The 53,820-nt window shown below is 71.9% G+C and carries 55 protein-coding genes, 1 other RNA gene, 2 pseudogenes and 1 riboswitch (2 of these 59 only partly in view); of the genes and pseudogenes, 29 read left to right on the forward strand and 29 right to left on the reverse strand.

The window, feature by feature from the left end; all coding sequences use genetic code 11:
• From ACIQ6Y_RS09225 to ACIQ6Y_RS09255, 7 genes are all read left to right on the forward strand, one after another.
• Positions 1-702, forward strand: the 3' portion of a protein-coding gene (locus ACIQ6Y_RS09225; protein ID WP_404034785.1) for an NAD-dependent epimerase/dehydratase family protein. It extends 366 nt beyond the left edge of the window; 702 of the gene's 1,068 nt are visible here — the last part of the coding sequence; its start codon lies off the left edge, out of view; the stop codon is at positions 700-702.
• Position 703: 1 nt separating this feature from the next.
• Complete coding sequence (locus ACIQ6Y_RS09230; protein WP_404034787.1) at positions 704-1,804, forward strand: endonuclease/exonuclease/phosphatase family protein; 1,101 nt, start codon at positions 704-706, stop codon at positions 1,802-1,804.
• Positions 1,805-1,871: 67 nt separating this feature from the next.
• Positions 1,872-3,002, forward strand: a complete 1,131-nt coding sequence (locus tag ACIQ6Y_RS09235; protein WP_404034789.1) for a glycosyltransferase — start codon at positions 1,872-1,874, stop codon at positions 3,000-3,002.
• Entirely contained in the window at positions 2,999-3,970 is a 972-nt protein-coding gene (locus ACIQ6Y_RS09240) for a UbiA prenyltransferase family protein (protein WP_404034791.1), read from the forward strand. Before ACIQ6Y_RS09235 ends, ACIQ6Y_RS09240 begins: the two co-directional genes overlap by 4 nt.
• Before the next feature lie 8 nt (positions 3,971-3,978).
• Positions 3,979-4,983, forward strand: coding sequence for a glycosyltransferase family 2 protein (locus ACIQ6Y_RS09245; RefSeq protein WP_404034793.1), 1,005 nt, complete (start codon positions 3,979-3,981; stop codon positions 4,981-4,983).
• A gap of 115 nt (positions 4,984-5,098) precedes the next feature.
• On the forward strand, positions 5,099-6,001 hold the full coding sequence (locus ACIQ6Y_RS09250; RefSeq protein ID WP_404034795.1) for a lysylphosphatidylglycerol synthase domain-containing protein: 903 nt from the start codon (positions 5,099-5,101) through the stop codon (positions 5,999-6,001).
• Entirely contained in the window at positions 5,995-6,990 is a 996-nt protein-coding gene (locus ACIQ6Y_RS09255) for an aldo/keto reductase (protein ID WP_404034797.1), read from the forward strand. Before ACIQ6Y_RS09250 ends, ACIQ6Y_RS09255 begins: the two co-directional genes overlap by 7 nt.
• Before the next feature lie 2 nt (positions 6,991-6,992).
• Here the strand turns inward: ACIQ6Y_RS09255 and ACIQ6Y_RS09260 are convergent, their stop codons facing one another.
• From ACIQ6Y_RS09260 to ACIQ6Y_RS09280, 5 genes are read right to left on the reverse strand one after another with little or no spacing between them, the layout of a single operon-like run.
• On the reverse strand, positions 6,993-8,024 hold the full coding sequence (locus ACIQ6Y_RS09260) for a Gfo/Idh/MocA family protein (protein WP_404034799.1): 1,032 nt from the start codon (positions 8,022-8,024) through the stop codon (positions 6,993-6,995).
• Positions 8,024-9,016: an HAD-IIB family hydrolase gene (locus ACIQ6Y_RS09265; RefSeq protein WP_404034801.1), complete on the reverse strand. Its 993-nt coding sequence runs from the start codon at positions 9,014-9,016 to the stop codon at positions 8,024-8,026. The genes ACIQ6Y_RS09260 and ACIQ6Y_RS09265 overlap by 1 nt, the downstream gene beginning before the upstream one ends.
• A complete protein-coding gene (locus ACIQ6Y_RS09270) occupies positions 8,970-10,304 on the reverse strand; it encodes a DegT/DnrJ/EryC1/StrS family aminotransferase (protein ID WP_404034803.1) in 1,335 nt (444 codons plus the stop codon). The genes ACIQ6Y_RS09265 and ACIQ6Y_RS09270 overlap by 47 nt, the downstream gene beginning before the upstream one ends.
• Positions 10,301-11,437 (reverse strand): glycosyltransferase family 2 protein, encoded by a 1,137-nt coding sequence (locus ACIQ6Y_RS09275; protein WP_404034805.1) that lies wholly within the window; start codon positions 11,435-11,437, stop codon positions 10,301-10,303. Before ACIQ6Y_RS09275 ends, ACIQ6Y_RS09270 begins: the two co-directional genes overlap by 4 nt.
• A 51-nt stretch (positions 11,438-11,488) precedes the next feature.
• Positions 11,489-12,862, reverse strand: coding sequence for an MATE family efflux transporter (locus ACIQ6Y_RS09280; RefSeq protein WP_404034807.1), 1,374 nt, complete (start codon positions 12,860-12,862; stop codon positions 11,489-11,491).
• Positions 12,863-13,335: 473 nt separating this feature from the next.
• Between ACIQ6Y_RS09280 and ACIQ6Y_RS09285 the strand changes: the two genes are divergently transcribed.
• Positions 13,336-14,349: a hypothetical protein gene (locus tag ACIQ6Y_RS09285; protein ID WP_404034809.1), complete on the forward strand. Its 1,014-nt coding sequence runs from the start codon at positions 13,336-13,338 to the stop codon at positions 14,347-14,349.
• A gap of 325 nt (positions 14,350-14,674) precedes the next feature.
• Here ACIQ6Y_RS09285 and ACIQ6Y_RS09290 read toward each other — a convergent pair whose 3' ends face one another.
• From ACIQ6Y_RS09290 to ACIQ6Y_RS09300, 3 genes and pseudogenes are all read right to left on the reverse strand, one after another.
• Positions 14,675-15,028: a hypothetical protein gene (locus tag ACIQ6Y_RS09290; protein ID WP_265861963.1), complete on the reverse strand. Its 354-nt coding sequence runs from the start codon at positions 15,026-15,028 to the stop codon at positions 14,675-14,677.
• Positions 15,029-15,044: 16 nt separating this feature from the next.
• Positions 15,045-16,031, reverse strand: a complete 987-nt coding sequence (locus tag ACIQ6Y_RS09295; protein WP_404036369.1) for a transcriptional regulator — start codon at positions 16,029-16,031, stop codon at positions 15,045-15,047.
• A 135-nt stretch (positions 16,032-16,166) separates the two neighbouring features.
• Positions 16,167-16,301, reverse strand: a pseudogene (locus ACIQ6Y_RS09300) (helix-turn-helix domain-containing protein); the annotation flags it as partial.
• 183 nt (positions 16,302-16,484) lie between these two features.
• On the opposite strand from ACIQ6Y_RS09300, the gene ACIQ6Y_RS09305 reads away from it, so the two are divergent.
• From ACIQ6Y_RS09305 to ACIQ6Y_RS09335, 7 genes are all read left to right on the forward strand, one after another.
• Positions 16,485-16,652 carry a hypothetical protein gene (locus tag ACIQ6Y_RS09305; protein WP_404034811.1) on the forward strand — a complete coding sequence of 56 codons (168 nt, stop codon included), beginning with the start codon at positions 16,485-16,487 and terminating at the stop codon, positions 16,650-16,652.
• Entirely contained in the window at positions 16,649-16,855 is a 207-nt protein-coding gene (locus ACIQ6Y_RS09310) for a hypothetical protein (RefSeq protein ID WP_404034813.1), read from the forward strand. Before ACIQ6Y_RS09305 ends, ACIQ6Y_RS09310 begins: the two co-directional genes overlap by 4 nt.
• Before the next feature lie 77 nt (positions 16,856-16,932).
• Positions 16,933-17,193 (forward strand): putative ATP-grasp-modified RiPP, encoded by a 261-nt coding sequence (gene tgmA, locus ACIQ6Y_RS09315; RefSeq protein ID WP_404034815.1) that lies wholly within the window; start codon positions 16,933-16,935, stop codon positions 17,191-17,193.
• 5 nt (positions 17,194-17,198) lie between these two features.
• On the forward strand, positions 17,199-18,158 hold the full coding sequence (gene tgmB, locus ACIQ6Y_RS09320) for an ATP-grasp ribosomal peptide maturase (RefSeq protein WP_404034816.1): 960 nt from the start codon (positions 17,199-17,201) through the stop codon (positions 18,156-18,158).
• Positions 18,155-19,318 carry an ATP-grasp peptide maturase system methyltransferase gene (gene tgmC / locus ACIQ6Y_RS09325; RefSeq protein WP_404034818.1) on the forward strand — a complete coding sequence of 388 codons (1,164 nt, stop codon included), beginning with the start codon at positions 18,155-18,157 and terminating at the stop codon, positions 19,316-19,318. The genes tgmB and tgmC overlap by 4 nt, the downstream gene beginning before the upstream one ends.
• Before the next feature lie 17 nt (positions 19,319-19,335).
• Positions 19,336-19,632: a DUF6087 family protein gene (locus tag ACIQ6Y_RS09330; RefSeq protein WP_404034820.1), complete on the forward strand. Its 297-nt coding sequence runs from the start codon at positions 19,336-19,338 to the stop codon at positions 19,630-19,632.
• Positions 19,633-19,705: 73 nt separating this feature from the next.
• A complete protein-coding gene (locus ACIQ6Y_RS09335) occupies positions 19,706-20,422 on the forward strand; it encodes a hypothetical protein (RefSeq protein WP_404034822.1) in 717 nt (238 codons plus the stop codon).
• A 190-nt stretch (positions 20,423-20,612) separates the two neighbouring features.
• Here the strand turns inward: ACIQ6Y_RS09335 and rnpB are convergent.
• The 4 genes and pseudogenes from rnpB to ACIQ6Y_RS09355 all read right to left on the reverse strand — a co-directional run bounded on the left by rnpB (position 20,613) and on the right by ACIQ6Y_RS09355 (position 23,063).
• An RNA gene (rnpB, locus tag ACIQ6Y_RS09340) (RNase P RNA component class A) lies at positions 20,613-21,015 on the reverse strand.
• 103 nt (positions 21,016-21,118) lie between these two features.
• A pseudogene (locus tag ACIQ6Y_RS09345) lies at positions 21,119-21,898 on the reverse strand (DMT family transporter); the annotation flags it as partial.
• Between the two features lie 22 nt (positions 21,899-21,920).
• A complete protein-coding gene (locus ACIQ6Y_RS09350; protein WP_404034824.1) occupies positions 21,921-22,739 on the reverse strand; it encodes a helix-turn-helix domain-containing protein in 819 nt (272 codons plus the stop codon).
• Between the two features lie 21 nt (positions 22,740-22,760).
• A complete protein-coding gene (locus ACIQ6Y_RS09355; protein WP_404034826.1) occupies positions 22,761-23,063 on the reverse strand; it encodes a hypothetical protein in 303 nt (100 codons plus the stop codon).
• Positions 23,064-23,200: 137 nt separating this feature from the next.
• On the opposite strand from ACIQ6Y_RS09355, the gene ACIQ6Y_RS09360 reads away from it, so the two are divergent.
• Entirely contained in the window at positions 23,201-23,950 is a 750-nt protein-coding gene (locus ACIQ6Y_RS09360; protein WP_404034828.1) for a MerR family transcriptional regulator, read from the forward strand.
• A complete protein-coding gene (locus ACIQ6Y_RS09365; protein ID WP_404034830.1) occupies positions 23,947-24,546 on the forward strand; it encodes a hypothetical protein in 600 nt (199 codons plus the stop codon). Before ACIQ6Y_RS09360 ends, ACIQ6Y_RS09365 begins: the two co-directional genes overlap by 4 nt.
• On the opposite strand, the gene ACIQ6Y_RS09370 is transcribed toward ACIQ6Y_RS09365, so the two are convergent.
• Positions 24,497-25,930 (reverse strand): RNB domain-containing ribonuclease, encoded by a 1,434-nt coding sequence (locus ACIQ6Y_RS09370; protein ID WP_404034832.1) that lies wholly within the window; start codon positions 25,928-25,930, stop codon positions 24,497-24,499. The two genes, ACIQ6Y_RS09365 and ACIQ6Y_RS09370, sit on opposite strands and share 50 nt — an antisense overlap.
• A gap of 86 nt (positions 25,931-26,016) precedes the next feature.
• Between ACIQ6Y_RS09370 and yaaA the strand changes: the two genes are divergently transcribed.
• Positions 26,017-26,799: a peroxide stress protein YaaA gene (gene yaaA / locus ACIQ6Y_RS09375; RefSeq protein WP_404034834.1), complete on the forward strand. Its 783-nt coding sequence runs from the start codon at positions 26,017-26,019 to the stop codon at positions 26,797-26,799.
• A gap of 75 nt (positions 26,800-26,874) precedes the next feature.
• Entirely contained in the window at positions 26,875-27,495 is a 621-nt protein-coding gene (eda, locus tag ACIQ6Y_RS09380; RefSeq protein WP_404034836.1) for a bifunctional 4-hydroxy-2-oxoglutarate aldolase/2-dehydro-3-deoxy-phosphogluconate aldolase, read from the forward strand.
• Positions 27,496-27,618: 123 nt separating this feature from the next.
• Here eda and ACIQ6Y_RS09385 read toward each other — a convergent pair whose 3' ends face one another.
• The 3 genes from ACIQ6Y_RS09385 to ACIQ6Y_RS09395 are packed head-to-tail and all read right to left on the reverse strand — an operon-like array spanning position 27,619 to position 30,626.
• Positions 27,619-29,034, reverse strand: a complete 1,416-nt coding sequence (locus ACIQ6Y_RS09385) for a bifunctional RNase H/acid phosphatase (RefSeq protein WP_404034838.1) — start codon at positions 29,032-29,034, stop codon at positions 27,619-27,621.
• Positions 29,035-29,046: 12 nt separating this feature from the next.
• Positions 29,047-29,790, reverse strand: a complete 744-nt coding sequence (locus tag ACIQ6Y_RS09390) for a zinc ribbon domain-containing protein (RefSeq protein WP_404036372.1) — start codon at positions 29,788-29,790, stop codon at positions 29,047-29,049.
• A complete protein-coding gene (locus tag ACIQ6Y_RS09395; RefSeq protein ID WP_404034840.1) occupies positions 29,787-30,626 on the reverse strand; it encodes a Nif3-like dinuclear metal center hexameric protein in 840 nt (279 codons plus the stop codon). The genes ACIQ6Y_RS09390 and ACIQ6Y_RS09395 overlap by 4 nt, the downstream gene beginning before the upstream one ends.
• 252 nt (positions 30,627-30,878) lie before the next feature.
• Here ACIQ6Y_RS09395 and ACIQ6Y_RS09400 point away from each other — a divergent pair, with 252 nt between their 5' ends.
• Complete coding sequence (locus ACIQ6Y_RS09400; protein ID WP_404034842.1) at positions 30,879-32,129, forward strand: hypothetical protein; 1,251 nt, start codon at positions 30,879-30,881, stop codon at positions 32,127-32,129.
• A gap of 104 nt (positions 32,130-32,233) precedes the next feature.
• On the forward strand, positions 32,234-32,392 hold the full coding sequence (locus tag ACIQ6Y_RS09405; RefSeq protein ID WP_404034844.1) for a hypothetical protein: 159 nt from the start codon (positions 32,234-32,236) through the stop codon (positions 32,390-32,392).
• Positions 32,393-32,470: 78 nt separating this feature from the next.
• Here the strand turns inward: ACIQ6Y_RS09405 and ACIQ6Y_RS09410 are convergent, their stop codons facing one another.
• Genes ACIQ6Y_RS09410 through ACIQ6Y_RS09420 form a run of 3 tightly spaced genes read right to left on the reverse strand, consistent with a single transcriptional unit; the run spans position 32,471 to position 35,402 of the window.
• A complete protein-coding gene (locus ACIQ6Y_RS09410; RefSeq protein WP_404036374.1) occupies positions 32,471-33,409 on the reverse strand; it encodes a 3-oxoacyl-ACP reductase in 939 nt (312 codons plus the stop codon).
• A gap of 11 nt (positions 33,410-33,420) precedes the next feature.
• On the reverse strand, positions 33,421-34,497 hold the full coding sequence (locus tag ACIQ6Y_RS09415) for a Zn-dependent alcohol dehydrogenase (protein ID WP_404034846.1): 1,077 nt from the start codon (positions 34,495-34,497) through the stop codon (positions 33,421-33,423).
• Between the two features lie 32 nt (positions 34,498-34,529).
• Positions 34,530-35,402, reverse strand: a complete 873-nt coding sequence (locus ACIQ6Y_RS09420) for a MaoC/PaaZ C-terminal domain-containing protein (RefSeq protein WP_404034848.1) — start codon at positions 35,400-35,402, stop codon at positions 34,530-34,532.
• 548 nt (positions 35,403-35,950) lie between these two features.
• Here ACIQ6Y_RS09420 and ACIQ6Y_RS09425 point away from each other — a divergent pair.
• Positions 35,951-36,583, forward strand: coding sequence for a response regulator (locus ACIQ6Y_RS09425; protein WP_404036377.1), 633 nt, complete (start codon positions 35,951-35,953; stop codon positions 36,581-36,583).
• A 28-nt stretch (positions 36,584-36,611) separates the two neighbouring features.
• Here ACIQ6Y_RS09425 and ACIQ6Y_RS09430 read toward each other — a convergent pair whose 3' ends face one another.
• From ACIQ6Y_RS09430 to ACIQ6Y_RS09455, 6 genes are all read right to left on the reverse strand, one after another.
• On the reverse strand, positions 36,612-37,436 hold the full coding sequence (locus tag ACIQ6Y_RS09430) for a class I SAM-dependent methyltransferase (protein ID WP_404034850.1): 825 nt from the start codon (positions 37,434-37,436) through the stop codon (positions 36,612-36,614).
• A gap of 237 nt (positions 37,437-37,673) precedes the next feature.
• Positions 37,674-38,531: a hypothetical protein gene (locus tag ACIQ6Y_RS09435; RefSeq protein WP_404034852.1), complete on the reverse strand. Its 858-nt coding sequence runs from the start codon at positions 38,529-38,531 to the stop codon at positions 37,674-37,676.
• A complete protein-coding gene (locus ACIQ6Y_RS09440) occupies positions 38,531-39,070 on the reverse strand; it encodes a SigE family RNA polymerase sigma factor (protein WP_404034854.1) in 540 nt (179 codons plus the stop codon). The genes ACIQ6Y_RS09435 and ACIQ6Y_RS09440 overlap by 1 nt, the downstream gene beginning before the upstream one ends.
• A gap of 112 nt (positions 39,071-39,182) precedes the next feature.
• A complete protein-coding gene (locus ACIQ6Y_RS09445) occupies positions 39,183-39,677 on the reverse strand; it encodes a hypothetical protein (protein WP_404034856.1) in 495 nt (164 codons plus the stop codon).
• Positions 39,678-39,876: 199 nt separating this feature from the next.
• Positions 39,877-41,373 carry an MFS transporter gene (locus tag ACIQ6Y_RS09450; protein WP_404034858.1) on the reverse strand — a complete coding sequence of 499 codons (1,497 nt, stop codon included), beginning with the start codon at positions 41,371-41,373 and terminating at the stop codon, positions 39,877-39,879.
• A 265-nt stretch (positions 41,374-41,638) separates the two neighbouring features.
• On the reverse strand, positions 41,639-43,084 hold the full coding sequence (locus tag ACIQ6Y_RS09455; RefSeq protein WP_404034860.1) for an MFS transporter: 1,446 nt from the start codon (positions 43,082-43,084) through the stop codon (positions 41,639-41,641).
• A gap of 185 nt (positions 43,085-43,269) precedes the next feature.
• Here ACIQ6Y_RS09455 and ACIQ6Y_RS09460 point away from each other — a divergent pair, with 185 nt between their 5' ends.
• The 6 genes from ACIQ6Y_RS09460 to ACIQ6Y_RS09485 all read left to right on the forward strand — a co-directional run bounded on the left by ACIQ6Y_RS09460 (position 43,270) and on the right by ACIQ6Y_RS09485 (position 49,307).
• Entirely contained in the window at positions 43,270-45,006 is a 1,737-nt protein-coding gene (locus ACIQ6Y_RS09460; RefSeq protein ID WP_404034862.1) for an MFS transporter, read from the forward strand.
• A gap of 110 nt (positions 45,007-45,116) precedes the next feature.
• On the forward strand, positions 45,117-45,767 hold the full coding sequence (locus ACIQ6Y_RS09465; protein WP_404034864.1) for a class I SAM-dependent methyltransferase: 651 nt from the start codon (positions 45,117-45,119) through the stop codon (positions 45,765-45,767).
• Between the two features lie 173 nt (positions 45,768-45,940).
• Positions 45,941-46,876 carry an N-acetylmuramoyl-L-alanine amidase gene (locus tag ACIQ6Y_RS09470; RefSeq protein ID WP_404034866.1) on the forward strand — a complete coding sequence of 312 codons (936 nt, stop codon included), beginning with the start codon at positions 45,941-45,943 and terminating at the stop codon, positions 46,874-46,876.
• Positions 46,877-46,973: 97 nt separating this feature from the next.
• Positions 46,974-47,807 (forward strand): hypothetical protein, encoded by an 834-nt coding sequence (locus ACIQ6Y_RS09475; protein ID WP_404034868.1) that lies wholly within the window; start codon positions 46,974-46,976, stop codon positions 47,805-47,807.
• Between the two features lie 106 nt (positions 47,808-47,913).
• On the forward strand, positions 47,914-48,915 hold the full coding sequence (locus tag ACIQ6Y_RS09480; RefSeq protein WP_404034870.1) for an LLM class F420-dependent oxidoreductase: 1,002 nt from the start codon (positions 47,914-47,916) through the stop codon (positions 48,913-48,915).
• A gap of 98 nt (positions 48,916-49,013) precedes the next feature.
• Complete coding sequence (locus ACIQ6Y_RS09485; RefSeq protein ID WP_404034872.1) at positions 49,014-49,307, forward strand: hypothetical protein; 294 nt, start codon at positions 49,014-49,016, stop codon at positions 49,305-49,307.
• Between the two features lie 77 nt (positions 49,308-49,384).
• Here ACIQ6Y_RS09485 and ACIQ6Y_RS09490 read toward each other — a convergent pair whose 3' ends face one another.
• Genes ACIQ6Y_RS09490 through ACIQ6Y_RS09500 form a run of 3 tightly spaced genes read right to left on the reverse strand, consistent with a single transcriptional unit; the run spans position 49,385 to position 52,586 of the window.
• A complete protein-coding gene (locus ACIQ6Y_RS09490) occupies positions 49,385-50,455 on the reverse strand; it encodes a prenyltransferase/squalene oxidase repeat-containing protein (RefSeq protein WP_404034874.1) in 1,071 nt (356 codons plus the stop codon).
• The gene (locus tag ACIQ6Y_RS09495) at positions 50,452-51,198 is read right to left on the reverse strand and encodes a class I SAM-dependent methyltransferase (protein WP_404034876.1); all 747 of its coding nucleotides are present in this window, start codon (positions 51,196-51,198) and stop codon (positions 50,452-50,454) included. Before ACIQ6Y_RS09495 ends, ACIQ6Y_RS09490 begins: the two co-directional genes overlap by 4 nt.
• Positions 51,192-52,586 carry a glycosyltransferase family 4 protein gene (locus ACIQ6Y_RS09500; protein ID WP_404034878.1) on the reverse strand — a complete coding sequence of 465 codons (1,395 nt, stop codon included), beginning with the start codon at positions 52,584-52,586 and terminating at the stop codon, positions 51,192-51,194. Before ACIQ6Y_RS09500 ends, ACIQ6Y_RS09495 begins: the two co-directional genes overlap by 7 nt.
• Before the next feature lie 221 nt (positions 52,587-52,807).
• On the opposite strand from ACIQ6Y_RS09500, the gene ACIQ6Y_RS09505 reads away from it, so the two are divergent.
• A complete protein-coding gene (locus tag ACIQ6Y_RS09505; RefSeq protein ID WP_404034880.1) occupies positions 52,808-53,431 on the forward strand; it encodes a TetR family transcriptional regulator in 624 nt (207 codons plus the stop codon).
• Between the two features lie 22 nt (positions 53,432-53,453).
• Positions 53,454-53,630: riboswitch (TPP riboswitch) on the reverse strand.
• A 78-nt stretch (positions 53,631-53,708) separates the two neighbouring features.
• Here the strand turns inward: ACIQ6Y_RS09505 and ACIQ6Y_RS09510 are convergent.
• Positions 53,709-53,820, reverse strand: partial view of a ferredoxin gene (locus tag ACIQ6Y_RS09510; protein ID WP_404034882.1) — the end only. The gene runs 122 nt beyond the window's last position; 112 of the gene's 234 nt are visible here — the last part of the coding sequence; its start codon lies beyond the right edge, outside the window — the gene reads right to left on this strand; its stop codon occupies positions 53,709-53,711.

Here is a 53,820-nt window from a genome sequence, read left to right on the forward strand (position 1 = left end):
CCGAAGCTGGTGCCGACCCCGGAGGAGCACCCGCACGCCCCCGTCGACGCCTACAGCGCGGCCAAGGCGGAGGCCGAGACGGTCGCCGAACGGTTCCGCGCGCAGGGCATGCGGCTGCCGGTGCTGCGGCCGAAGACCTTCCTCGGACCCGGCCGGATGGGCCTGTTCGACATGCTCTTCCAGTGGGCGGAGGAGGGCCGCCACTTCCCGGTCCTCGGCCGCGGCGACGTCCGCATCCAGATGCTCGCCCTGGAGGACCTGGGCGACGCCGTCCTGACCGTGCTGCGCGCCCCGGACGAGGTGGCCTGCGACACGTACAACATCGGGGCCGCAAAGTTCGGCACCCTGCGCGAGGACTTCCAGGCCGTGCTGGACGCGGCCGGCCACGGCAGGCGCGTGGTGTCCGTGCCCGGCCGCCCGGCGGTCGCGGTGCTGCGGGCGCTGGAGCGGACCCGGCTCTCCCCGGTGTACGGCCGGCTGCTGCACAAGCTCCTCGCCGACTCCTACGTGTCCGTCGACAAGGCCCGCGAACGGCTCGGCTTCAGCCCCGAGTTCTCCAACCGGGACGCGATCCTGCGGACGTACGACTGGTGGCGCGGGCAGCGCACGACGGCCGCCGCGAGCGCGAGCACGTCGGGCGGGCCGACCAGCACGGACCCCTGGCGGCAGGGCGCGCTGGGCCTCGTGAAGGCCTTCTTCTGACATGGCCGTGACCGAGGAGGCGCCCGAGGTCAGGGCCCGGGAGCCCGGACCCTCCGTGAAGCCCCGCTGGTGCCTGGGCACCCGGCTGCTGGTCGGGGCCTCCGTCCTGTGGGCCGTGCTGCTGGTGCTGCATGTGCTGCTGGCCGGGCGGTGGTGGCCGTGGCTCGTGGTGGAGGCCGTGCCGCCCGTCGCCCTGGTCGCGGTGCCGCTGCTGCTGCTCGCGCTGACCCCACTGGCCCGGCCGGTACGCCGGTGGCTCGCGGCCGCGCTGGTGGTGCCGCTGGCCGTCGGGGCGTATCTGGCGGACCTGGTGCCCGGGTTCCCCGACGGGGCCGTACGGGGCACCGAGGTCAGGGTCTTCGCCTGGTCCACGGACTACTGGCAGATGACCGACGACAAGGACGCCTTCTACGCCTTCCTGCGCCGCCAGGACGCCGATGTGTATCTGCTCCAGGAGTACCTGTACTGGGTGGACGACCGGCCGGTGCGGATCGACGACGCGGCGCGGCTGCGCCGGGAGTTCCCCGGCTACCGGCTGTCCGTGGAGGGCGAGTTGCTGACGCTGTCCCGGCTGCCGGTCGTCGCCGAGCACCACCGTGAGGTGCCCGCCTCGGGCGACGGCTGGTACTGGCAGGGCGCCAAGACCCAGCGCACCGACATCCGGGCGGGCGGCCGCACGGTGTCCTTCTACAACGTCCACCTCCCCGTGCCCTTCCGCGTCGGGGACAACCCGCTCGGCTCCGGCTTCCGCGGCTTCCTGAAGGAGCAGTACGACCGCCGCGACCGCGAACTGAGCGCCCTGCGCGCCGATTTGAAGGCCAACCCGCATCCGGCCGTGGTGGCCGGCGACTTCAACTCCCCCTGGATGGGCCGCCTGCGCCCGCTCGGCGCGGGCACCGAGGGCCACCGGCCCGACGGTTCCCCCTTCGCCGGGTTCTCCTGGCCCGTCTCCGACTACCCGCTGCCCCGGCTGTGGCGGCTGGACTGGCTGTTCACCGGCGGCGGCGTCGGTGTGCCGGACTACCGCCTGGGCGGCGGGGAGGCGTTCTCCGACCATGTGGCCCAGCGCGTCCGGGTCGTCGTACCGGAAGACGCCTCCTGAACTCCCCTCTCTTCTCCTTTCCTTTCCTGCAGCACACCCTTGATCACTCCCGAGGAGGGACCCCACCATGCGGGAACCCCGCAGATACGACGTGACGGTGATGCTCGACTACTACGCCCCCTACGTCAGCGGGCTCACCGAGGCCGCCCGGATGACCGCCGAGGGGCTGGCCGCGCGCGGCTGGAAGGTGGCCGTGGTCTGTGCCCAGCACGACCCGGCGCTGCCCCGCCAGGAGGTGATGAACGGCGTCCATGTGTACCGGGCGCCCGTCCTGGCCCGGGTCAGCCGCGGCTTCGTCTCCCCCGCCCTGCCGCTGCTCGCGCGGAAACTGGCCAAGCGCTCCGACATCGTGCACATGCATCTGCCCAACCCCGAGGCCGCGTTCGTCGCCGCGCTCACCGGGGACGCCCGGCTGGTGGTGACGTACCACATCGACGTGTTCCTGCCCGACTCGCCGGTGAACCGGTTCGGGATGCGGGCGGTCGACGCGGTGTGCCGGTCGGCGGTGCGCCGGGCGGACCTGGTCATCACCAACAGCGAGGACCAGGCGCGCGGTTCGCGGATCTGGCCGACCATACGGCGCCGCAGGCTCGCCCCGATCCCGTCCCCCTGCGTCGACCGCAGCGGCGGGGCGCCCCGGATGCGGGACGGGGACGGGCTGCACATCGGCTTCATGGGCCGGATCACCGTCGACAAGGGCATCGAGTACCTCATCCGTGCCTTCCGCGGCATGGACGATCCGCGCGCCCGGCTGCTGATCGCCGGCGACTACACGACCGTCGCGGGCGGCAGCAACATCGACGAGCTGCGCCGCGAGGCCGGCGGCGACCCGCGCATCCGGTTCACCGGGCTGCTGCGCGGGGAGGCGGTGCGGGACTTCTACGCCTCCATCGACGTCTTCGCGCTGCCGTCGGTGTCGGAGTCCTTCGGCATCGTCCAGGTCGAGGCGATGATGGCGGGCGTCCCGCCGGTGTCCACGAACCTCTCCGGCTCCCGCTACCCGGTCTCCGCCACCGGCTTCGGCCGCCTCGTCCCGCCCCGCGACCCGGACGCCCTGCGCGAGGCACTGCTGGAGCTCGCCGAACTGCCCGCCGAGGACCGCGAGTCGGGCCGCGAGGCAGCGACGAAGCTGTTCGGCGGGGAGGCGTTCCTGGACGCCCACGAAGAGGCGTTCCGCAGGCTGAAGGCGGGGTCATGACCCTGAAGAGCACACAGGCGGTGGACGAGCACCGCCCGGCACCCCCGAGCAGTGGCCCCCCGTACGTGCTGCTGAGCGCGGCCGCCGTACCGAGGCGCTCGCGCCTGCCGGCGCCGCTGCTGCTCCTGCGCCCCCGTCAATGGGTGAAGAACGTCTTCGTGCTGATCGCCCCGCTGGCGGTGGACCCGGCGGCCCTGCTGCGGCACCCGGGCCGGGCACTGGCCGCGCTGCTGGCGTTCACGGCGGCCTCGGCCGCGGTGTACGTGCTCAACGACTGGCTGGACCGGGAGCGCGACCGGCTGCACCCGGTGAAACGGCACCGCCCGCTGGCCTCCGGCCGGATCGGCCCGGCCGGCGCGCTGGTGCTGGGCGGCACCTGCCTGGCCGCGCTCGTCGTGACCGGGCTGGCGCTGCCGCCCGGCGCGCAGGCGGCGATCGCCGGGTACGCGGTGCTCAACCTCGCCTACTGCCTGGCCCTGAAGCACTATCCGCTGATCGACGTCAGCCTGGTCGCGACGGGCTTCGTCCTGCGGGCGGTGGCGGGCTGCGTCGCGGTGGCCGCGCCCTTCAACCCGGCGCTGATCATCTCCGTGTACTGCACCTGTCTGCTGCTGTCGCTGGGCAAGCGCCGGCACGAACTGGTCACCGCCGAACTGCGCGGCCAGGCCGTGGCGGGCCGGCCCGCGCTCGCGGGCTACTCGGTGCCGCTGCTGGACCAGCTGATCGCCGTCCTGCTGGCCGCGACCCTGATCGGCTACGAGCTGTTCGCCCTGTCGGCGCCGCATCCGCACGCGCCCGTCCTGGCGGTCGTCACCGTGCCGTTCGCCGTGTTCGCCGTGTGCCGCTACGTCCAGCTGGTCTCGCAGCGCCGCGGCGGCGAACCCGGCCGTGACGTCCTCACGGACGCGCCGCTCGTCGTCAACGCCCTGCTGTGGCTGGCCTGTCTCGCCGTCGGCCGACTCCTGTGAGGTGCCCCATGACCGTGCCGCCCACCGTCTCCGTCATCATCCCCAACCACAACTACGCCCGCACGCTGGGCCGTTGCCTCGGAGCCGTCGCCGAGCAGACGTACCCGCACATCGAGATCGTGGTCGTCGACGACGGCAGCACCGACGACTCCCCGCGGATCGCCGCCGCCCACCCGGGCGTCCGGCTGGTGCGCACCGCCAACGCCGGGGTGTCCGCCGCCCGCAACACAGGCGTACGGCACAGCAGCGGCGACATCCTCTTCTTCCTCGACTCCGACATCGCCCTGCACCCCGACGCGGTCCGCATCGCCGTCGAGGTCCTTCGGGCGGACCCGCGGGTGGGTTTCGTCGGCGGCATCTACGACTCCGTGCCGCTGATCGACGACGGCGCCGTCGAGCGCTACAAGGTCCTGCACGGCCACTACTGGCGGCGCCGCACCGCCGGCCCCGTCAAGGCCGCGTACTTCTCCCTCGGCGCGATGCCGCGCACCGCGTACGACCGGGCGGGCCCGCTGGACGAGTCGCTGCGCGACACCGAGGACATCGAGTACGGCGCCCGGCTCGCGGCCGACTCGACGGTGCTGCTCGACCCGCGCATCGTCGGCCGCCATGACGACGACGACCGGCTGAGCGTCCTGCTGCGCAAGCAGTACCGCCGCTCGGCGACCCTGGTGTCCCTCTTCGCCGACCGGGGAAGGGGCCGCCCCCAGCTGTCGGACACCGCCTACCGGCCCCGCGCGGTGGCGGGCACCGGCCTGGCCCTGGCGGGCCTGGCCGCCCTCCCCCTGTGGCCTGCGGCGGGCGCGGCCGCCTCGGCGGCGGGCCTGGCCCTCTTCGCCTCGGAGGAACGCGGCCTGCTCCGCTACTTCCGCACGGCAGCGGGCGTACGCGCCCTCCCGTTGATGACCGGCCTCCACTTCCTGATGACCGCGACGACGGGCCTTGCGGCCACGGCAGGAGCAGCACACTGGCTGCTGTCACCGACCTTCCGCCACAGGTACAGCCGTGCGTGAGGTTCTTCAGGGGCGCGGGGAACTGCGCGACAAGCCACAACGAACGGAAAGCCGCACGACCTCGGCCGATGGCAGACGAGATCGCGCACCCTGGCTCCGACGAGCCCTGACCCTCATGGTGCTGACCCTGTCCGCGGCCTTCCTCATCCGCTCCTTCACCACAGAAGACGCCCACATCACAACAGCCCTCACCCGCCTCGGCCCCTACCTCCCCCCAGCCCTCGCAGCCGCCCTGACCGGCCTCTGGCTCACCGCCCTGTCCTGGCGAGAACCCCTCCAGTCCCTGTCGGCCCCCCTCACCCGCCCCCAAGCGGTACGCGTCTTCGCGGCGGGCCAACTCGGCAAGTACGTCCCCGGCGTGATGTGGTCCATCGTGCTGCAGAGCCGCCTGACGGCAGCCTCCGGCATCACGGTCCTGCACCTCACCGCGGCCTTCGGCGCGTACGCCGCGGTGTCCCTCTCCACGGGCGCGGTCGTCGGCCTGCCCGCCCTGGCGGACCACGCGTACGGCCCGACGGCCGCGGCCCTGACCGCCGTACTGGCACCCCTGGCCCTGTGTCTGCTGTCCCCGCTCCTCACGATTGCGGTACGGCTGTTCAGGGCGGTGCCCGCGCTGGCGCGCCGGCTCGCTCCCGTGCCGGGGCCGGTGCTGCGGCGCGCGGTGTGGCTGTGCGCGCTGTCGTGGGCGGTGACCGGCGTCCATCTGTGGCTGCTGGCGGTCGCGCTGGGCGCGGACCCGCTCGCGGCGGTGCTGCCCTGTGTGGCCGGGTTCGCGGTGGCCACGTCGCTGGCCAGCGTCGTGGTCGTCGTACCGGACGGGCTCGGCGTGCGCGAGGCGCTGCTGGCGGTGTCGCTGGCCTCGGTGCTGCCCGCGCCGCAGGCCGCGCTCGCGGCGGCGGGCAGCCGGCTGGTGCTGGCCGCGGCGGACGTCCTCGCCTTCGGCTACGGCACCCTCGCCGCACGCCGAGTGTCCCTGACCCCCGTATCCCTGCGTGAACGAAAGGAAAGTCCATGCTGAACACCCCGCTCCAGGAATCCGTCCTGGACCGGCTCCGCTCGACCCGCGTGGCCCTCGGCACCATGTACTTCGGCACCACGGTCGACGAGCCGACGTCGCGGGCGGTCCTCGACCGGTTCGCCGAGCGCGGCGGCAGGCTGCTCGACACGGCCAACTGCTACTCCTTCTGGGTGCCCGGCGGCACCGGTGAGGAGTCGGAGCTGGTCCTCGGGCGCTGGCTGGCGGCGACGGGCGCGCGTGCGGAGATGCTGCTGGCCACGAAGGTGGGCTGTCTGCCGGACCCGCTGGACGGGCCGTTCCCGGAGTCCGCGGAGGGGCTGGCGCCCGAGGTGGTGCTCAAGCAGTTCCAGCGCAGCACGGAGCGGCTGGGCTGCGAGACGGTCGATGTGTACTTCACGCACGCCGACGACCCGTCGACCCCGCTCGCCGAGACGTTCGGCGCGCTGTCGGAGCTGGTGCGCTCCGGCCGGGTGGGGGTGCTCGGCGCGAGCAACCCGGCCGTGGAGCGGCTGCGCGAGGCGGAGGCGCTGGCCGCCGGCGGCGAGGCGACCGCGGCCTACCGTGTCGTACAGGTGCGGCACTCGTATCTGTGGCCGGACCCCTCGGCCGACATCCGGCCGCAGGTGCCGCTGGACCGGCCGCTGGTCGACTTCGCGCAGGAGCACGGGGCCGTGCTGCAGGGCTACTCGCCGCTGCTGCAGGGCGCGTTGACCCGGCCCGACCGGCAGCTGAGCCCCGAGTACCGGGGCGCCGACAACGCGCGGCGGCTGGCCCGGCTGCGGGAGCTGGCCGGCCGGCTCGGGGTGACGGCCAACCAGCTCGCGCTGGCCTGGATGGCGGGCGGCCCGGTCCCGGTGATGCCGGTGCTGGGCGTCAGCAGCGTCGCCCAGCTCGACGAGGCGCTGGACGGCCTCGCCCTGGAGCTGCCCGAGGAGATCCGGGGGCGGCTCGACGAACTGGCCCCGCTGGGGCGCCTGCGGACGCGGTGACTTCAGCTCGCGCGTCCCGCCCGGCCCAGCAGGTCCTCGAGCACCTGCTGGGCCAGCCGGCCGTCCTCGAACCCGGCGAGGGTGCCACCGGTGCCTCCCCGTGCGGCGGACGTCCAGTCGAGCAGCTGGTCCAGGAAGGAGTCGGCCCAGCCGGGGACCTCGCCGGGCGGGTCGTCCAGCCGGGCGGGGCCGAGGAGTTTGACCGGCTCCCAGTCGACGCCGGTGCGCTCCAGCAGGAGGGAGCCGTCGCGGGAGTGGTAGGCGAGTTCGCCGCGGGTGCCGGTCAGGGTGAGGCTGAGGCCGACGTCGTCGGGGGTGGACGCCTTGGACGCGGTGAGGGTGAAGTGCGGGCCGGTGTGCAGCCGGCCGCTGACGAAGGCGTGGTCGTCCACCTCGACCGGCCGCCCGCCCTTGGTGCCGACCTTGGTGCGCAGCGCCACCTGACAGGCCCCGGTGTCGACCGGGCTGCGGAACAGGAAGTGCAGCAGGTCGAGGAGGTGCACGCCGAGGTCGCCGAGCGCGCCGCTGGTGGAGCGTTCGGCGGCGCCGTCCCGCCAGGTGAAGTGCCGGCGGGTGAGCGCGCTGGCCCGCTTGAAGGCGAGGTCGGCGTGCAGGACGCGGCCGAGCCGGCCGTCGTCGACGCGCTCGCGTACGGCCCGTACGACGGGCAGATAGCGGTAGTTGAAGCCGACGCCGGCGGTCACCGGGGACGCGGCGGCCCGCTCGCGCATGGCGGCCGCCTCGGCGAGCGACACGGCCATCGGCTTCTCGCACAGCACATGCCTGCCGTGGTCGAGCACGGCCAGGGCGTGGGCGGCGTGGGTGCGGTTGGGCGAGGCGACGACCACGCCCTCGGCGGCCGCGCAGAGTTCCTCCAGGGAGGCGAACGCGGGCACACCCAGCTCACCGGCGGCCTCCCGGGCGCGGTCCGCGTCGATGTCGTACAGACCCGCCAAGGTGGTCCGCTCGCAGGCCAGCACGGTCCGGGCGTGCACCCGGCCGATGTTCCCGGCGCCGACGATCCCGACTCGCATCACTTCAGGCCCTTCCCGGCGTGGTCGTGGTCCAGTCCGGCGCGCAGCGCGGTGAGGACGGCGTCCGCGTAGAGGCGCTCGGACACCTGGGGGTGGCGCTCGCGCGCCTCCTGCGTGCCGTTGCCGACCAGGAGTCCGTGGCCGACGGCCGCGAGCATCTCCAGGTCGTTCCCGCTGTCCCCGAAGGCGAACGCGTCGGCGGGGTCGACGCCGTGGAGGGCGCAGACGTGGTCGACGATGTGCCGCTTTCCGCAGCCGGGCGGCAGCAGGTCGACGTCGTAGGCGTCCTCGGGGTCGCCCGCGCCGGGGTTGCAGCGGTTGGTCTGCGCCGCGAGCCCGAAGCGGGCCGCCACCGGGGCGACCCGGGCGAGGGCACGGGCGTCGGCGTCCGGGTCGCGGCTGTAGTGGTAGAAGCTCTTGACGAGGCTGTCGGGCGCGCGGCCCGGCTGCAGCTCCAACGCCACGCCCTGCGCCGCCAGTTCGCGTACGACGGTGTCGGCGCGGGCCGTGACGTCGGCGGGGGACGGCAGCCGCCGCTGCCAGCCGGGCTCGGGACGCAGCTCGTGCCCGTCCGTGACCAGCAGCTCGGTGCCGAGCGAGCAGGCGACGAAGTGCGGCAGCGTCCGCAGCCCGTGGGCACGGACCTTCTCCAGCACGGAGACCAGCGAGCTGCCGGTCACCCACCCGAACAGCAGCCCGTGCCGCGAGACCGCCTCGGCGAGGTAGTCCTCCAGCGCCTCACGGTCGGCGATACGTGCCGGGGTGGGGGCGTGGGCGAGGTAGGTCTCGTCGAAGTCGCTGAAGGCGATGGTCCGTACGGAGGCCGGTTGGGGCAGGGGTACGGGGGTGTCGGTGACAGCCGGGACGAGCGGTAAGGGTGTACCGGTGGCGGCCGGGACGAGCGGTACGGGTGCGTCAGTGGCGGGGGTGAACGATACGGGCGCGTCAGTGGCCGGGACGAACGGTTCGGCCGGGGTGCCGGAGCGCAACATGCAGTGCCTCGATGACTCGGTCCTGCTCGGTGACGGACAGGTTGTTGTGCAGCGGGAGGTGGAACACGGTGGCGTGCAGCCGCTCGGTGTGCGGCAGCCGGGCCGACGCGAACAGCTTGTGGTGCAGCCGGGTGCGCTGGTGGTGGGTGAGCACGGGGTAGTAGAGGTCGGTCTCCACCCCGGCGGCCCGCAGCCGCGCGCGAAGTGCCTCCCGGTCGTCCGGGTGTGCCGTCACGGGGAACAGGTGCCAGGCGTGGTCGGGTGTGAAGTCGGGGACGCCCAGCGGGGTGCCGGCGAGGGCCTCGATGTAGCGGTGGGCGAGGAAGGCGCGGCGGTAGCTGTTGAGGGTGAGCCGGGGCAGCAGGCCGAGCGCCACCGTGGCCGTGGAGTTGTCGATGCGCGAGTTGAGCCCGTACGCCTCGGCCTTGACGTTCTTCCGGCCGGGCTCGAAGCCGTGGTAGGCGAACATCCGCAGGCGCTCGGCGAGTTCGGCGTCCCGGGTGAGGACGGCACCGGCCTTCCCGGTCAGGCCGAAGTTCTTGTACGGGTTGAAGCTCAGCGCGGCCGCGTCGGAGTGGGCTCCGACCCCGGTGACGCCGATCGCCTGGCAGGCGTCCTCCACCACGCGCAGTCCCCGCTCCCGGGCGACACGGGCGATGCCCTCGACGTCGGCGAGCCGGCCGTGCAGATGGACGGGCAGCACGGCACGGGTGCGCGGGGTGACGGCCTCGGCGACGAGGGCGGGGTCCAGGGTGTGCCGTACGGGGTCCACGTCGACCAGGACGGGGACGGCCCCGCACGCGAACACGGCGTTCTCGGTCGCCGCGAAGCTGTTCGCGGGCATGATCACCTCGTCGTCGGGGCCCACCCCGACCGCGCGCAGGGCGATGATCAGCGCATCGGTGCCGCTGCCGGTGGCGATCGCGTGGGGCAGCCCGAGGAAGCCGGCGAGCGCGTCCTCGAACTCGGCGACCGCCGGACCGCTGGTCAGCTCGCCGGTGGCGAGCGCCCGGGCGAAGCAGTCGACGGCGGTGCGCTGTTCCTCGGCGGTGAGCAGCCGGTCCTTGGGGAGGAACGGAACAGGGCCTTCGGCGGCCGGCTCGCGGTGGAAGACGGAGTCCGGGGCGTCGGGGTGGAGCCGCCCGGGCTCCTGGTCCAGGACCCGCGCGAGGGCCCGATGGCCCAGGGAGGGCGCGTGGCGGTACGGCGACAGGGGGCCGCCTCCTGCCACGTCGAGGACGAGCCGGTGGATGTCGCGACTGTCCCCGTTGAACGTTTCTGCAGTCATCGGGCGTCGTCCTCCGCGAGGGCGGGGCAGCCGAAGGTGCGGGCGGCCCGCTGAAGCGTCCGCCGGTCGGGCTGCTTGAAGTAGGCCAGTTCCCGCCCGGTGCGCAGGGTCTGCACGGCGAGGGCCAGATCCCGGTCGTCGGTGGTGTCGACGACGAGGAGGTCGGCGGCGACCCCGGCCTCGGCGATCCGGTCCAGGGCCCCGTCGGCGCTGCTGATGTGCAGGACGTCGTACGACTGCCCGAGCGGAAGCCGTCCGGCCAGCGCGCGGCAGGCGAACTCGAAGCGGAGGTAGGCCTCGAACCAGCTGGGTCCGTCGGGGCGGTCGGGGTCGAAGTAGGCGTCGAGGATCCACTGGAGGCGGACCTCGAGTTCGGGGTGCTTGGCGGCGAAGTAGGCGTAGTTCTCCCGCCATTCGGAGTGCCGCTCGCGGTCGGACTCGGGGTGGAACTGGTGGAGGACGCGGGCGTACGGGGTGTGCAGGAGGGTGAGTCCGTGCCGGTGCAGGCGGTAGCCGAGTTCGACGTCCTCGAAGCTCCACTTGCGGATGTCCTCGTCGAACCCGCCGACGGCGAGGAGGTGTTCCTTGCGGACGGAGACGTTGCAGCCGTAGAGGAAGTGCCAGCCGGTGGCGAGGGCGCCCAGGTTGTGCGACAGCAGGTCGGTGACCTCGGCGCGTTCGTCGGGAGCGGCGACGGGCGGGAGGGCCGCGAGGTCGAACCCGGCGCGCAGCAGGTCGCGGTCGACGCTGCCGGGGGCGAGGTAGTCGCGGAAGCCGATGGCCACCACGTCGGTGCGGTCGCGGTGGCAGCGCAGATGCTCCCGCAGGAAGGAGGGGTCGATGATCTGGTCGCCGTCGGCGAAGACGACCACCTCGCCCTCGGCCTGCCGGATGCCCTCGTTGCGGGCGGCCGAGCGGCAAGACGTCCCGGTGCGCGGCAGATACACATACCGCAGCGCGTACTTCAGGGGCAGCCCGGTGACCATGTCGCCGGTGCCGTCGGTCGAGCCGTCGTCGACGAGGACGACCTCGAAGGTGTCGGGGGCGTCGAGCTGCTGGTGGTTGAGGGAGAGCAGGCAGGGTTCGAGGAGTTCCCTGGAATTGTAGGCGGGAATGACAAGGCTGGCTTTCACGGGATTCTCCGGGAGTACGGTGACGTACAGGGAAAGGAAATGCGCGGCAGGTCAGAATTCGGGCGAGGAGGGCGCTTTCTGCCGGGGCCCGGTGCTCTCCTCGGACGGCGGCTGTGACGCGGCGACGGAACGCCAGCGCAGGCCGAGCAGCAGCGCGCGGAGGTTCTCGTCGACGGCCATGGCGGCCATGACGCCGACGATGCCGAGGCCGAGCGGGAGGGAGAGCGTGTAGGCGAGGGGCACGAAGACGCACCAGAGCACGAGGATGCCGACGGCGGCCGGGTAGGTGACCTGCCCGACGGACCGCAGCGCGCTCGCGGTCGTCATGATCAGCGAGGAGCCGGGCAGATAGAGCAGCCCGCACCACAGCAGCAGCCGGCCCGCGTCGGCGACGTCCGGGTCGTCGGTGAACCCGTCCATGATCAGGCCGCTGCACAGTGCCACGCCGAGCGCGAGCACGAGGGCCGCCGTCACCCCGACGAGCCGGGTGCGGCGGGCGATGCTCCGCAGCCGGCCGGTGTCCCCGGCGCCCGCCAGATGCCCGAGGGCGATCTGGAGGCCCTGCGACAGGGCCGAGGAGAACATGCCGATCATGTTGGTGATGCTCAGGGTGTACATCCGGGCGGCGAGCTCGTCGGTGCCGACCGCCGCGATGATCCGGGTGGTGGCGATCTGCGCGGCCTGCCAGAAGGCGGGCTCCAGCATGGTCGGCAGCGAGAACGCGAGCAGCAGGCCTGCGTGGGCGCGCAGTTGCCGCCCGTCGGCGGGCCGCCGGAACCGGATCCGGATCCGGAAGAACACCAGCCACGCGCTGTACGCGAGCCCTGCGCCGGTGGCGAGCGCGGTGGACAGCGCGACCCCGCGGACGCCCCAGCGGGGCCCGAAGTCGGCGAGGACGAGGACGAAGATGAGCCCGACGTTGACGAGATTGGTGAAGACGGCGGCGAACATGGCATGGCGCGTAAAACCATTGGCGGCCATGACCCCGCCGAGCATGGCGACCAGGGAATGCACGACCGCACTCCCACCGACGATCTCCAGGAAGGCCGTGCCGTAGGCGAGATGCGCCCCGCCCAGCCCGAGCATCCGCGCCACGTCCTCCGCGAACGCGAACAGCCCGAGGCTCACGACAGCGCCGAGCAGCAGATGCAGCACCAGGGCGACGGAGTAGAACTCCCTTACCTTCTCCGCCTCCCCCTTCCCCAGGGCCCGGGCGTACACCAGGCTCCCGCCCTGCCCCATGAAGGAGAACATCATCAGCACGAACGTCGCGACGGTGTTGACCGACCCCACGGCCGCGGCCGCGTCGTCGGAAATCCGTCCCAGCGCCCAGACGTCGACCAACCCCATGAAATAGGTGCAGGTCAACTGAAGAAAAATCGGCCAACTCAGAGAGAAAACCCCGAGTTTTCTTGCAGGTGGCACGATTTTGTCTCCCCCCTGACGGACGCCGAGATGCTAACCGCGGGGTCGGACTCCCAGAAAGCGCTATCCGACCGAGGGGGTCGATACTGAGCCACGCCTTCCCCACCCCAAGTCGCGCAGAGTCACGCCGGGAAAGACCCCCTCCCCTGACAAAGCACCCGCCCTCCGGGGCTGCAGCGGGCCGAGTGTCACCGAGGGTGGCGGGTGGGTGTGACCGAGGTGGGTGGGGTGGGTGTGCGGGGGGTCGAACGGCGAGGGTGCGGAGGCAGGTCCTGACGCTCGCCACCCGCGAGCAGGGGATGTCATCGGTGGTCCGACGGCCGCTCATGTCCGGGATCACGCCACATCGGCATCAAGCGCCTTGCGCCTGGCCGAGAAGGACCGAAGGGCGAAGGCATCACCTTCGTCATACGCCCCGAGGACGGCAACCTTGTCGTTCCGTCCGGCAGCAAGCTCGACCCCAAGGACATCCTGTGATCACCTCAGAACCCATCGGCGACTGGACATGGGACGTCACATCGGACGAGGAGCTCCGTCCCTTCCAGGCCGCAGAGGCTGCCGTGACGGTCTGGAATGTCCTCGAAAGCTACGGCCTGGCGCAGCCCACGGGACGGGTCAGCGTTTCAGCCCGTTCTGCAGACGAGGCGCGGGACGTGCGCGTCCAGGCCGTCGGCCTGCCGCTGGCGCAGGATCCTCTGTCTCCTGATACGGCCCTGTCGCGCGCGATGACCGAGGTTGATTCCCTTGAAGGTGAATTCGTCGTAGGTGTGCGGGTCGAATGCCCCGGCTACTGGCTGGAATCAGGCGTGAGACACCGGGCGGAAAAGCTGTTCGCCATCCAGGTGGACATCTGGAAGAGCAGTCTGCTCGTCGTCACCCTGCACACGTACGCCGACGCGTGGCTGACGATGGACACGCGCGGCCGGGAACAGCCCGACATCCATGCGGCGAACGCGCCTCGGCTCGCCGGCGCACTGCAGGGCATCTCCCGCGTGTTCGGCGTCACTCCGACACCGGGCGCCATGAACCGCCACGCCACACCTTCGGCAGAGGGATTCGAGGATCCGAGAATCGAAGGACCTGCCTACACCGACTCTTGGGGGACCTTCGAGGTCGCCGAGCGATCGCGCCTGCTCCGTTCAAGAATCCCCGATTCCGAGGACGAGTACGAGGAGATCACCGACCATCCCGTTCGTTACTTCACCGTCCGGCGGGAGGGCAGGACACTCGTCTACGTCTGGGCTTCCCTCGGTGATGACGCCGCGGGCTACGAACCTCGAACCGCCGCAGGGGAGGAAGCATTCCGGCTCGGAGCCGCGTGGCTGCTGCGCCTGCGCACCGCGCACGGCCAGGGGCTCGCCCCTCTGGCAGCACTGGCCTGGCTGGCACAGAGCACACCAGCATCGCAGGCCGGAGAAATCGTCGAAGACACTCCCCAGGACGCCCCGTCCTTGGACTTCCTCGAAGAGCTCTCCGGCCGGTACTGACCCGATGGCTCCCCTCCGACGTCTCCTCCCACCAGGCAGGTGATCCAAGGCTGTGCCCGCCCAGGGCTACGACCGACCGAGGCGGGATTCGAGGCTCTGCCGGAGGAGGTTGCTTCGCTGGAGCGGCTCCAGGGCCTGTCCTGACGAGAATGGCGGGCGAAGGCCTGAGCGGCAGACGAGTCGGACTGTACGCCGGGGACTGTCAGCGCAACGCTATGACCTGCACAAACGTGCAGGGATGGTGCTTCCGTGGCTACTTTGATGGCTACGCAACAAGACGTCCCCGCCCGGATCGGCCCGGACGGGGAAGTCGTCGCTCCTGAGATCAGACGGTCCCCTCGATGCGTTCGAAAATGTCCGCGTCCGTCTCCCGCTGCCAGACCGGCAGGTCGGACCAGTCGGCAACGTATCCGGGCTTCGGGTCTTCGAAGTGCCTGAACATCTGGGCGGTCCAGCAGATCGCGACGAATCGGCCCTTCTGCTCGCGGGTGAGCCGGGCCGCATGCCCGCCGCTGACCTCGATGAAGTCACGCACCTGCCCGTACACGGCGGTGGCGGCTTCGCGCTCCCACTCGGGCGTCTCGTCCCACGGCGTGACGTAGCCAGGCTTGGGCTCGCCGGGATAGTGCTTGTTCACGCCGTCGATCCACGCCTCGCGGAAGATCCGGCCGTCATTCATACGCGTGTACCTCTCATCATGCGGTGCGCGGAAGCGCCGCGATTCGGTGATCAAGAGTCGAGACTCGGTCATCGGACACGAGCGGGGCAAGACGCCCCCGAAGCCCGTCCAGCTTCTTGCCGATGAATCCCGAATTCGACCGGTCGGCCAGTCCGAGTGCTTGCTCCGCGTAGTGCACGACCTGGTCGACGTCCCGCCTGTGCGCTCCGAGCACAGCGAGGTCGCTCAGAACAGCAGCGCGGCGACGCAGGGACAGAGGCTGGGCAAGGGCTGTGGTGAGCGCTTCCTCGGCGAGATCAGGGCGGCCCAGTTGGAGGTAGCAGGCCCCTCTCTCCTCCGCCAGGCGGGAGCCGTCGAAGCGGAGCCAGCCGCCGTTGTGGGAATGAGCGCTGTTGAGGGCGTGCACTTTCTCGGCTTCGTCCAGAGCCCGGTTGCACGCGTCGAGATCGCCCACGGCCGCGTACGCCTGCGCCTGGACGGCCGCGACCCAGTGACGAGTGGAGAGAGCGTCGTCGCCCCTCCGCGCGATCTGGAAAGCTGCCGCGAGCAGGGGTTGGGCAGCGTGCGCGCGGCGCGCGTACAGCTCGACGTACGCGTGGCGGGTCATGGCACAAGCCCACAGGTCGTGGTCGCCACCGACGTAGGCCGCGTTGGCGGCCAGTGTGTAGCACTGCGCGGCGTCGGTGTACCGGTTGGCGTCGAAGAACAGCTCGCCGACGAGCTGGTAGAGGTCGGCCGTCATCCGACACAATCGGGACCGATCCACAGCAGTACGGGTCTCGGTCAGTCCCTTCGCCATCACATCGAGCTGTGCGCGCACCGCAGGGAAGACGACCTGCTTGGCGTCCGATAGCGCGTAGACCTGCCAGAGGCCGCGATGCAAGGCGTCCCCCGTCTCCAAGAGCGTCGATGTTGCGCGCCCTCGGGCGGCATCACCGTAACCGGGAAGAGCGACCAGCGCACCCGTAACGGCGAGCAGACCCAGGACTTCGCGGCGCTTCATGTCGTCATCATCACCATGGAGGAGGGGTGGAGCAGCGGAGAGCCCGGCTGTCTCGGCCGGCTGTTCGTCGGAGAGAAGGGCGTCCAGCTCGGGGAGGGTCACTCCCAATAGCCCTGCGATCTTCGGCCGTTGGTGGGGACGCGGGGTGGCACGACCACTTTCCCAACGGACCACGGTGGACGCGGCCACCGAGAGCGCTTCTGCGAATTCCTCCTGAGAGTAACCCCGGGCCGCGCGCCGTTCCGCAAAGTGCTTACGCCTCGACGTCATAGGTCTCCCCTCACGAGAACCCTTTCACGCACTCATACCCGCCACGCGCCAACGCCTGGAAAACGCCCGGGTATTGCGCGAGGTTCGCTCTGGGAGAAGGTAACGGATCGTCGTTCACTGGTCACACGCCGCTCGGAGGTCGAAGGACCCTCCGGGCGGCTCCCCACGGAGAGGAGCGACGTCGTGACAACCTCCGGACTGCCCCGCAGGAACCCTGGCGTCAGTGGCCGTACGTACACGCCGCCGGAGCCCCGGCCGGGTGCGCCGAGCCGGGCTCTGCGGGTACGGGCGGCCGGCGGTTGGGAGAGGTTCATGCGCCGCGTCGAGGCCCGGCAGGAGCCGGAGGAGTGAACCCGGTCGGTTCCGACGGTTACGAGCACCACCCGCTCCTGGACACGCTTGTCCGTGCCATCGCCTCGCGTGGGGAAGGTGTGCTCGTCGCCGTCACACACGAGCTCCACAGCCACGGCACGGTCCGCATCGCGCACATCCGGCCCGCGTCTGGAGTCGAGTGGACGACCGCGGCCGACAACATCCAGGCCGCTCGCCCCTGAGCCGCGGCCCGCAGATCGCCGTCCGCCCCCTGGCGCAGACGGATTCCAGCACCACACCCTTCAACCCAAGGAGTCTCATGACCACCTCTGTCGCGCTCCCCTCCCCCACGCGGCCGTGGGGTGCGGGCCGACTCGCGCCCTACCCGACGGTCATCCGCCGACCCCACACCACGGTCTCCATTGACCCCACGACGCAGCTCGGGGTGTTCCGCGACCGCGTCGGGCAGGTGGTCGAGATGGGGAAGCACGGCACCAGCTCCGGTACCGAGACCTCCACGACGACGAACTCGGACTCCCGGAACGACCAGGGTCACGATCAGGACAGCAATCAGGACTGATGGCCATGACCGAGGAGAGGCCGGTTCTGGTGGCCACCGAGGCGGACGACATCACCGCCGACATGGTGATCACCGAACTCAACCGGCGCGATGTGCCGGTGGTCCGGTTCAACCCCGCCGACATCGGCGAAAACCTTACGGTCTCGGCTCGGTTCGGCACCTGCCCGGCCCCGGTGGTCGGGCAGGTGCGCACCCCGTCGAGAACCGCTGATGTGACCCAGGTCCGGTCGGTGTACTGGCGCCGCCCCGAATGGCCCACGTTTCCCCACCTGTCCGCTGATGACTCCCGGTTCGCGGCGGCGCAGGTCCGCTACGGACTCGGTGGCACCCTCTACGCCCTGGGCGGCCCGCGCTGGGTCAACCACCCCCTGCGCGTTGCCGCAGCCGACTACAAACCCGCGCAGCTCGTTCTCGCCCAGCAACTCGGCTTCACCATCCCTCCCACCATTGTCACCAACAACCCGGAGGAGGCCCGCGAGTTCGTCCAGGCTCAGAGGCAGGCGATCTTCAAGACGCTGCGATGGACCCCCTACACGCGTGATGGCGTGCCGGTGACGGGATGGGCTGCCCCCGTCGCCCCCGAGGAGATCGACGACAGCGTTCGGGTCGCGCCCCACCTGTTCCAGGCCCGCGTGGACAAGGTCGCCGACGTTCGCGTACTGCTCGTAGGTCGGCATACGTTCGCCGTACGCATCGACTCCGACCTCTTGGACTGGCGCAAGGACTACAGCGCCCTGACCTACACCGTGGAGCATCTACCCGACCGGGTAGACCAGGCACTGCATGCCTACCTGGACCGACTGGATCTGGTGTCGGGAAGCTTCGACCTCGCGGTCGACCGGGCGGGGGCCTACTGGTGGCTGGAACTGAATCCCAACGGACAGTGGGGGTGGCTGGAGACCGAGACTGGCCTCCCGATGTCCGCTGCCTTCGCCGACCTACTCGCACAAGGAGATCGCCGATGACCGACCCGGCATCCGAGCGACGCCGCATGGCGACCGTTCTCGTGAATGAAGGGGTCCTGAAATCCCCCTGGCTGCGTGAGGCCGTCGAGTCCGTCCCCCGCGAGCGGTTCCTCCGCCCGGGAGTCTTCCTGGACGAGGGGCGGACCTGGCGGCCCGTCACCGCCACCGACACGAATCCGGACGAGTGGCTGAAGATCGCATACAGCGTCGACACCCTCACCACCCAGCTCGACGGCCACCTCACCGCCGACCAGGCCGACGAACCCGTCGTGGGCGTGCCCACGTCCTCCTCGACCGACCCGGCCACCGTCGTCGGCATGATCGAGACCCTGGACCTCGCGACGGGCCACCGAGTCCTGGAGATCGGCACAGGCACCGGCTACTCCACAGCCCTGATGTGCCACTACCTCGGCGAGGACAACGTCGCCACGGTCGAGGTCGACGCACAGGTGGCCGCACACGCCGATGCCGCTCTCGAAGCCGCCGGCTTCTCGACATGGACGGCGACGGGCGACGGGCTCCTCGGCCACCCGTACCGAGCACCGTACGACCGGGTCATCGCCACCTGCGCGGTCCGCCGCATCCCGTACGCGTGGATCAGGCAGACGAGACCTGGAGGCATCGTCCTCGGCACGGTCGGCTCGTGGCCCTGGGGAACCGGCCTCGCGAAACTGACCGTCGGTGATGACGGCACCGCCGAAGGCTCGATCGTCAGGCGCGCCTCCTTCATGCAAGCGCGGGCCCAGGCAGTGGCCCCCGTGGCCGGCGATCTCTCCGCCCGGACCGCTTACGCGGACAGTGAGCGGCGCACTCAGATGTCTCCTCTTGTCCTGGAGGAGTGGATGCCCGCCTTCCTTGCGCAGTTGGCGGCGCCCGGCGTTCAGTTCGTCCGCGCGACGGGCCGTGACGGCTCGCCCTTGCGATACCTGTTCGATCCGGGGAAGGAGTCGTTCGCAGAGTTCCTCGTCGACGGCGAGAACTGGACCGTCCGCCAAGGCGGTCCGGTGGCCCTGTGGGATGACGTGGAACGTTCCCTCGTCGCCTGGCAGGACGCCGGGGCGCCGGAGATCGACTCCGTACGGCTCCACGTGACGCCCACGTCCCACCGGTACTGGATTGACCAGGCGCCCTCCCTGCACTGGGAGCACCGGATCACCTGACCCACTACTCTCCGGACATGGACGACGAACCGCTCTCCCAGTGGGCCGAGCGTCGCGACGCGAGGATCGGGCAGCTCCGCGCCGTACCCCTCGTGACCGGCGACGGCCCGAGGGCATCGCATCTGAACCCCGATGCGCCCCGTGCAATCCAGCGGTGGAACGGCCATCTTTGGGAACCGCACGGCTTCGCGGCGAACCTCGCAGAAGCACGGCGCATCCTGTTTCCCCACACCGAGGCTGCCTCCACCCGTGAGGCAACACCGAAGCTCGGCCCCGGGACCGGCAGACATCGGAAGCCTCCGAATTCCTCATGACTCTCTGGCGTCCCATGCCATGCCTCTGAAACCGGCCCCCAGCCGGTAGACCACCTGCGGCACACTGGCGCCCGTGAGCAACGACATATCCGATGACCCATGGGCACAGCGGGTGTATTTGACGTGGCTGGCCCGCGATACTCGCTACGCTCTGGCAGCCCTGAACGCCCTGATTGGCTATGCGCAGACCACTCCGGTCCCACCAGCCGCCTGGGTCTGCTTCGAGGACTTTCTTTCCTTCCTCGGAAAGGTCTCCCGGACTCTGTGGCCTGCCACAGGAAAGAGCCCGAAAGGGACCGACGAGGGCCTGGAGTGGCGGACGAAGCGAGGTCCGTTTCTACGAAGGATTCTTGAGGTGGAGGACTCGTCCCCGCTGAAGGCCCGCGAAGTCCGTAACGGAAGCGAGCACTTCGACGAGCGCCTTGACGAGTGGATCGTCAGCCTGCCTCGCCCCACCGTCGAGGAGTGGCAGGCGGGCACCAAGCCCACATTCCCAGCTCCCCCCATGCGCCTCATCACCGTAGAGGCGGGAACGATCCAAGTCGCCGGCGCGGACCTGGATCTGCGTTTCATGGCTGAGGAACTTCTGCGACTCCTGACCAAGATCGAGGAGCTTGAGCCCTCGGTGGCCGCACTCCCCGCTGACATGGCGGCTCTGCTGTCCACCTCGCCCCCGTTTCCGATCATCCCGTTCGACGCACCCGCGCAGAACCCTGGCGGCATTCAAGCCTGGCTTGACGAGCAGAATTCCACCGGCCCCGGGACCGCAACAGAGGACACCGAGGCGTAGACGCATCACGCGGAGGGCCCCCGACCCAGCCAACACCCGCACCAAGCCGCCCAGCGTGGCTACCTTCATGGCTACCTTCGTAGCGGCGAGATCCGGTTTGAACCTGTAGGGACCGGGGTGTGGCTACGGCCGATCTCCCACGAAAAAGAGCCTCTGAACTGCGATTTCGCTCGTCAGAGGACCTGAGGGGCAGACGAGTCGGGCTGTACGCCGGGTTCTGTTCCCGGGGTTCCTCGCGGAGCCCCGGGCGACGGCCATCCATCTAGGGCCGGTGTTGCCACCGGCCTCGTGCGGTCTACCCGCGGACTCGGGCGGGCAGCCCTCGAACGTCCGCGCAGAAACACCGGGGTGTTTCCTTTTGACCTTGCTCCAGGTGGGGTTTACCTAGCTGCCCAGGTCACCCTGGGCACTGGTGGTCTCTTACACCACCGTTTCACCCTTACCCACCACCGAAGTGCTGGGCGGTCTGCTTTCTGTGGCACTGTCCCGCGGGTCACCCCGGGTGGCCGTTAGCCACCACCCTGCCCTGTGGAGCCCGGACGTTCCTCGGGGAGTCCCTCAAGGGGATTCCACGCGGCCGCCCGCCCGGCTCGTCTGCCGTGTCGACCATGTTACCGGCCTGCGGGAGGCGGATGTCGCCAGCACCGAGCCGGCGAGGATCAGGGAGAAGGCCACGGCTATGGATGCGGTCAGGGATTCGTTCAAGAACAGGGCGCCGGCCGCCACCGCCACCGCCGGGTTGACGTACGTGATGACCGTCGCGCGCGTCGGGCCCGCCTCCTTGATCAGCTCCAGGAAGGCGACGAAGGCCACCGCCGTGCAGATCACGCCCAGGCCGGCGAGGGCGGCCAGGGCCTGACCTGAGGGCATCTGCGCAGGCCAGGCGGCCGCCGCGGCGGGGGCGTAGACGACCGCCGCGAAGGCCAGGCAGGAGGTCGTCAGGTGCAGGGACGGCACGTCCTTCAGCCAGCGGGCCGCGATCAGGGGCGCTGTCGCGTAGCCGACCACCGTCAGCAGCACCTCGGCCAGAGAGCGGGCGTCGCCGCCGGTCAGGTGCGGGACCGTCAGGACCGCGACGCCGCCGAGGCCCAGGGTCAGGCCCGTCAGGCGGCGCGCCCCGAGCCGCTCTGTGTCGCCGAAGAACCGGGCCAGGGCCACGCCGACGATCGGGACGCCCGCGATGAGCAGGCCCGCGGTGGAGGAGGAGAGGTGGCGTTCGGCGTCGGTGAGGGTCCACCAGGGGCCGACGATCTCGATGCACGCGAAGGCCAGCAGGGGGCGCCAGTGGGCGCGGACGGTGTCCGTGAGGCCGCCCTGGCGCAGGGCGAAGGGCAGCAGGAGGGCGGCGCCCAGCGCGCAGCGCGTGAACACCACCATGGACGGGGACAGCTCCTCCACCGCCACCTTGATCATCAGGTAGGGGATGCCCCAGACGACTCCCATCAGGGAGAACAGGAACCAGCCGCGTGCAGTCATACGGCGAGTTTCGGCCGGACCCTCAGGAGCTGTCTTGAACGCTGTTGCGGTACGCCGCCGGCGTCACGCCCAGCACCCTGCGGAACCAGCGCGTCAGATGCGCCTGGTCGGCGAAGCCGACGAGACCCGCCACCTCGGCCGGCCGCAGCCCGGCGTCCAGCAGGCCGCGCGCCCTCGTCACCCGGTACTGGGCGAGCCAGGCGTACGGCGGCACCCCCATCGTCGTACGGAAGGCCCGCAGCAGCTGGTAGCGGGACAGGCCCAGGTCCGCTGCGAGGTCGGCCAGGGAGGGCGGGGCGAGCAGTTCGTCCGCGAGACGGTCCCGTACGGCGACGGCGATCCGGTCTGCCCCAGGGACGAGGTCGGTCGTCGCGCGGGCCGTGGAGTGGCGGCGAGTGAGGGCCGTGAGCAGCCACGGCAGACGCGACTCGGCCTCCAGCGGGTCCGGGCACGCGGCCAGCTCGGTGTGCGTCAGCCGCAGGGCGGCCGCCAGCTCGGGGTCGTCGAGGAGCGGCTCACGGAAGTGCGGGGAGCCGAGGGTGCCCTCGGTCAGGAGGGAGGGCGCGGCGTACAGGGCGCGGTAGGCGTAACCGCCGGTCGCGGCACCCGGTCCGCCGGTGTGCATCTCGCCCGGTGCCAGGACGACGATCGAGCCCGGTCCGGTGCGTATGTGCCCGCCCCGGTAGTCGATGATCTCGGACCCGCCGACGCACACGCCGATCGTGAACTCGTCATGCGCGTGCGGGGCGTAGACGTGGCGCTGGAAGCGGGCGGTGAGCAGGTCGAGCGGCGGGCCGCACCTGCCCAGCCGCGCCCTCGTCCACAACGCCTGCTCCGCCACCCCGCGCACCCCTTCCGGTCCTCAGGGTGCAACGCCGGGCGGGTCAGAGAAAGTCCGCGCAACGACGCTTGACCTCGCGGTCGGCCGCGGGCCTGGAGTTCGTGACCTCCAGCACAGCAGTAGCCCCTTGTTGCCTGAAAAGCTCAGACCTACGCCGGATCGGCGGAGCAGCTGACGCACGACCCGGCTGACGCAGTGCTCGTGGTGCCCGTCCGGCACCGGTGTCACCACGACGTCCCCCTCCACGAGTTCGAGCCGGAGGCCCTCGGGGGTGTCGAGGTCGACGAACCAGTCCAGCAGGATCTTCTGCGTGATGGGGTCCATGGCCACAGCGGTAATGCCCTCTCTCCTGGGGGCTCACCACGCTGCCGCGTCGCGGATCACTGTGCCGGGAATCCCCCCGCCGTCACTCCATCGTGGCGGCTTGACCTTGCCGCGACGTCACCCTCTTCACTGAACCCATGCGGATCGGAGAACTCGCCGCCGCCGTGGGCGTGACCACGCGGACCGTGCGGCATTACCACCACCTGGGGCTGTTGCCCGAGCCCGAGCGGCTCGGCAACGGCTACCGGGACTACACCCTGCGGCATGCGGTCGTGCTGGCGCGGATCCGGCGGCTGACGGAGCTGGGGCTGGGGCTGGCCGAGGTGCGGGACGTGCTGGCGGAGGACGCGGGGAAGGACCTGGTGGAGGTGCTGGCCGAGCTGGACGAGGATCTGGCGCGGCAGGAGGCCGCGATCAGGGAGCGGCGGGCGCGGCTGAAGGTGCTGCTGGAGGCGGAGGAACTGCCGGCTCAGGCGCCTGTGTCTGCGGAGCTGGCCGCGCTGTTCCGGCAGCAGGCCGACCCGGACTCCCCCATGGCCGCCAAGGACCGGGAGATCCTCGCGCTCATCGACACCGGCGCGCCGCCCGAGGTACGGGAACGGATGGCGGCGGCGCTGAGCGACACGCTCGGCAGTCCGGAGGCGGCGGCGCGGGCGCAGGAGGCGTACGCGCTGCTGGACGCGCTCGTCGACGCCGCGCCGGACGATCCGCGGGTGGCGGAGGCGGCGCGGGCGCTGGCCGGGATCATTCCGCGCGGGATGCTCCCTAAGGACGCGCCCGTCGAGGCGGACCACAGCTTTCTGCGCGCGTTCTTCGCCGACTTCGCCCCCGCTCAGGCCGCCGCGATCCGTCAGGCGCTCGCCCTGCTCGGGCAGGGTCCGGCATGAGGCTCGTGCTGCGGCTGGCCGCGCATGAGGTACGGCTGCTGACCAGCCTGGTCCGGTGGGTCGCCCGGCGGCCGCACCTCGCCGGCGGGCGGGCCTTCGGCTACGCGCGGGGGCAGGGGGCGGTGCTGTTCGGGTTCGCCTTCGTGTGCGTGGTCGAGACGTTCACCATGTCGGTGCTGCTGCGGGGCTGGCCGACCCTGCACGCCGTGGTGCTGTTCCTGGACGTGTACACGGTCGTCGTGGTCATCGGGCTGCACGCCGCGTCCGTCGTACGGCCGCACCTGCTTCAGGCGGACGCGCTGCGCGTGCGGTACGCCGCCCATGTGGACCTGCGGATACCGCTGGCCGCCGTCAGCGGCGTACGGCGTGAGCTGCGCATCTCGCCGACCCGTCGGGCGGGAGAGCTGGATGTCGCCGTCGGGCATCGGACGTCCGTGACGCTGGAGCTGGCCGAACCCGTCTCGCATGTCACCCTTCTGGGGCGGCGCCGAGAGGTCACGGTCGTACGGCTGCACGCCGACGACGACGCTCTCCTCGTAGCGGAACTCACGCGGGCACGAAACGGATCTTCGCCGTTCCGGGGTCGGCCTCGGTGAGGCGGACGCGGAGGCGTTCGCCGAGGGGGAGGTGGTCGCCGTCGATGCGGCCGACGACTGCGGGGGATTCCAGGTGGACGGTGCCGGTGGTGGGCTTGGCGTCGGCCACGTCGATCACGCAGGCGTCGAAGACCTCGCCGATACGGTCCTTCAGGAGGGCCGCCTCGACGATGTCGACGCACTCCCGCTCGACCTGGGCGGCGCGGCGGCCACCGTCGGTCATCTGCTGGGGCAGGGTGTCGAGGGCGGCGAGGACCCAGTCGGGGGCGTGGCGGTCGGCGGAGGCGGCGAGGCAGAGTTCGGTGGCGTAGCGGTCGGTGAGGCGGCGCAGGGGGGCCGTGCAGTGGGTGTAGGGGGCGGCGACGGCGGAGTGGGTGGTGAGCGCGGGGAGCGTGCCGTCGCGGAAGACGGTGTAGCCGACGCCGCGCAGGAGGGTGGTGCACTCCTGGAGGAAGGCCGCGTGGCGGGGCTCGTGCGGGTCGAGGGAGCGGACCAGCTGGGCGTACGAGACGTGGTGCGGCCAGTCGATGTGCAGGGCGGTGGCGGTACGGCGGAGCCGGCCGACCGCGCCGTCGGGGGCGGCGGGGAGGGTGCGCAGGACGCCGGTGCCGGACGACAGCATCAGATCGGCGGCGGCCATGCCGGTGAGCAGGGAGAGCTGGGCGTTCCAGCCCTCGGCGGGCAGCGGGGCGCGGTAGGCGAGGTCGTAGGTGTGGTCGTGCTCGGTGATCTCCTGCTCGGGCACGTCCAGCGAGATGCCCCCGCGGTCCACCTCCAGCCCTTCGCGCAGCAGGCCGACCGTCCGCAGCAGGGCGAGCGGCTCCTCGGCGGTGCCGCTGTCGATCTGCCGCTGTACGCCCGCGTAGTCCAGCTTGGCCCGGCTGCGCACGAGCGCGCGGCGTACGTCGACGGCGAGCGGGTTGCCGTCCGCGTCGAGGTCGAACGTCCACAGGGCCGCAGGCCGGGTCTGTCCGGGCAGCAGGCTCGCGGCACCCTCGCTGAGCTGGGCCGGGTGCAGCGGGGTCTTGCCGTCGGGGAAGTACAGGGTCATCACCCGCCGGTGCGCCTCCGCGTCCAGGGCTCCGCCGGGTACGACGAAGGCGGCGACGTCCGCGATGGCGTAGCGGACCCGGTAGCCGGTGCCCTGCCGGGACAGGTGCAGCGCCTGGTCGAGGTCGGTGGAGGCGGGCGGGTCGATGGTCAGGAAGGGGATGTCGGTGGCGTCGTACGACGGCAGCACCGGCTCCCGCGCGGCTCGCTCCGCCTCGGCGAGCACCTCGGTCGGAAAGTCGGCGGGAATCCCCAACTCGGCACGCAGCGCGGCGAGCGCGGCCCGCAGCGGGGCTTCGGGAGCACCGGTCACGCGGATGGGACGGCGAGGCATACAGCGAGCGTAGGCCGGAGGTGGGCGGGCGGCACGCCGTACGCTGTCCCGAGCCGTCCCCCCGAAGGTCCGAAGGAGAAACACCCGTGCTCGTCCTGCTCCCGCCCTCCGAAGGCAAGGCCGCGTCCGGTCGTGGTGCGCCGCTCAAGCCGGAGTCGCTGTCGCTGCCCGGGTTGGGGGAGGCGCGGGCGGCCGTGCTGGAGGAGCTGGTCGAGCTGTGCACGGGGGATGAGGAGAAGGCCCGTGAGGTGCTGGGGCTGAGCGAGGGGCTGCGGGGCGAGGTCGCGAAGAACGCCGGGCTGCGCAGTGCGGGTACGCGCCCGGCCGGGGAGATCTACACGGGTGTGCTGTACGACGCCCTGGACCTGGCCACGCTGGACACGGCCGCCAAGCAGCGGGCGGCCCGGTCGCTGCTGGTGTTCTCGGGGCTGTGGGGCGCGGTACGGGTCACCGACCGCATCCCCTCCTACCGCTGCTCGATGGGCGTGAAACTGCCGGGCCTCGGCGCGCTGGGCGCGCACTGGCGCGGGCCGATGGCCGAGGTGATGCCGGAGGCGGCCGGGTCGGGGCTGGTGCTGGACCTGCGGTCGGCGGCGTACGCGGCGGCCTGGAAGCCGAAGGGCGAGGTCGCGGCGCGTACGGCGTCCGTGCGGGTGCTGCACGCGCCCACGCGGAAGGTGGTCAGCCACTTCAACAAGGCCACCAAGGGACGGATCGTGCGCAGCCTGCTCCAGGCGGGTGCCGTGCCGGGGAGCCCGGCGGAGCTGGTGGAGGCGCTGCGGGAGCTGGGGTACGTCGTCGAGGCGGAGGCGCCCGCGAAGGCGGGGAGCGCCTGGTCGCTGGATGTGCTCGTGGAGGAGATCCACTAACACCCCTCAATCAAAGCATTGCAGCATGCGCAACGCTCTTTGCACATGCTGCACACCGACGGCAGGATGAGGCGCATGACCTCAGTCCTGGAGCTCTCCCCTGTCGTCCCCGTGGTCGTCGTGGAGGACGCCGCCGACGCCGTACCGCTGGCGCGTGCCCTGGTCGCGGGCGGGCTGCCGGCGATCGAGGTGACGCTGCGGACGGCCGGGGCGCTGGACGCGATCCGGGCGATCGCGGACGGGGTGCCCGGGGCGGTCGTCGGCGCCGGGACGGTGATCACGCCGGCGCAGGTGGCGGAGGCCGTGGGGGCCGGGGCGCGGTTCCTGGTCAGCCCGGGCTGGACGGACGTACTCCTTGAGGCGATGCGGGCGTCCGGGGTGCCGTTCCTGCCGGGGGTGTCGACCACGTCCGAGGTCGTGGCGCTGCTGGAGCGCGGGGTGCAGGAGATGAAGTTCTTCCCGGCGCAGGCCGCGGGCGGCACGGCGTATCTGCGCTCGCTCGCCGGGCCGCTCCCCCAGGCCCGGTTCTGTCCGACCGGCGGCATCGGGCCCGCCCTCGCACCCGAGTACCTCGCCCTGCCCAACGTCGGCTGCGTGGGCGGCAGTTGGATGCTCCCGGCGGAAGCGGTCGCGGCCCGCGACTGGGCCCGGATCGAGCGGCTCGCGCGGGAGGCGGCCGGGCTCCTCCGGAGGTGACGCGGGTCGTCAGCGCAGGTTGGGCGTGTCGTCTCGGCGCGCGTGGGACGTGCCGTTTCAGCGCGAGTGCGGCGGCGGCCGAGGCGCGGACGTGTCGCTCCAGCGCGCGTGGGACGTGCCGCATCAGCGCAGGTGGGACGTGTCGTTGAGCAGGCGCAGGCTGGCGTTGCCGTCGGCGTAGTAGGCGATCACCGACAGGGACGCCGCCGACAGCTCCATTCGGAACATCGACTCCGGCGGGGCGCCCAGGGCGAGCCGGGCGAGCGTCTTGATCGGCGTGACGTGCGTGACCAGCAGGACGGTTCGGCCCGCGTACGCCGCCACCAGCTTGTCCCGGGTGGCCGCGATGCGCTCGGCGGTCTCCGCGAAGCTCTCGCCTCCGCCGGTGGGGTGCGCCTCGGGGTCGCCCAGCCAGGCGTTCAGGTCCTCGGGGTGACGCTCGCGCACCTCGCCGAAGGTCAGCCCCTCCCACGCGCCGAAGTCGGTCTCCCGCAGGCCGTCCTCGATCGTGACCTCCAGCCCCAGCCGGGCCGCGACGATCCCCGCGGTCTCGCGCGTCCGGGCGAGCGGCGACGCCACGATCTCCTGGATCGTCCCGCGCCGGGCCAGTGCCACCGCGACCCGCTCGGCCTGCTCCCGCCCGACCTCGGAAAGGGCGGGGTCCGTCCCTCCACTCCCCGAGAACCGCTTCTGCGGCGTGAGCGGCGTCTCCCCGTGCCGCAGCAGCACGAAGGTCGCGGGCGCGCCCATGTCGGCGGGCGCCCACCCCGGGGATGCCACGGCCTTGGCGGCCCTCACATCACCCTCGGCCTTGACGGCTCCGCCGCCCCCGGCGGCACCGGAGGGCGAGGCGGCGGCGGAAGGTTCTCCGGCCGCGGAGGACGATACGGCGGCGGACGGCGACGCGGCGGCAAAGGGCGCCCCGGCCGCGGACGGCGAGGCCCCCTGGGACGGACCCCCTGCCGCAGCCGTCGAAGCGGCGACGGAGGGCGACGCAGCCGCGGACGGCACGTCCGCAGGTGGCGACGCAACCTCGGCGGCCACCCCCGCCATAGACGAGGACGCAGCCGCGGAAGACACCCCCGCCGCCGACAGCGGCCCAGCCACGGAAGGCTCCCCCGCCGCAGAGGGGACCGTGCCCGCATCCATCGCCTCGTTCGCCAGCCGGTCCGCGTGCTTGTTCAGGTCGCGCGGGATCCACTCGTACGAGACCCGGTCGGCCGGGAACACCCGGCCCGCCGCCAGGGCGAGCGGCTTCATGTCGGGGTGCTTGATCTTCCAGCGGCCCGACATCTGCTCCACGACGAGCTTGGAGTCCATGCGGACGTGCACCCGGCCCGCCGGGTCGAGTGCGTGCGCGGCGCGCAGCCCGGCCAGCAGCCCCCGGTACTCGGCGACGTTGTTGGTGACGACCCCGAGGAACTCGGCCGCCTCCGCCAGCGTCTCCCCCGTCACGGCGTCGAAGACGACCGCGCCGTAACCCGCCGGGCCGGGGTTGCCCCGCGACCCTCCGTCGGCCTCGACGATGAACTCCCGCACGGCGACGACCTCTTACAGACCGGACTCGGCCGTACGCACCAGGATGCGGCGGCAGTTCTCGCAGCGCACCACGGTGTCGGACGGGGCCTTGCGGATCTCGTTCAGCTCGGTGATGGCGAGCTCCTGGCGGCAGCCCTGGCAAGTGCGCGCGTACAGCTTGGCCGCGCCGATGCCGCCCTGCTGCTCGCGCAGCTTGTCGTACAGCTTGAGCAGGTCCGCGGGGATGGTGCCCGCGACGACCTCGCGCTCCTTCGTCACCGAGGCCGCCTCGCCGTCCAGCGACTCGAAGGCCGCGTCCCGGCGGGCGGTCGCGTCGTCGATCTTCGACTGGACGGAGGAGACCCGCTCGGTCAGCTCGGCGACCCGCTCCTGCGCGGACTCGCGGCGCTCCATGACCTCCAGGACGACGTCCTCCAGGTCGCCCTGCCGCTTGGCGAGGGAGGCGATCTCGCGCTGGAGGTTCTCCAGGTCCTTCGGGGAGCCGACCGCGCCGGAGTCCAGGCGCTTCTGGTCACGGGCGGCACGCTGGCGGACCTGGTCGACGTCCTGCTCGGCCTTGGTCTGCTCGCGGGAGGTGTCGCTCTCCTCGGTCTGCGCGGCGACGAGCAGGTCGCGCAGCTGGGTGAGGTCCTTCGTCAGCGACTCGATCTCGGCGTGCTCGGGCAGCGACCGGCGCTTGTGGGCGAGCTGCTGGAGCCGTACGTCGAGGTCCTGGACGTCGAGGAGGCGGATCTGGTCGGCGGGCGCGGCGTTCAGTTGGGGGCTCCAAGGGAAGGGGAGTGGATGGTCCAGGGGTCGGTGACCGTCTTCGAGACGTGGACGCGCAGGTCCCAGCCGTGGCGGTCGGAAATCTCGTCGAGCTGGGCGGCGGCCAGCTCGCACCAGGGCCACTCGGTGGCCCAGTGCGCCGCGTCGAGCAGCGCGAGGGGGCTCTGGGAAACGGCCTCGGACGCCGGGTGGTGGCGCAGGTCCGCGGTGAGGAAGGCGTCCACGCCGGCCGCGCGCACCTGGTCGAAGAGGCTGTCGCCGGAGCCGCCGCTGACGGCGACCGTGCGGATCAGGGCCTCGGGGTCGCCGGCCGTACGGATGCCCTGCGCGGTGGCGGGCAGGCGTTCGGCGGCTCGCGCGGCGAAGTCCCTGAGGGGCAGCGGGTGGTCCAGCTCGCAGACCCGGCCGAGGCCCCGGCGGCCCTCCGGGTCGGTCGGGTCCGGCACGAGCGGTCGTACGACACGCAGGTCCAGGGCGCCCGCGAGTGCGTCGGAGACGCCCGGGTCGGCGGTGTCGGCGTTGGTGTGGGCGACGTGCAGCGCGATGTCGTTCTTGATCAGCGTGTGCACGACGCGGCCCTTGAAGTGCGAGGCCGCCACGGTCGTCGTACCGCGCAGATAGAGCGGGTGGTGGGTGACCAGCAGGTCCGCGCCGAGCTTCACCGCCTCGTCGACGATCTCCTGGACGGGGTCGACGGCGAACAGGACCCGGGTGACCTCCTGGCCGGGGTCGCCCACGACCGTGCCGACCGCGTCCCAGGACTCGGCCCGCTCGGCGGGCCACAGGTTCTCCAGCGCGGCGATGACTTCAGACAGACGGGGCACGGGGCAAGGCTACCTGGCCGTTTCCAGCGAATGTACCCGTGTGGACCTGTGCGGGTACCCGGCCGGACCTGTGCGGGCAGCCCGGCCATCGGTACATCCCGGACAGTGGCACCCGTTCACCCCGAACAGCACACATGCCCCCGTTTCCTCAGGCGAATCCGCGCGCGGCCACCCTTATGTGTGAAGCGGCAGCCCGGCGGTCCCACGTCTGTGCGTACGAAAACTAGCTTCGTGGCCGGAGGTGACCGACCGATGACGGCCTGTGCGATCGAACCCACTGCGGCGGACGCGGACGACCCCGACCCGGCGGCGGGGTGTGTGATCACGGCGGACGGCGCGTACGCCGCCCGGCTCGCCCGCAGCGGCGACTCCTGGTTCCCGGAGCGGTGGACGCTGGACGGCCCCGAGCCGTACGCGGTGCCGCTGCCCGGCAACCAGCCGGAGGAACCCGGCACCGAGGTGCAGCCGCTGACCGACGGACGGGTGCTGATCAGCCGGGCCACCGACGGACGGCATGTCTTCTCCCTGCTGTACCCGACCGGACCGGGCACGGGCGAGCTGCTGCTGGGCGCGGTGGAGGGCCGGCCGCGGCTGCTGCCCCCGGCGCCGGGCGGCGACCGGGCGTACGCCCTGACGGTGGACGCCCGCTCCAGCACGCTGTGGCTGGTGGCGGGCTCGGCCTTCGGGCCCGAGCGGGTCGCGCAGCTGCCGGGGCGCTGCTCGGGCGGGGTGTGGCTGGACCGTACGGGGCGGATGCTGGCGCTGGACCAGGAGACGGGCGGCCGTACGAAAACGGTCGTGGTCGACCTGGCGCGCGGCGGTGAGGTGTCGCCGCTGCTGCAGATCGCCGACGGCAGCGACGACCGGCTGCTGTGCGCCGACCCGGACAGCGGGCTGCTGCTGATCAGCTCGGACGCCCCTTCGCCGGGCCGGGCGCGGCTGGGCTGGGGCGTGCTGGGCAGCACGCTGCCGGTGCGGTTCCCGGAGTGCCTGCGCGTGGAGGGGTGCGCGGTGACGCCGTTCGCGATCCAGCCGGGGCAGGTGCTGACGCCGGAGAGCTGCGCGGTGGCCCTGCGGGTGGACGGGCCGGTGGGCACGTGGCTGGGCGTGTGGCGGCCCGCCGACCGGCTCGTACGTCATCTTCCGGCGCCGCTGGGCTGGCTGGCGGGGGCCGGGCTGTGGACGGAGGGCGGCGCGCTGCGGCTGCCGTACGCGACCGAGGACACGCCCTGTGGTGTGGCCGAGTGGGCGAAGCCGTGGGAGGAGACCGGGAGTACGGGGGCCTCGGGGGTCCCCGGGGAAGCGGGGCCGGGGGTTCCGGTCGGGGACGGCACGGCCTCGCCGGGGGCGCCTTCGGGCTCGCCGGGGGCGGCCTCCGCGGACGCGTCCGCGGGCTCGGGCGGCGCACCGGGCGAGCCGCCGGAACCGGACCCCCCGGCTCCCTCCGCACCGCGCCCGGTGCCGTTGCAGCAGGCGCCGTTGGGGCGTCTTGTAACGAAGTAGTGGCGGTCGGCGTGGCCGCCTGGATTCGGCCCGAGGTGTGCCGGTTAGACTCCCCCGGCTGTAAGAAGATCATGTTTGACGGGGTGAATTCTTCGATGAGAGCGATGAGCGACGCCAGCACGTCCCAGCCGCTGTCCGCCGACGCCCATGAGGCGACCGGCCACGGCAAGCACCGGGGGCCGGTCTCGGCACACGACACCGAGTCGGCCCCGCGCGGGCGCCACCGCAAGCCGGTGGAGCAGCAGCGCGAGACGGCGGCCTGACGGCCGCTCGGCACATCCCACGGCCCCGTTCGCCCTTGCGGCGAGCGGGGCCGCGGTCGTGTTCCCCTGTGTGTGCGCTCAGGCGCGCTTGAGCCCCAGCACTTCGGTGGCCGCAAAGGTCTCCCCCGCGGGCCTCTGCGCGTAGTACGGCGTGAGCAGCGCGTCCAGTTCGTCGTAGCTGAAGGTGTCCTGCTTGCTGTCGAACCGGTCCTGCACCCGGGGCCGTTCGACGACCGCGACCATGCCGCCGTGCACGACGAGCAACTGGCCGTTGACCCGTGCGGCGGCGGGCGAGGCGAGGTAGCCGACGAGGGGGGCGACATGCTCGGGGGCGAGCGGGTCGAGGCCCTCGGCGGGGGCGGCGAGGCCCGCGAAGACGTCCTCGGTCATGCGGGTGCGGGCGCGCGGGCAGATGGTGTTGGCGGTCACGCCGTACTTGGCGAGCGCGAGGGCCGTGGAGGTGGTGAGCCCGACGATCCCGCCCTTCGCGGCGGCGTAGTTGGGCTGCCCGGCCGAGCCCGCGAGGAACGCCTCCGAGGAGGTGTTCACGATCCGCCCGTAGACCGGCGCGCCCTGCGCCTTGGCCCGCTCCCGCCAGTGCGCGGCGGCGAACCGGGTCGTGTTGAAGTGGCCCTTGAGATGGACTCGTACGACGGAGTCCCACTCCTCCTCCGCCATGGAGAAGACCATGCGGTCGCGCAGGATGCCGGCGTTGTTGACGAGGATGTCCAGCCTGCCGAACTCGGCTGTGGCCAACTGGACCAGTTCCCCGGCCTGTTGGAAGTCGGAGACGTCCCCGGTGTGGGCGACGGCCGTGCCGCCGGAGGCGCGGATCTCGGCGGCGACGTCCTCGGCGGGTCCTGCGGAGGCCGCGCCGGAGCCGTCGCGGCCGGGCTGTCCGTAGTCGTTGACGACGACGGCCGCGCCGAGCCGGGCGAGTTCCAGCGCCTCGGCCCGGCCGAGCCCGCGCCCCGCGCCGGTGACGATCGCGGAGAGCCCGTGCAGCGGCCGGCGCAGCGGCTGTGCCATCACAGCTCCACGCACGTGCGCAGGGCGGTCCCCGTCCGCATCTGGTCCAGGGCCTCGTTGATGCCGGTCAGCGGCACCCGGTGGGTGATCAGGCCCTCCAGGTCGATACGGCCGGCCCGCCACAGGGCGATCGTCCGCTCGTAGGAACGCAGCACGTCCCCGCCGCCGTACAGGGACGGCAGGATGCGCTTCTCGTCGAAGAACAGCTCGAACATGTTGAGCTGGAGCTGGTCGTCCATGGCTCCGGCGCCGACGACGACCAGGGTGCCGCCGCGCCGGGTGTGGTCGTACGCGGTGCGGGTGGTGGCGGAACGGCCGACGACCTCGAAGACGTGGTCGAAGCCCTCGCCGCCGGTCAGCTGTTGCTTGGCGTCGGGCAGCTCGTCGGGCGAAACCGCCCTGGTGGCACCGAAGCCGAGCGCGGCCTCGCGGCGGGACAGCACCGGGTCGACGGCGACGATCTCGGCGGCCCCCTTGAGCCGGGCTCCCTGGACCACCGAGATCCCGACGCCCCCGCAGCCGATCACCGCAACCGACGAACCGGCGTCGATGTCGGCGGTGTTGAGCGCGGCACCGAGGCCGGTCGTCACGCCGCAGCCGATGAGGGCGGCGATGTCGTACGGCACGTCGTCGGGGATCGGCACGGCGCAGCGCGCGTCCACGACGACCTCCTCGGCGAAGGTGCCGGTGCCGGCGAAGCCGAAGATGTCGCCGGTCGACCGCTTGAAGTTGGGGGTGCCGGCGTTCATGAACCCGGCCAGGCACAGCTCGGTCTGACCGCGCCTGCACGCGGGGCATTCGCCGCAGGAGGGCAGCCAGCACACGACCACCCGGTCACCGGCCTTGACCCGGGTGACGCCCTCCCCCACCTCGACGACCTCACCCGCGCCCTCGTGGCCGGGGACGAAGGGCGCGGGCTGCGGCAGCACGCCGCTCATCGCGGACAGGTCCGAGTGGCACAGCCCGGTCGCCCGCACCCGGACCCTGACCCTGCCGGGCCCGAAACCGACCGCCTCTACGTCGTCGTAGACCTCCAGCTTGTCCTGGCCTGTCTCGTGCAGTACGGCTGCGCGCATGATGCGGCTCCCTTCGAAAGGTGCCTGACGGCTCAGGAGTGGTGCACGATCGTGTCGGCGAGGACGGGGGCGTCGTCCCTCTCGACGGCGCTCACGGCGGCGCTCACGGCGGCCCGCACGGTCCCGGTGTCCTGCTGCCAGAGGCGGATGCGCAGGGTCTCGCCGGGGAAGACGACGCCGGCGAAGCGGGTGGCGTACGACCGCACGCAGGTCACATCGCCGCCGAGCAGCGTGTCGACGACCGCCTTCAGGGTCATGCCGTAGGTGCACAGCCCGTGCAGGATCGGGCGGTCGAAGCCGGCGGTCTTGGCGAAGTCGGGGTCGGCGTGCAGCGGGTTCCAGTCGCCGGAGAGGCGGTAGAGCAGGGCCTGGTCCTCGCGGACGGTCCGCTCCAGGGTCCGGTCGGGCTGTCCGGCGGGCGGCTCCGGCCGGGTGTCGGGGCCGCGGTCGCCGCCCCAGCCTCCTTCGCCGCGTACGTAGATCTGGGCGTCGTTGGTCCACAGCGGGCCGTCCGCGTCGGCGACGTCCGTGCGCAGCACGAGGATCGCGGCCTTGCCCTTGTCGTACACGGCCGCGACACGTGAGGTGGCGGTCGCTCTCCCGGTGGCCGGGATCGGGCGGTGGACGGTGAGGTTCTGGCCGCCGTGCAGGACACGGGCGAGGTCGACCTCGATGCCGGGCATGGACAGTCCGCTGATCACCCCGGGTGCGCCGGAGCCGGCGACGGTGGCGAAGCTCGGCAGCACGTGCAGCCGGCTCTCCAGGGTGTAGCGCAGCTCGTCGGGGTCGGTGGCGGGCAGGCCCGCGCCGATGCCGAGGTGGTAGAGCAGGACGTCCTTGGGGGTCCAGGCGATCTCGCCGGAACGGGGTTCGGCGGCGAGCGCCCTGGCGGCGTCGATGGGCATGGGCGGGGCTCCTGACGGGTCCGAGACCTCGGCGCGGGCGTCCGCACCGTCGGCCGCACCGAGGTCGTTCACGGGGAACCTAGAACGCGTTCCAGTCCGGCGACCTCTGTATAGCCGAGGGGGCTTGGGTTGGGAAGACTCCTGACGGCATGTCAGATGAGCCGTTGAGTTGGGCCGCTAGGACATTTGTCCTGGCGGATGCCGTACGGGCGGCCCTGCCGCGTGGGGAGAGGGGCTCGTAGCGTCATGGACGCCGGTCGGCGACGGCCCAGACGGCACACCCATCGGCACACCCACCGGCTTGCCCACCGGCTTGCCCACCGGCTCGCCCACCGGCTCGCCCACCGGCTCGCCCACCGGCTCGCCCACCGGCTCGCCCGAGCTCGCCGGGACCGGCCTCCGCGGTCTGGCCGAGCGTCTTGCCGCGGCCGGTGGGCGTCTGACCTCCGGCCCCGCGCCCGACGGCGGCTTCCCGGTCACCGCCGAACTACCGGTCACCGAACCGCTCCTTCCGCCGCGAACGCCCCTACCCTTGGCCCGTGAACGAAATGCCCCATGCGTACCGTCCCGCGAAGTCCATCAGGGTGCTGCTCGCCGAGGACCAGGGCATGCTGCGCGGGGCGCTGGCGCTGCTGCTGGGGATGGAGCCGGACATCGAGGTCGTCGCCCAGGTGGCGGCCGGTGAGCAGATCGTGGACGCGGCGCTGCTGCACCGCCCGGACGTGGCCCTGCTGGACATCGAACTGCCGGGCATGAGCGGCCTGGACGCGGCGGCGGCGCTCCGCACGGAGGCGCCGGACTGCCGGGTGCTGATCCTCACCACGTTCGGCCGCCCGGGCTATCTGCGCCGGGCGATGGAGGCAGGAGCAGCCGGCTTCCTGGTGAAGGACGGGCCCGTCGAGGAACTGGCCGCGGCGATCCGCAAGGTGCTGACCGGGGAGACGGTCGTCGACCCGGCCCTGGCCGCCGCCGCCCTGGGCGCGAGCCCCCACCCGCTCACCACCCGCGAGTGCGACGTCCTCAAGGCCTCCGCGGACGGCGCCACCGTCTCCGACATCGCCGCCCAGCTCCACCTCTCCGAGTCGACCGTCCGCAACTACCTCTCCGCCGCCATCGGCAAGACCCACACCCGCAACCGCATGGAGGCCTTGCGCGAGGCCCGCCGCCAGGGGTGGCTGTAACTCCGAGAGCACCCGGGCGGGCGGTGCCCTACGCGGCTTGCCCCCGCCGGAACAGCCCCGTCCACAGGAAGTCCTCCCCGAAGCACGCGGAGCCCTCCGACTGGGCACGCATCCGGCGAAGCTCGACCTCAGCGAGACGGACAGGACCGGTCGGGTCGGTCGGGTCAGTCAGGTCGGTCGGGTCAGTCAGGGGGATCGGCCCGGTCAGGTGGGTCGGGCCGGCCGACTGGGTCAGCCCCGTGAAGATGGCCCGCAGTGACTCGGCGGTGTAGGCGAGGCCCCCGTGCAGGCCGCCAGTGCGGTAGAGGTCTGCGTCGGACAGCTCGGAGCCCATCCCGCCGGAGGCGAAGCAGGTCAGGGCGAAGGAGCCGCCGGGGGCCAGGACGCGGTCCAGCAGGGCGAGGTAGTTGATGCGACGGTGCGGGGGCAGGTGGTGGAAGCAGCCGGAGTCGTAGACGAGGTCGTAGGGTCCGGTCAGCTCCGTCACCGTGAGGGTGAAGGCGTCGCCGCAGAAGTAGCGGACTTCGCCGCCGGCCTCCCGGGCCCATCGCAGGGCGGCCGGGGACAGGTCCACGGCGTCCACCTGGAAGCCCTGCGCGGCGAGGTAGCGGGCGTTGCGGCCGGGCCCGCAGCCGAGGTCGAGGGCGCGGCCGGGGCGCAGGAGGCCGCGGTCGAGGTAGGAGGCCAGGTTCTCGTCGGGCTTGTCGACGAAGAAGGGCACCGGGCGGGAGCGGTCGGCGTAGAAGCCGTCCCACCAGTCGGCGCCCTGCTCGGTCCAGCGGTCGGCCTCCGGGGCGAACAGCCCGTCCAGCAGGCGGAGTACGTCGTCCACGGTGCGGATGTGCCGGTCCATGCGGCCTCCTTTCGCCTCTCGTGATCGTAGGTCGGCGGGCCCCAGGGCCCCAGGGCGCAGCGGGGCTTGGCCAGGGCGGCGAAGTGGCTGGACGGAGGCGTGCCGGGGCGGTGGACCGCCTTGGGAGGGATCACCCTCCGGGGGCCCGAAGGGGCGGGGTTGCGGGCGCGGAGGGCCGTGGCGGGGGCCCTCCGCGCCGCGTCGCCGCCACTTTTTCGAAGGGTGTGCCCACGGCCCTTACTTGGTCACCTTCGCCGACTTGTAGGCCGTGCCCTGAGGGGCCAGGCAGACGAACCAGGAGTAGGGGGAACCGTCGGCGGTACGGATCGCCGGTACGTCGGTCTCCGCCGTACCGCGCGTTCCGTTGATGTCGTGCTCCCCGGTCACGTGCGCGACCGCCTTGGGCAGTACCGTCGAGGAGCCGTCCTTCCATGTGCAGGTCACCTCCTGTGCTGTCTTCGCCACATGACCGATGACCAGGCGCCGACGGTGTTCCGTTTCCCGGTCGAGGGGGGCCGCCACGCTCTCGAGATCGGTGCCGGACATACGGTCCGCCTCGGTGGTCAGGCCCCCGGCGGTGATGCCCGCCAGCGCCCTGTCAGTCTTCTCGATGCCGCCGTGCAGGAAGTAGGCGCTCTTGCCGATCAGGTCCTCGGGCCGCCTGATGTCCCCCGGGAAGTCGCCGAACTCCGCCATCGCCTCCAGCGTGGCCACGGCCTCCAGTTCGTCTTTCGGTGCCGGCCAGACATTGAGGACGACCTTCCAGGGCCGGCCTCCGTCGGTCCCGGTCGCCAGGGTGGTCTGCTCCGGCTCGACGACCAGCGGGGGTCGTGGAGTCGGCGGCTGGGTGGCCGGAGTCACCTCTCGGTCCTCCCCACCCGGCAGCCCCGTCACCGCAAGCGCCCCCGTGGAGCCCGCCACCACCACGGCCGTGACGGCTGCGATCGCCCAGCGGCGGGCGCGGCGTCTGCGGCCGCCGCGGATCAGTGCCTGGGTGGGGGCTATGCCGATCTCGACCTCGCTCGCGGCGTCGGCCAGCAGCTGGGTGATGTCCCGGTCCGTCATTCCGTGCTCGAACTCCCGCTCCGCGCTCATCACTTCCGCCCTCCGTACGTCGCCATGTCGGTCAGCTCCGGTATGCCGCGGAGTTTCGCGATCCCCTTGGCGGCGTTGCTCTTCACCGCGCCCACGGAACAGCCCATCGCCTCGGCCGTCTGCGTCTCGGTGAGGTCCTCCCAGTAGCGCAGGACGACCGCCTGGCGCTGCCGTGGCGGCAGTTGGGCGAGGGCCTGGAGCAGCACGCCCCGGTCCTCGGCCTGGGCGATGCGGTCGCCGGTGTCGGGCACCTCGGGCGCGATCCCCGAGTCGTCCTTGGCCGCGAGGAACTCCCGTAGTTTTCTGCGGTGTCTGCGTGCGTGTGTGTTGATCAGCACACGGCGTACGTAGGCCTCCGGGTCGTCGGCCGCGCCGACCCGGCGCCAGGCCACATAGACCCGCTCCAGCGTCGACTGGACGAGGTCCTCGGCCGCGTGCTGCTCCCCCGCGAGGAGAAATGCCGTACGCATCAGCCGCGGCCAGCGACCGATGACAAACGCCTGGAACTCCTGGTCCCCGGCTTTCTTCCTGTCCCCCATGGGCACCTCCTGATATTCAAAGGAGTCCATGGGCCCTCAGGACCGTTGCCTCATTCCCCGGATTCGCCGAACCTCAGCGCCGCGCACACCCGCCGTACCCGCCGCGCCACCTTCACTGTGCCGCTTCCTTGACCCGTTCGACCAGCGTCTTCGCGACCGGTTCGAGGTCAGCGGGCTGCTTGAGGTCCTCCCCCGCGAGGGCGATCACCACCCTGTCGACGCGCATCACCAACTGGGTCGTGTAGAGGCCCGACTCGCGCTTCGACCAGGCCTCGGTGTCCTGGGCGCCCGCTTCGATCTTCACCAGTTGCTGTGACCCTGCGCTTCGCCCCCCTTTCACCAGGCTCCTCATGACCGTCTTCGCGCCCTTCGCGGACTCGAAGGACAGGACGACGACCTGAGCCGTGTGCTCGCTGTCCCCCTCAGGCCGGTTGACCGTGCCTTCGTCGTACGTGTCGGATCCGATGGCGACCACACCGGCGGAGGCACACGTCGCGGCCATCATCAGACATCGGGTGCGGGCTTTCTCGCCCTCGATCACCTCGGGGGCGGCCTCACCTCGCCACCCGACGGGGAGTTGCTCGCGGTCGGGCATCGCGCTGCGCATCTGCGCCGGTGTGAGCCCGACGTCCGAGTCACCACGGTCGCTTCCCCCACAGGCGGAGAGGCCGATCAGCGCACAGCCCATCGCCAAAGCCAAGCCCCACCGCTCTGGGTACACGTCAACTCCCCGTTTGTGTACGGCAGTTACGGCGCTCAGCGAATCACATGGACCTCTCGGGCGCCACGGTCACGCCACCGGCCCCTCACTCCACCGGCCTCCCCGCCAAGCCCCCCGCCCCCTCCTCCGCAGCGCTTCCCTCGCCCTGCCCCGCAGGGATCTTCACCGGCCGGGCCTTGCCCGGGAGCCACAGCGCCATCAGTACCGCCCCGCCGAGCAGCACGACCGTGCTGACGCGGAAGGCGGCGGCGTAGCCGTCGGTCAGGGCCTCGGGGGTGGTGGCGCCGTGGGCGTGGCCGGCGGCGACGGTCGACATGGCGGCGAGGCCGAGGGAGCCGCCCATGGTGCGGGAGGTGTTGATGAGGCCGGAGAGCAGGCCGGCCTCCTCCGGGGCGGCGCCCGAGGTGGCGAGGGCGGCGATGGGGGTGGCGGCGAGGCCCGCGCCCAGCATCATCAGGACGCCCGGGATCATGATGGCGGTGACGTACGCGCCGTCGGCCGTCATCGTGGTCTGCCAGGCGAACCCGGCCACGGCCACCAGCGTGCCGAGCACGGCGAGGTTGCGCGCCCCGAGCCCCGGGATCAGACGCGGCGCGAGCTTGGAGCCGACGACGACGGCGAGCGAGCTCGGCACCAGGGCGAGGCCGGCCTCTAGGGGCGAATAGCCGAGCACGTTCTGGGCGTACAGGGTCATGAAGTACCACATGCAGAACATCGCGGACCCGGACACGAAGTTCGCGGCGTTCGCCGAGGACACCGAGCGCACCCGGAACAGCGTGAGCGGCATCAGCGGGCCCGCCGTACGCGATTCGACCAGGAGGAACGCGGCGACGAGCAGGACACCGGCGGCCAGCGGCAGCAGTGTGGCGGAAGCAGTCCAGCCCTCGGACTCGGTCTGGGAGATGCCGTAGGCGAGGGTGGCGAGCCCTGCGGTCACCAGCAGCGCGCCCGGCAGGTCGAGGTGGCGTCCGTCGCCGCGGCTCTCCGGGAGGCGTACGAGAGCGGCGAGGAGGACGAGCGCGCCCACGGGGACGTTGATCAGCAGCACCCACCGCCAGGACAGGCCGTCCACGAGCAGTCCGCCGACCAGGCCGCCCGCGGCCCCGCCGCCCGCACCGACGGCCGTCCAGGTCGCGATGGCCCGCGCCCGTGCGGCGCCCTCGGGGACGGAGGAGGTGACCAGGGTCAGGGTGGACGGGGCGAGCACGGCCGCGCCGAGCCCCTGCGCCGCCCGGGCCGCGAGCAGCTGCCAGCCCTCCTGGGCCAGCCCGCCGCCGAGGGAGGCCAGCGTGAACAGGGCCAGGCCGGTCAGGAACATGCGCTTACGGCCGTAGAGGTCGCCCGCGCGTCCGCCGAGCAGCATGAAGCCGGCGAAGGCGATGGTGTAGGCGTTGACCACCCACTGCAGGCCCGCGCCGGAGAGGGCGAGGTCGGCCCGCATCGAGGGCAGGGCCACGTTGACGACGGAGATGTCCAGGACGACCAGGAACTGTCCCGCACAGGCGAGGGCCACCACCAGCCAGGCGGGCGGCACGGGACGGCGGGACCGGGATATCGGCGTGGTGTCGGCGGCTCTCAGCATGCCTGTCATGGTCTCAACCCCACTACGCCCCTTGCACAGTGATTTCCCGGATCCGATCCGCGCCCCTCCGCGCCGACTTCCGCACCTCTCCGCGCCAACTTCCGCGCCCCTCCGCGCCAACTTCCGCACCTCTCCGCGCCAACTTCCGCGCCCCTCCGCACCCCGACCCGCCCTGTCGAGACCCGACCCCGGCAAGCATCTCGCCACCCCCGGTAAGCCCCCGCACCACCCCAGGTAAGCCCCCGCACCACCCCAGGCAAGCCCCTCACCCCCGATACGCCCCCTGCACCGTGATCTCCAGGCTCCGCCCCTTCGCCGGCAGCCACACCGCCATGAGCAACGCCCCGGCCAGCATCAGCACCGAGCAGGCGCGGAAGGCCGAGGCGTAGCCCTCGGTGAGGGCCTCGGGGGTGGTGCCCCCGTGGGTGCGGGCCGTGGCGATGGTGGACATCACCGCCAGGCCCAGGGAACAGCCCATGGTCTGGGAGGTGTTGATCAGCCCGCACACCAGACAGGACTCCTCCGGCGGAGCCCCGGACGTGGCGAGGGCGGCGAGCGGGGTGGTGGCGAGGCCCGCGCCCAGCATCATCAGGATGCCCGGGATCATGATCGCCGTGACGTACGTGCCGTCGGCGGTCATCGTCGACTGCCAGGCGAACCCGGTCGCGGCCACCAGCGCGCCCAGCACGGCGAGGCGGCGCGGACCGGCCCGCAGCATCAGATGCGGGGCCAGTTTGGAGCCGACGACGACGGCGAGCGAGCTGGGCACGAGGGCGAGGCCGGCCTCCAGGGGCGTGTAGTCCAGGACGTTCTGTGTGTAGAGGGTCATGAAGAACCACATGCAGTACATGGCGGCGCCGCAGACGAACATGGCCCCGTTCGCGGAGGACACCGACCGTTCCCGGAACAGCGCCAGCGGCATCAGCGGCGCGGTCCGGCGCCGCTCGGCCAGGAGGAACACGGCGAGCAGCAGCAGCCCGACGAAGAGTGGCCCCAGGGCGGCCGGGGCGGTCCAGCCCGCGGCCTCGGTCTGTGAGATGCCGTACGCGACAGTGGCGAGCCCGGCGGTGGCCAGCAGGGCGCCGGGCAGGTCCAGGCGGCGCCCGTCGTCGGCGCGGCTCTCGCGGAGCCGTCCCACGGCCGCGGCGAAGACGGCGACCCCGGCGGGCACGTTGATCAGCAGGACCCAGCGCCAGGACAGGCCGTCCACCAGCACCCCGCCGACCAGGCCGCCCGCGGCCCCGCCGCCCGCACCGACGGCCGTCCAGGTGGCGACGGCTCTGGCCCGGGCCGGGCCCTCGGGGACGGCCGCGGTGACGAAGGTGAGGGTGGAGGGTGCCAGGACGGCCGCGCCGATGCCCTGCACCGCCCGCGCGACCAGCAGCTGCGAGCCCTCCTGGGCCAGCCCGCCGCCCAGCGAGGCGAGGGTGAACAGGGCGAGGCCCGTCAGGAACATGCGCTTACGGCCGTAGAGGTCGCCCGCGCGCCCGCCCAGCAGCAGAAACCCGGCGAAGGCGATGGCGTAGGCGTTCACCACCCATTGCAGGGCGGTGCCGCTGAGGGCGAGGTCGCTGCGGATGGAGGGCAGGGCGACGTTGACGACGGAGATGTCGAGGACTACGAGGAACTGTCCCGCGCAGGCGATGCCCACCACAGGCCAGGCGGACGCCACGCTGCGCCGCGACTGGATGGCGCCGGCGGCTCGGAGCATGCGTGGGATCGTCCCAACAGATGGACAGCCCCTGCATCGCGACGTCCGAGAGTCTGACGACACCTTTCAGCCAGAAGCGGCCGCGCCCGCAAGCCTTCCCCCGGTTCTTCAAGGGCAGGTCAAGAATTCGTTAGCTACTCAAAGCAAAGGAATAGTTGCCCTGGCGCACCGAGTTCACGCTACACATGACACGTACGACGACGACCGACCAGCCGACCGGAAGAGCGTCCGGCGCCCTCGTGCCCGTGCTCGCCTTCGCGGGCATCGTGGTCGCGGTGATGCAGACCCTGCTGGTGCCGGTCATCAAGGACCTGCCGCAACTGCTGGACACCGCCCCCAGTGACGCCACCTGGGTGCTGACCTCGACCCTGCTCTCCGGCGCCGTCGCCACGCCGATCATGGGCCGCCTCGGCGACCTGTACGGCAAGCGCCGGATGCTGGTCGCGAGCCTGTCCGTGATGGTGGCGGGCGCGCTGGTCAGCGCCGTCACCAGCGCGCTGCTCCCGATGATCGTCGGCCGTACCCTCCAGGGCTTCGCGATGGGCGCCATCCCGCTCGGCATCGGCCTGATGCGCGACATGCTGCCGCGCGAGAAGCTCGGCTCGGCGATGGCCCTGATGAGCTCCTCCATCGGCGTCGGCGGTGGCCTCGCGCTGCCCGCCGCCGCGCTGGTCGCCCAGCACACCGACTGGCACGCCCTCTTCTACGGCGCCGCGGGGCTCGGCGTGCTCGCCATCGCCCTCACCCTGACCGTCGTACCGGAGTCCCCGATGCGGGCGAAGGGCTCCTTCGACCTCCCGGGCGCGCTCGGTCTGTCCCTGGGCCTGGTGCTGTTCCTGCTGCCGATCACCAAGGGCAGCGACTGGGGCTGGTCGTCCGCGACCACGCTCGGCCTGTTCGGCGCGTCGGCCGCGGTGCTGGTGCTGTGGGGCGTCTACGAGCTGCGCACCGCCGCCCCGCTGGTCGACCTGCGCACGACGGCCCGTCCGGCGGTGCTGTTCACCAACCTGGCCTCGATCATGGTCGGGGTCTCCTTCTACGTCGTCTCGCTCGTGCTGCCCCAGCTCCTCCAGCTGCCGAAGGCCACCGGCTACGGCCTCGGCCAGTCGATGGTCGTCGCGGGCCTGCTGGTGGCGCCGCTGGGCCTGACGATGATGTTCACCGCGCCCGTCTACTCCCGGCTGTCGGCGCGCTACGGCCCCAAGGCCACCCTGATCCTCGGTCTGCTGATCATCGCCATCGGCTACGGCGCCGGCCTCGGCCTGATGAGCGCCGCCTGGCAGAGCCTGGTCATCGCGGTCGTCCTCGGCGCGGGCATAGGCCTGGCCTACTCCTCCCTGCCCGCCCTGATCATCGGCGCGGTCCCGGCGTCGGAGACCGGCGCGGCCAACGGCCTGAACACGCTGATGCGCTCCATCGGTACGTCCGTGTCCAGCGCGGTCATCGGCATGGTGCTGGCCAACACGGCCGACCATGTGGGTGGCGTGGCGGTCCCCACCATGCACGGCTTCCGGCTCTCCTTCCTGATCGCGACGGGCGCGGTGGCGGTCGGCCTGCTGATGGCCCTGTTCCTGCCGAAGCCGAACCGGGCCCCGCAGCTGCGTGCCAGCAGCGAGGAGGACGCCAACCTGGAGCGCGCCGAGGCCGCCCTGGCCGGCTTCCGCGGCCGGGTCCTGGCCGCGGACGGCGCCCCCGTCGCCCGCGCCCGGGTCACCCTGATCGACCACGGCGGCCGCCGCGCGGGCTCGGCCCTGACCGCCGACGACGGCAGCTACGCCCTCGCGGTCCCGGCGGGCGGCGCGTACGTCCTCGCCGCCCGGGCCGCCGGCCACGGTCCGCTGGCCGCCCCGGCGACCCACACCGGCGAGGAGCACGCGGTCGACCTGGACCTGTCCCTGCCGGGCGAGACGGTCACGGCATAAGAAGGCCCGTGACGCCTGAGATCCATCCCACGCGTACCCCCTGTCGCCGAGGCGGCAGGGGGTACGACACCATGGGCCTCCGACCAGCCGGTACGACCGAGAGGACCCCCATGCCCGCGGCCCCCAAGCCCGAGATCCTGGCCGCCTTCGAGGCCGCGAAGGGGTTCATGCCCATGGACGAGGGGCTCGCGCTGTACGCGGCCGCGGTCGAGGCGGGCGCCCTCGGGCTGCCGCTGCTGGAGGTCGGCACGTACTGCGGCCGCTCCACGATCCTGCTGGCCGACGCGGCCCGGGAGGCCGGGGTGACCGCACTCACGGTCGACCACCACCGCGGCAGCGAGGAGCAGCAGCCGGGCTGGGACTACCACGACCCGGAGACGGTGGACCCGGAGATCGGCCTGATGGACACGCTGCCGACCTTCCGCCGTACCTTGCACCGGGCGGGCCTGGAGGAGCACGTGGTCGCGCTGGTCGGCCGCTCCCCGCAGGTCGCGAAGATCTGGAACGCGCCGCTCGGCCTGGTCTTCGTCGACGGCGGCCACACCGACGAGCACGCGAGCGCCGACTACGAGGGCTGGGCCCCGCACGTCGCGGAAGGCGGACTGCTGGTCATCCACGACGTGTTCCCGGACCCGGTGGACGAGTTCACCGGGCAGGCCCCGTACCGCGTCTATCTGCGCGCGCTCGGCTCCGGAGCGTTCACGGAGGTCTCGGCGACGGGCTCGCTGCGCGTGCTGCGCCGCACGGGCGCGGGAATCTGAGGGACCGGAGAACGACCCAGGGCCCGACAAGCGTTCAGAGATCAAGAGTGGCGGCGGCGCACTTGTTCTCGAGTAAGGGAAGTAGCCGCGGCCGGCGCACCTGAACGACGGCAACCGTAGTACGGGGTGACGGCGACCGGCACCTTGTTTATCCGGCAGTTAGGGTGTCAGGCGTGTCGTACACAGGCCCCGACTTCGATCCCACCCCGCCGCGCCGCCTGCGCCGCCCGCTGACCGTCGCCGTGGCGGCGCTGGTGCCGGGGGCGTTGCTCGGCTGGCTGGTGTACGACACCACCGCGTCCGACACGACCGCCTCCGACGGCGGCGGACCGCAGCGCACGGCCGCCTCCAGCCCCGCCCCGGCCCCGGCGTCACCGACACAGACACCGACACCGACGCCGAGCCGCGACGACGACAAGCCCGGCGCCCCCGACGGCCCCTTGAAGGGCAAGGTCGTGGTGATCGACCCCGGGCACAACCCGAACAACTTCCGGCACGCGTCCGAGATCAACAGCAAGGTCGACATCGGCACGGGCCGCAAGGAGTGCGACACCACCGGCACTTCGACCAACTCCGGTTATCCGGAGGCCGACTTCACCCTCGACGTGGCCCACCGGCTGCGCGCGCTCCTGCAACAGCAGGGCGCCACGGTGAAGCTGACGCACGACGCCGACCGGCCGTACGGCCCGTGCATCGACGAGCGGGCCCGCGTCGGCAACCAGGCCCACGCGGACGCGGTGGTGTCGATCCACGCCGACGGTTCGGTGTCCGGCAACCGCGGCTTCCATGTGATCCTCCCCGGTGCCGTCCACCAGGGCGCCGCGGACACCCGCCCGATCGTGGACTCCTCCCGCGACCTCGGCGAGCGCATCGCGGGCAACTTCGTCCGCGCCACCGGCAGCGCGCCCTCCAACTACGTGGGCGACGGCACCGGTCTCGTCACACGTGAGGACCTGGGCGGTCTCAATCTCTCAACAGTTCCCAAGGTGTTCATCGAGTGCGGCAACATGCGCGATAGCAAGGACGCGGCGCTGCTCACCAGCGGCGCCTGGCGGCAGAAGGCGGCGCTGGGGCTCTCCGGGGGAATCGTGAGTTTCCTGCGGGGGTAGTGATCAGCCTCCCGGACCGGGCGGACACGCCGATCACGCGAACGATAGTGTCATCGCTGCCCCCGATGACGAGACGACGACTGACGAAGGACAAGTAGTGAATATCCGCTCCCTCACTCGAGGCGACGGCGTGGTGATCGGAGCAGCGGTGTTGCTGTTCATCGCGTCGTTCCTCGACCTCTACTCGATCGATGGCGCTTCGGACGACGTTGACATCCCCAGCCTGTGGGGCAGCGGGCCGGTCCTGCTCGGCGTGGTCCTGGCGGGCGTCATCGGCGCGGCGCTCGTCGTCGTGACCCGCGGCCTGCCGCAGGTGCCGAAGGTCGCGGGGCTGGACCTCGGCCAGTTCGGTGTGGCCTTCACGGTGTTCGCCGCCTGGTGCGCGCTCGGCAACATCTTCGACGCCGCGGGCGGCTTCGACAACCAGGAGGGCTTCCCCGACTCGTTCGGTCCCGGCACCGGTCTGGTCCTCGCGCTCATCGCCACGCTGGTGATGGCCGCGGCGGCCGTGGCGACCCCGCTGCTCCCCGCCCTCAAGGGCTCCCTGCTGCCGGCTGCGCGCCCCGTCACCCCGCAGCCGTACGGCGCGCAGCCTCCCGGTGGCTACGGCTACCCGGGCGCGCAGCAGCCGCAGCAGCAGCCCTACGGTGCCGGTGCGCCGCAGCAGCCGTACGCCGGCCAGCCGCAGCCCGGGCAGCCGCAGGCCCAGCAGCCGCAGGCCCAGCCGGCCGCGGACTTCTCGCCGTTCTGGTTCGCGGTCCCGGTCCCGCGCCCCCTCTTCGCGGAGGACGGCTCGCAGACCCCGATCGCCGAACTGGCCCCGGGTACCTGGTACCTGGCCGTCGAGCAGCGGGGTGCGGCCCTGGTCGCGCAGACGCAGGACGGCCGTCGCGGTGTCCTCCAGGACACGAGCGGCATCCAGCGCGGCTGAGCCCGCCGTACGACGTCACGGCCCCTCGCCCTTCCGGGCGGGGGGCCGTTGCCGTACAGTCGCAGCCCCACAGCTTCCTGACATCCCGTCAGAAAGAGGCGACGGCATGCGACTCGGTCTCGCGCTCGGCTACTGGGGCCGCGGCCCCGACCCCGGCCACATCGCGCTCGCCCAGGAGGCCGAGCGCCTCGGCTACGACTCCGTGTGGACGGCGGAGAGCTGGGGCTCGGACGCCTTCACCCCGCTCGCCTGGATCGCCGCGCACACCTCCCGGGTCCGCCTCGGCACGGCGGTGGCGCAGATGGCCGCCCGATCCCCCACCGCCACCGCCATGCACGCCCTCACCCTGGACCACCTCTCCGGCGGCCGCATGATGCTGGGCCTGGGCCTGTCGGGCCCGCAGGTGGTGGAGGGCTGGTACGGGCGCCCGTTCCCGAGGTCGCCGCTGACCGCGACAAGGGAGTACGTCGATGTCGTACGGCAGGTCCTGCGCCGCGAGCGCCCGGTGGAGCTGCACGGCCGCTTCCACCCGCTCCCCTACGACGGACCGGACGCCACGGGCCTCGGCAGGCCCCTCAAGGCCATCACCCACCCCCTGCGCCCCGACCTGCCCGTCCTCCTCGGTGCGGAGGGCCCGAAGAACATCGCGCAGACGACGAGGATCGCCGACGGCTGGCTGCCCCTGTACTGGTCCCCCACCCGCCCCCTGGTCGGCGCCGACGACCTCCCCGAGGGCTTCCTGGTCGCTCCCATGGCCCAGGTCCGCGTCTGCGAGGACGTCACCGAGGGCCTCAGGCCCGTGAAGGCCATGCTCGGCTTCTACATCGGCGGCATGGGGCACGCGGCCCGCAACTTCCACGCCGACCTCATGGCGAGAATGGGCTACGCCGACGAGGCCCGCCGCATCCAGGACCTCTTCCTCTCGGGCCGCCGTGAGGAGGCCGTCGCGGCCGTCCCCGACGCCTTCGCCGACGAGATCTCCCTCGTCGGACCGCGCGAACGCATCGCGCAGCGGCTGGAGTTGTGGCGCGCGGGCCCGGTGACCGACCTGCTCGCCCTCGCACCGGACCCGGAGACCCTGCGCGTACTCGCGGAGCTCAACACGTAGGGGATCACCGGAAGATGGCCACGGAGTCCAGCCGTCGCCGGCGTACTCCTCCCCGCAGAAGCGGGTTTCAACTCCCTTGGCCGGGTCACCCGATGGGCATGTCCCCTCGACATCGCACCAGTGCCAACCAGGCCGGTACGGTCATCGCGATCGTGGCCGACGTCATGGCCGTCATCCTGGGCCTGTGGATCCTGATGTACCTGCTGGACGCCAACCGCTCCAACGACTTCGTCCAGTTCGTGCACGACGTCGCCCGCTGGCTCGCGGGCTGGTCCTACGACCTGTTCACCTTCGACGAGGCATGGGCGAGGGTCGTCGCGGGCTACGGCCTGGCGGCGGTGGTGTACCTGTTCGTGGGCCACGCCATAGCGAACAGGGTGCACCGGCACTAGTCGGCCAGGGGCGCGGGGAACTGCGCGAGAACCACAGAAGACCCGCACCCGCGGTACAACAGCGAGCACCCGACCGATCAGGCGCAACAATCAGGGTCGAGCCCAAGAGGCAGCCGCTCCCCGGAGAACACGGCACACGTGGCCTCGTGCCCCCCGAGCGCCGCGACGGCCAGGAGCAGCGACCCGGCGGTCCAGGTGGTCAACTCCCGCGGCCAGACGGCGTCGTCGTCGAACACGTAGCCCGTCCAGTACATCCCGCTGTCCGCGTCCCGCAGATGCTGGACGGACTGAAGGATCTCCAGCGCCCGGTCGGACTCGCCGGTCGCCCACAGCGCCAGCGCGAGTTCGCAGGACTCGCCCCCGGTCACCCAGGGGTTGGGGACGACACATCGCACGCCCAGTCCGGGCACGACGAACCGCTCCCAGGACTCCTCGATCCGCGCCTTCGCCTCGGCGCCGGTGAGCGCCCCGCCCAGGACGGGGTAGTACCAGTCCATCGAGTAGCGGTCCTTGTCCAGGAACCGCTCGGGGTGGCGCCGGATGGCGTGCCGCAGCGCGCCCACCGCCAACTCCCAGTCCGGCTGGGGCTCTTCGCGCTGCTCGGCGATCGCGAGAGCGCACCGCAGGGCCTGGTGGATCGAGGACGACCCGGTGAGCAGGGCGTCGTGCGTGGGGGTGCCGTCGTCGTCGCGGCGCCAGCCGATCTGCCCGCCCGGCTGCTGGAGCCGCAGCACGAACTCGACCGCCGCGTAGACGGTCGGCCACATGCGGTCCAGGAAGACGTCGTCGCCGGTGGACAGGTAGTGGTGCCACACGCCCACGGCGATGTAGGCGACGAAGTTCGTCTCGCGCCCGCGGTCGGTGACGTCGTCGTGCGCCCCGTCGGCGTAGGCCGCGTACCAGGAGCCGTCCTCGTTCTGGTGCCGTGCGAGCCACTCGTAGGCCCGCTCGGCGGCCTCGTGCTCTCCGGCGGTGTCCAGCGCCATCGCGGCCTCGGTGTGGTCCCACGGGTCGAGGTGGTGGCCCCGGAACCACGGGATCGCGCCGTCCTCGCGCTGCACGGCGAGGATGCCGGCGACGGTCGCGGCGGCCTCCTCGGCGGTGAGGACTCCCGGCAGGACGAGGTGTTCCGTGCGGGGTGTCGTCACGCGGCGCCCGCCTCTTCGGAAAGACGCGGCAGGTGCGGCTTGGTGGCGTAGACGACGAAGCTCTTGCCGATCAGCGGGTTCAGCGCCTGCTCGGCGACCCTCGTCGCCAGCGGCTTCTTCATGATGTCCCAGACCAGCAGCTTGTGGTACGCCCGCACCGGCAGCGCCTTGTCGTTGTCGACGCCGAAGGCGCACTTCAGCCACCAGTACGGCGAGTGCAGCGCGTGCGCGTGGTGGGAGCCGTACGGCTTGAGGCCGGCCTCCTTGATCTTGCCGACCAGCTCGTCCGCCTTGTAGATGCGGATGTGGCCGCCCTCGACCTCGTGGTAGGCGTCGGACAGGGCCCAGCAGACCTTCTCGGGGCCGTAGCGCGGCACGGTGATCGCGATGCGGCCGCCGGGCTTGAGCACGCGCACCATCTCGGCGAGGACGCCCTTGTCGTCGGGGATGTGCTCCATCACCTCGGAGATGATCACGACGTCGAAGGAATCGTCGGGGAAGGGCAGCGCGAGGGCGTCGCCCTCCATCGCGGTGGCGGTGGCGCCCTCGGGGGCCTCGCCGGCCTCCTTCATCGCCGCGAACCACTTGGCGACCTCGCGGATGTCCTCGGCGTTCTGGTCCAGCGCGACGACCTGGGCGCCGCGCCGGTAGCACTCGAACGCGTGCCGGCCGGCGCCGCAGCCGAGGTCCAGGACGCGGTCGCCCGGGGCGAGCGGGAACCGGGAGAAGTCGACGGTCAGCACGTGGCCCTGCTTTCGGCGTTGGATCCAGCTGTTACTGCTTCTACTGCTTCTGGGGCAGGCGAGGCCTCAGGGTGTGCGGCCGCCGGGCGGCGTGCGCCGATCGCCTCGCGGTAGTGGGCGACCGTGCCCTCGGCGGCCCGTGCCCAGGTGAACCGGGCCAGCACCCGCTCGCGCCCGGCCGCACCGAGTCGCGCCCTCAACTCGGCGTCTCCGAGCAGTCGTACGAGGGCGGCGGCCAGCGCGCCGGCGTCCCCGGTCGGCACCGCGAGGCAGGTCTCGCCGTCGCGTCCGGCGACCTCGGGGATCGCCCCGCCGGTCGTGGCGACCAGCGGCGTGGCCGTGGCCATGGCCTCGGCGGCGGGCAGGGAGAAGCCCTCGTACAGGGACGGCACGCAGGCGACCTCCGCCGAGCGGACCAGGTCGACGAGTTCGGCGTCGGAGATGCCCTTGACGAACTCGACCGCGCCTTCGAGGCCGTAGCGCTCGACGGCCTGGGCGACCGGCCCCTCGGTGGGCCGCTTCCCTACGACGACCAGATGCGCGGCCGGGTGTTCCGTACGAGCCTTCGCGAGGGCCTCGACGAGGAAGACGAGCCCCTTCAGCGGGACGTCCGCGCTGGAGGTGGTGACGATCCGGCCCGGCACGCGCGGCACGGACGGGTCGGGCGAGAACAGGTCGGTGTCGGCGCCGATGTGCACGACGTGCACGCGGTCCTGCCGTACGCCGAGATGGTCGACGATCTCCTGCCGGGAGGTGCCGGACACGGTGAGCACGGACGGCAGGCGGCGGGCGACGCGCTTCTGCATGCGGGTGAAGGCGTACCAGCGGCGCACCGAGTAGCGGCGCTGCCAGGTCTCGGCGGCGTCCAGCTCCAACTGCCGGTCGACGGTGATGGGGTGATGGATGGTGGTGACGAGCGGCGCGCCGACATCGCCCAACAGGCCGTAGCCGAGGGTCTGGTTGTCGTGCACGACGTCGAACTCGCCGCGGCGGGCGCGCAGATGGCGGCGGGCGCGCAGCGAGAAGGTCAGCGGTTCGGGGAAGCCGCCGGTCCACATGGTCGCGACCTCGAGGGCGTCGACCCAGTCCCGGTACTCGCCGCGGCCCGGGGTGCGAAAGGGGTCGGGCTGGCGGTACAGGTCGAGGCTGGGGAGCTCGGTGAGGCTGAGGCCGTCGAAGCCCTCGTCGAGGACGGGGTAGGGCTGGGCGCCGATGACCTCGACGCGGTGACCGAGGCGGGCGAGTTCGCGGGAGAGGTGGCGGACGTAGACGCCCTGGCCGCCGCAGAAAGGGTTTCCCTTGTAGGTGAGGAGTGCGATGCGGAGCGGTCGCTCGCCGTCTGCGGCGAGGCCCCGGGAAGGGCCCGCCTGACTGGCCTCAGCGGTCACTCTGGGCCCCCTTCTGCCTGCGATGTCCCGCGAGACTACGCCGGGACGCTAATCTAGAACAAGTTACAGACTTGATCGTTCAAGAGGCTCTGAATCTACCGGCAGGTAGCCCCGCTGTGAGAAGTGGATCAGGTGATTCACGCCACGGCCTGAGCCTGGCATGCTCTGTCCGATCACTCCCTCTCCCCCACCTCCTCACCGACTGTCACGGAACGGGATCCATGCCTGCGGAAGCCAAGCCGGCCAAGGTCGAGGCCAGTGACGTACGACCGGCGTCCGCGCCGCTGACCGAGCGGCAGCAGGCGCGCCGGCGGCGCATCCTGCACGCGAGCGCGCAGCTGGCGAGCCGGGGTGGTTTCGACGCGGTACAGATGCGGGAGGTGGCCGAGTCCTCGCAGGTCGCGCTCGGCACGCTGTACCGCTACTTCCCGTCCAAGGTGCATCTGCTGGTCGCCACGATGCAGGACCAGTTGGAGCACATGCACACCACGCTGAAGAAGAAGCCTCCGGCGGGCGACACGGCGGCGGAGCGCGTCGCGGAGACCCTGATGCGCGCCTTCCGCGCCCTCCAGCGGGAGCCCCACCTCGCCGACGCGATGGTCCGCGCCCTGACCTTCGCCGACCGCAGCGTGTCCCCCGAGGTGGACCAGGTCTCCCGCCAGACGACGGCGATCATCCTGGACGCGATGAACCTGTCCGACCCCACCCCGGCCCAGCTCTCCGCCGTCCGCGTCATCGAGCACACCTGGCACTCGGCCCTGATCACCTGGCTCTCCGGCCGCGCCTCCATCGCCCAGGTCCGCATAGACATCGAGACGGTCTGCCGCCTGATCGACGACGTCTGAGCCCGGGGCCGCGCACGCGAAAAGACCTACGAGACGGGTTCCCTTCGCCGGTATGACCCGGATCAGGTGATGGGGGTCGCCCTCAGGTTCGACTACCACCTTCGGACCTCTCAGCCCGGACCGTCGACGTCGGCACCGGCGAAAGCGTTGCTTTCCGCCGAAGTCGGCTACTCCGGTTCGGACTCCCTCACTCGCCTCGTAGGCTGATTCCAGGATAAAACGCCCAGGGGCGGATGGAACCCCCTGGGGGCAAGATTTTTAGCCCCCATTTCGGCCCCTACTCCTCCGGCGGGAACACCGCCTCCCCCCTGCCCAGCAGCGTGATGGCGATGGCCTCCACGGGGCAGTTCTCGGCGGCCTCCAGCACGCGCTCGTCGGCGTCCGTGTCC

The organism is Streptomyces sp. NPDC096205 (genome assembly GCF_044763135.1).
Lineage (GTDB): Bacteria > Actinomycetota > Actinomycetes > Streptomycetales > Streptomycetaceae > Streptomyces.

What these genes read in the sequence shown, in the direction of transcription:
- ACIQ6Y_RS09230 (WP_404034787.1), top strand. Translation starts at nt 704, where the DNA reads ATGGCCGTGACCGAGGAGGCGCCCGAGGTCAGGGCCCGGGAGCCCGGA.
- ACIQ6Y_RS09400 (WP_404034842.1), top strand. Translation starts at nt 30,879, where the DNA reads ATGACGGCCTGTGCGATCGAACCCACTGCGGCGGACGCGGACGACCCC.
- ACIQ6Y_RS09255 (WP_404034797.1), top strand. Translation starts at nt 5,995, where the DNA reads ATGCTGAACACCCCGCTCCAGGAATCCGTCCTGGACCGGCTCCGCTCG.
- ACIQ6Y_RS09450 (WP_404034858.1), bottom strand. Translation starts at nt 41,373, where the DNA reads ATGCTGAGAGCCGCCGACACCACGCCGATATCCCGGTCCCGCCGTCCC.
- ACIQ6Y_RS09330 (WP_404034820.1), top strand. Translation starts at nt 19,336, where the DNA reads ATGGACGACGAACCGCTCTCCCAGTGGGCCGAGCGTCGCGACGCGAGG.
- ACIQ6Y_RS09440 (WP_404034854.1), bottom strand. Translation starts at nt 39,070, where the DNA reads ATGGGGGACAGGAAGAAAGCCGGGGACCAGGAGTTCCAGGCGTTTGTC.
- ACIQ6Y_RS09415 (WP_404034846.1), bottom strand. Translation starts at nt 34,497, where the DNA reads ATGCGCGCAGCCGTACTGCACGAGACAGGCCAGGACAAGCTGGAGGTC.
- ACIQ6Y_RS09365 (WP_404034830.1), top strand. Translation starts at nt 23,947, where the DNA reads ATGAGGCTCGTGCTGCGGCTGGCCGCGCATGAGGTACGGCTGCTGACC.
- ACIQ6Y_RS09290 (WP_265861963.1), bottom strand. Translation starts at nt 15,028, where the DNA reads ATGAATGACGGCCGGATCTTCCGCGAGGCGTGGATCGACGGCGTGAAC.
- ACIQ6Y_RS09465 (WP_404034864.1), top strand. Translation starts at nt 45,117, where the DNA reads ATGCCCGCGGCCCCCAAGCCCGAGATCCTGGCCGCCTTCGAGGCCGCG.
- ACIQ6Y_RS09235 (WP_404034789.1), top strand. Translation starts at nt 1,872, where the DNA reads ATGCGGGAACCCCGCAGATACGACGTGACGGTGATGCTCGACTACTAC.
- ACIQ6Y_RS09420 (WP_404034848.1), bottom strand. Translation starts at nt 35,402, where the DNA reads ATGCCCATCGACGCCGCCAGGGCGCTCGCCGCCGAACCCCGTTCCGGC.
- ACIQ6Y_RS09355 (WP_404034826.1), bottom strand. Translation starts at nt 23,063, where the DNA reads ATGGACCCCATCACGCAGAAGATCCTGCTGGACTGGTTCGTCGACCTC.
- ACIQ6Y_RS09455 (WP_404034860.1), bottom strand. Translation starts at nt 43,084, where the DNA reads ATGCTCCGAGCCGCCGGCGCCATCCAGTCGCGGCGCAGCGTGGCGTCC.
- ACIQ6Y_RS09260 (WP_404034799.1), bottom strand. Translation starts at nt 8,024, where the DNA reads ATGCGAGTCGGGATCGTCGGCGCCGGGAACATCGGCCGGGTGCACGCC.
- ACIQ6Y_RS09295 (WP_404036369.1), bottom strand. Translation starts at nt 16,031, where the DNA reads ATGAAGCGCCGCGAAGTCCTGGGTCTGCTCGCCGTTACGGGTGCGCTG.
- ACIQ6Y_RS09360 (WP_404034828.1), top strand. Translation starts at nt 23,201, where the DNA reads ATGCGGATCGGAGAACTCGCCGCCGCCGTGGGCGTGACCACGCGGACC.
- ACIQ6Y_RS09430 (WP_404034850.1), bottom strand. Translation starts at nt 37,436, where the DNA reads ATGGACCGGCACATCCGCACCGTGGACGACGTACTCCGCCTGCTGGAC.
- ACIQ6Y_RS09250 (WP_404034795.1), top strand. Translation starts at nt 5,099, where the DNA reads ATGGTGCTGACCCTGTCCGCGGCCTTCCTCATCCGCTCCTTCACCACA.
- ACIQ6Y_RS09460 (WP_404034862.1), top strand. Translation starts at nt 43,270, where the DNA reads ATGACACGTACGACGACGACCGACCAGCCGACCGGAAGAGCGTCCGGC.
- ACIQ6Y_RS09485 (WP_404034872.1), top strand. Translation starts at nt 49,014, where the DNA reads ATGTCCCCTCGACATCGCACCAGTGCCAACCAGGCCGGTACGGTCATC.
- ACIQ6Y_RS09245 (WP_404034793.1), top strand. Translation starts at nt 3,979, where the DNA reads ATGACCGTGCCGCCCACCGTCTCCGTCATCATCCCCAACCACAACTAC.
- ACIQ6Y_RS09370 (WP_404034832.1), bottom strand. Translation starts at nt 25,930, where the DNA reads ATGCCTCGCCGTCCCATCCGCGTGACCGGTGCTCCCGAAGCCCCGCTG.
- ACIQ6Y_RS09425 (WP_404036377.1), top strand. Translation starts at nt 35,951, where the DNA reads ATGCCCCATGCGTACCGTCCCGCGAAGTCCATCAGGGTGCTGCTCGCC.
- ACIQ6Y_RS09435 (WP_404034852.1), bottom strand. Translation starts at nt 38,531, where the DNA reads ATGAGCGCGGAGCGGGAGTTCGAGCACGGAATGACGGACCGGGACATC.
- ACIQ6Y_RS09480 (WP_404034870.1), top strand. Translation starts at nt 47,914, where the DNA reads ATGCGACTCGGTCTCGCGCTCGGCTACTGGGGCCGCGGCCCCGACCCC.
- ACIQ6Y_RS09445 (WP_404034856.1), bottom strand. Translation starts at nt 39,677, where the DNA reads ATGCGCAGCGCGATGCCCGACCGCGAGCAACTCCCCGTCGGGTGGCGA.
- tgmC (WP_404034818.1), top strand. Translation starts at nt 18,155, where the DNA reads ATGACCGACCCGGCATCCGAGCGACGCCGCATGGCGACCGTTCTCGTG.
- ACIQ6Y_RS09240 (WP_404034791.1), top strand. Translation starts at nt 2,999, where the DNA reads ATGACCCTGAAGAGCACACAGGCGGTGGACGAGCACCGCCCGGCACCC.
- ACIQ6Y_RS09270 (WP_404034803.1), bottom strand. Translation starts at nt 10,304, where the DNA reads ATGACTGCAGAAACGTTCAACGGGGACAGTCGCGACATCCACCGGCTC.
- ACIQ6Y_RS09265 (WP_404034801.1), bottom strand. Translation starts at nt 9,016, where the DNA reads ATGTTGCGCTCCGGCACCCCGGCCGAACCGTTCGTCCCGGCCACTGAC.
- ACIQ6Y_RS09505 (WP_404034880.1), top strand. Translation starts at nt 52,808, where the DNA reads ATGCCTGCGGAAGCCAAGCCGGCCAAGGTCGAGGCCAGTGACGTACGA.
- eda (WP_404034836.1), top strand. Translation starts at nt 26,875, where the DNA reads ATGACCTCAGTCCTGGAGCTCTCCCCTGTCGTCCCCGTGGTCGTCGTG.
- tgmB (WP_404034816.1), top strand. Translation starts at nt 17,199, where the DNA reads ATGACCGAGGAGAGGCCGGTTCTGGTGGCCACCGAGGCGGACGACATC.
- ACIQ6Y_RS09405 (WP_404034844.1), top strand. Translation starts at nt 32,234, where the DNA reads ATGAGCGACGCCAGCACGTCCCAGCCGCTGTCCGCCGACGCCCATGAG.
- tgmA (WP_404034815.1), top strand. Translation starts at nt 16,933, where the DNA reads ATGACCACCTCTGTCGCGCTCCCCTCCCCCACGCGGCCGTGGGGTGCG.